Raw genomic sequence first — 57,671 nt, 5'->3', positions numbered from 1 at the left:
GCCGAGCTGGTCATCGACCACTCCGTCATCGCCGACAAGTTCGGCACCAACGACGCCTTCGCGCAGAACGTCGAGCTGGAGTACGGCCGCAACCGCGAGCGCTACCAGTTCCTGCGCTGGGGCCAGACCGCCTTCGACGACTTCAAGGTCGTCCCGCCGGGCACCGGCATCGTCCACCAGGTGAACATCGAGCACCTGGCGCGCACGGTCATGGTCCGTAACGGCCAGGCCTACCCCGACACCCTCGTCGGCACCGACTCGCACACCACCATGGTCAACGGCCTCGGCGTCCTCGGCTGGGGCGTCGGCGGCATCGAGGCCGAGGCCGCGATGCTCGGCCAGCCGGTCTCCATGCTCATCCCGCGCGTCGTCGGCTTCAAGCTGACCGGTGAGCTCAAGCCCGGCACCACCGCCACCGACCTCGTGCTGACCATCACCGAGATGCTCCGCAAGCACGGTGTCGTCGGCAAGTTCGTCGAGTTCTACGGCGAGGGCGTCGCCGCCACCTCGCTGGCCAACCGCGCCACCATCGGCAACATGTCGCCGGAGTTCGGCTCCACCGCCGCGATCTTCCCGATCGACGGCGAGACGCTGAACTACCTCAAGCTCACCGGCCGCTCCGAGCAGCAGGTCGCACTCGTCGAGGCGTACGCCAAGGAGCAGGGCCTCTGGCTGGACCCGAAGGCGGAGCCGGACTTCTCCGAAAAGCTCGAGCTGGATCTGTCCACGGTCGTCCCGTCCATCGCCGGCCCGAAGCGTCCGCAGGACCGCATCGTCCTCGCAGGCGCCGCCGAGCAGTTCAAGCTGGACGTCCGCAACTACGTGGACACCGTGGACGAGGCGGGCGTCGAGTCCTTCCCGGCCTCCGACGCGCCGGCCGTCCACCCGAACGGCGCTCCGTCCAACCCGGTCACCGTGACCGCCCCCGACGGCTCGTCCTACGAGATCGACCACGGTGCGGTGACGGTCGCGGCCATCACCTCCTGCACCAACACCTCCAACCCGTACGTCATGGTCGCCGCGGCGCTGGTGGCCAAGAAGGCCGTCGAGAAGGGCCTGACCCGCAAGCCGTGGGTCAAGACCACCCTCGCCCCGGGTTCGAAGGTCGTCACCGACTACTTCGACAAGGCGGGTCTGACCCCGTACCTCGACAAGGTCGGCTTCAACCTCGTCGGCTACGGCTGCACCACCTGCATCGGCAACTCCGGCCCGCTGCCGGAGGAGGTCTCCAAGGCCGTCAACGACCACGACCTCGCGGTCACCTCGGTCCTCTCCGGCAACCGGAACTTCGAGGGCCGTATCAACCCCGACGTCAAGATGAACTACCTGGCCTCCCCGCCGCTGGTCGTCGCGTACGCCCTCGCCGGCTCCATGAAGGTGGACATCACCAAGGACGCCCTGGGCATCGACCAGGACGGCAACCCGGTCTTCCTGAAGGACATCTGGCCCTCCGAGGCCGAGGTCAACGACGTCGTGGCGAACGCCATCGGCGAGGACATGTTCAACAAGTCCTACCAGGACGTCTTCGCGGGCGACGCCCAGTGGCAGGCGCTGCCGATCCCGACCGGCAACACCTTCGAGTGGGACGCGGAGTCGACGTACGTCCGCAAGCCCCCGTACTTCGAGGGCATGACGATGGAGACCACCCCGGTCTCCGACATCACCGGCGCCCGCGTCCTGGCCAAGCTCGGCGACTCGGTGACGACGGACCACATCTCGCCCGCCGGCGCCATCAAGGCCGACACCCCGGCCGGCAAGTACCTCACGGAGCACGGCGTCGAGCGCCGCGACTTCAACAGCTACGGCTCGCGCCGCGGCAACCACGAGGTCATGATCCGCGGCACGTTCGCCAACATCCGCCTGCGCAACCAGATCGCGCCGGGCACCGAGGGCGGCTACACCCGCGACTTCACCCAGGCCGACGGCCCGGTGTCGTTCATCTACGACGCCTCGCGCAACTACATCGAGCAGGGCACCCCGCTGGCCATCCTGGCCGGCAAGGAGTACGGCTCCGGCTCGTCCCGTGACTGGGCGGCCAAGGGCACGGCGCTCCTCGGCGTCAAGGCCGTCATCGCCGAGTCGTACGAGCGCATCCACCGCTCGAACCTGATCGGCATGGGCGTGCTGCCCCTGCAGTTCCCGGAGGGCGCCTCCGCCGAGGCCCTCGGACTGACCGGCGAGGAGACCTTCTCCTTCACCGGCGTCGAGGAGCTCAACAACGGCACCACGCCGCGCACGGTCAAGGTCACCACCGACACGGGCGTCGAGTTCGACGCGGTCGTCCGCATCGACACCCCCGGTGAGGCCGACTACTACCGCAACGGCGGCATCATGCAGTACGTGCTGCGCAGCCTGATCCGCAAGTAAGCGGTACGGCAGGGCGGTTGAGGGCCGCATCCCCGGTGAGGGGGTGCGGCCCTTCGTCGTGCCGAGATCGGCGCGGGGGCGATGACCTCGGCGTTCTCGTCCCGTGACATCGGCAGAGCTCAGTCGGAACACAGGGTTCCCTCAGCCGGCGGGGACAGGATCGAGACATGACCGCCATCGCCGGGTTCCGAACCGGACGCGTACGGGTGCCTGTCGTCGACGACGAGCCCGCCCTCACCGACCTGCTCTGCGTGGCCGTCGAGGAGCCGGACCGGCGGGCCTACCCCGCCCTCGACGGCCGGAGCGCCCTGCGGATCGCGCGCGGCTGCCCTCCGCACGCCGCCGTGCTCGACGAGATGCTGCCCGACCTCGACGACCTCGTACTGGCCGAGAAGAGCCGCGAGGTGCACCGCGACGGCGTACCGGTCCAGCTCACCGCCAAGGAGTTCGACCTGCTCAGCCTGATGATGGATCACCCGCGGCAGGTGCTCAGCAAGGCCCGGATCCTCGACCGGGTGTGGAGCGGCTCCTCCGGCGGCGGCAACCTCGTGGAGGTCCGCATCTCCAGCCTCCGCCGCAAGATCGACAAGGGCCGGGCGCCGGTGATCCACACCGTGCACGGCCTCGGATACATCATCAGGCCGGTGGAGGACGGCAGATGACGGCCCGACGGCGTCTTCGCTCCCTGCGCACGCGCCTGCTCGTCTTCATCGGCGTCACGCTCGTCGCCGTGTGCGCCACCATGGCGCTCACCATGGTGTTCGTCCAACGGGCCTATCTGCTGGGCAACCTGGACGACCGGGTCGACAACGCCGCCGAGCGCAGCCTGGGCGGCGCGGGTCTGCACCCCGAGCTGACGGACGACCTGAGCTTCCTCTTGGCGAGCGGTCACCCGACCGGCATGCTCGCCGCCCGGCTCGGCGACGACGGCGACATCCTCACCGCCGAGGTCGTGCGCCAGGACGCCCGACCGCGCGCCCTCACCGACGCTCAGCGGGCCGCCCTGGCGGGCGTCCGGACCGACGGCAGCACGCACACCACGACCGTCCCGGGTGTCGGCATCTACCGTGTCACTGTCGCCGAGAGCGACGGGGTGCGCGTCCTGGCCGGACTCCCGATGGACGACGTACAGCACATGATCAGCGGCATGGTCGTGGTCGAGGCGGCCGTCGCGGTGGCCGGGCTCGCCGTGGCGGGCGGTATCTGCGCCGTGGTCGTACGACGCCAGCTGCGCCCGCTCGACCGGGTCGCCGCCACCGCCGCCGAGGTCTCCCGCGCGCCGCTGGACCGGGGCGAGGTCACCGGCCTCACCCGCGTGCCGGCCCGGGACACCGACCCCGCCAGCGAGGCCGGCCAGGTGGGCGCAGCGCTCAACCGCATGATCGACCACGTCGAGTCCTCGCGCACCGCCCGCCGGCACACCGAGGAACGCATGCGCCGCTTCCTGGCCGACGCCAGCCACGAACTGCGCACCCCGCTCGCCTCGATCGCGGGCTACGCCGAGCTCATGAACCGCGGCACCGACCGGATCGAGCCGGTCCTCGCCTGGCGCCGCGTCTCGGCGGAGTCGGCGCGTATGACAGGGCTGGTGGAGGACCTGTTGCTGCTGGCCCGGCTGGACGAGGGCCGTCCCCCGCAGTCCTCCGAGGTGGACATGGCGGCGCTGGTCGCGGAGGCGGTGTGGGACGCGCGGGTCACCGGGGGAGACCACGACTGGCAGCTGGAACTCCACCTGGACGACATGCCGTTGGTCCTCGGTGACGGGGTCCGGTTGCATCAGGTGGTGGCGAACTTGTTGGCCAACGCCCGCGTGCACACCCCCGCAGGCACGCGGGTCGTCGCGGTCGTGGAGGCCAGGGACGCCCGATGCGTCGTACGGATCCGTGACGACGGCCCCGGCGTCCCGCCCGCCCTCCTCCCGAGGGTCTTCGACCGCTTCACCAGGGCCGACACCTCCCGGGCCAGGGCCACCCCCGACTCGGGAGGCTCGGGTCTGGGTCTGGCCATCGCAGCGGCGATAACGACGGCCCACCGCGGCCGAATCGGAGTGGAAAGCGTGCCGGGCCGAACGGAGTTCACGATCGAGCTGCCGGTGATGGAGGAGGCGAGCGCTGTGCCTGCGGCGCGTCGGAGTGCGGCGTCCGTGTAGGTCGGGGGGAACGGCGGAAGCTGCGATTCGAGGGCTGCGCCAGCGGACCGCCGGACTCATACCAACAGCGAGTTGATCCCTGCACCGTGCGGGCCCGCCCCACTCCAGCGCACGACGCAGCAACTCGATCTCGCCGCTGTCCTGAGACGGAGTCAGAATCCCACGAGCGCGTCGAGGTCGATCTCGACGGGGAACGGCAACTCCGTGACGAGCTTGTCGTGGTGGACCGGGTGCGACGGCGCGGGGAAGTACGAGAGCGTGTCCGCGTTGAGCCAGTACTCGTGCACCGCGAGTCTCTGATCGCGGTCCAGTTCCACGCGCCAGTAGAACGGGACCTTGTTGGCGGCGAAGAGCGCGGGCTTGCGTACGCGATCGTCCTGCCGGGAGCCGGGGGAGACGACCTCCACGACGAGAGCGACCTTCCCCACCGGGATGCACTCGGCTTCGAAGAAGTTCAATTTCCGAGGGTCATAGACGATCACATCGGGTTTGGGGGTGTTTCTGTCGTCCACCATTACGCACTGCTCGGTCAGAACCCTGTAGGGCTCAACTCGTGCACTCTTGAGGGCGTCGGCGATGCCGTCCCGCACTTCGTTGTGCCAGACATTGGTTTGCCCACGTGCCACGATCTTTCCATCCACGAGTTCCCAGTCGAAGGGCAGCTCCAAGTGCTTGACCTGATCAAAGGTCCAGCCGTCAGCCGGCGGGAACATCCAGGTGTCCTCGGTGGCCGGTCCCTGCTGGGGTGTGGGCATCACTGCTCCCATGGACGCCGGTGTGGACGCCGATACGCGGCGTGATCGTACGTACGAAGGTATCGCCACCCGAAGCGGTGATGCCACGGCACGCCTTGACGGGTGCGGCAGGCGTTTACAACCCCGCCCCACAGCGCTACCTTCCGCAACAGACGGGGTGGGAGCGCTCCCATGGACGGTGGACCGGAACCCGCCGCCCACCAACCGCTCCCGCCCCGCACACCCGACACGCAATCGCACGGCCCGTACCCGAAGGAACGGACTAGTCTGTCATGACCCTGACAACACCGACATCGGGGCGCTCCACCGCACCAGCCCCCCGCCGATTAACCCACCCCACCCCCACCAAAGCGCTCTTCCTCATCCTGATCTCCCTACTCGCCACCATCCCCGCCCTCACCCTCGTCATGACCACCGGCGCCCCGGCGGAGGCGCACGGCACCCCCATGAAACCCGGCAGCCGCACCTTCCTCTGCTGGCAGGACGGCCTGACCGACACCGGTGAGATCAAGCCCGTCAACCCGGCCTGCAAGACGGCCCAACAGGTCAGCGGCACCACGCCGTTCTACAACTGGTTCTCGGTGCTGCGCTCCGACGGCGCCGGCCGAACCCGCGGCTTCGTGCCCGACGGTGAGCTGTGCAGCGGCGGCAACACCAACTTCACCGGCTTCAACACCCCCAGCAAGGACTGGCCGCTCACCCACCTCACCTCGGGCGCGACCGTCGACTTCTCCTACAACGCCTGGGCCGCGCACCCGGGTTGGTTCCACGTCTACATCACCAAGGACGGCTTCGACCCGACCCAGACCCTCACCTGGGACGACATGGAGGAGCGGCCCTTCCTGAGCGTCGACCACCCGCCCCTCAACGGCTCCCCGGGCACGGTCGAGGCCAACTACTCCTGGACCGGGCAGCTGCCGGCGAACAAGTCGGGCCGGCACCTCGTGTACATGGTCTGGCAGCGCTCGGACAGCGCCGAGACCTTCTACTCCTGCTCCGACATCGTCTTCGACGGCGGCAACGGCGAGGTGACCGGCATCAAGGAGCCCGGCAACCCGACCGACCCGGTGCCGGGCGAGTGCTCCGCCACCCGTCGTACGAGCGGCAGTTGGTCCGGTGGCCATCAGTCCGAGGTGACCGTCACCAACACCGGCGATGTCCCGATGCTCGGCTGGATGGTCGACTGGACGCTCCCCTCCGGGCAGAAGGTCGAGAGCCTCTGGAGCGGCAACGCGACGTACGACGGCCAGGACGTGATGGTCCACAACGCCGACTGGAACGGCTCCCTCGATCCGGGGGAGAGCACGACATTCGGGTACGTCGTCTCCGGATCCGGCGGTGACAGTACGACGGCTCTGCCCTGCCGAGTGGGCTGAACCGTCGCTCCGGGCGGACCCGGTGGGCGTGAGCATCCGTCCACCGGGTCCGCGAGCCGGACGGGCCCGAGGGGGGGAAGTGGGGCCGTCCGGTTGGTGAGTGGCTTGTGCGAGGCCGCGATGCGACAACGTTGTCGAGTGGTCTGCCGGATGACTCTACCGCTCCAACGGACAACGATGTCAAGCCAGTTGGGCGCCAAGTGATCCATGGCATCCCGCAGAGGAGCCGTTGCCCGGCTGCCCCATCCAGGTGATCACCGCGCGTGCCCTGCGGCGGCAGGCGCTCTTCCGTGGTACCGGTGGCACACGCTACTGTCCCTGCGGCTTGTGCGACCTGTGGTGCGCGACCCGTCCGAAGGAGGAGGGGCCGCGTCATGCGCTTCCGTCCCATGTCCTTGTTGCTGGCCGCCGTGCTCGCGGCCGGCGGCGCCACCCCCGCCCTCGCGGCGACGACAGCACCCCCGGACCTGGTCAAGGACCCGACGTCGTACGTCGATCCGCTGATCGGCACCAAGAACGGCGGCAATGTCTTCCCGGGCGCCGTCACCCCGTTCGGCATGCTCTCCTTCAGCCCCGAGAACACCCGCGGAGATGCCACCCGCACAGCCGCACCCGGCGGTTACCACTACGACGCCACCCGCATCCGCGGCTTCAGCCTCACCCATATGTCCGGCACCGGGTGCGCGGGCGGCAGCGGTGACATCCCGTTCTTCCCGTACGCCGGCGAGGTCACCTCCTCACCCGCGAGCGACACCAAGGACGCCGTCTACGCCTCCGACTTCAGCCATGCCGACGAGACCGCGGAGCCCGGCCGCTACCAGGTCCGGCTCGCGTCCGGCGTCGGCGCCGACCTCACCGCCACCACCCGTACCGGCTCGGCACGCTTCACCTTTCCGGCCGACAAGCCCGCCTCGCTGCTGGTGAGAACCGCCAACTCCGAGATGGGCTCCACCGACTCGACGGTAAGGATCGATCCGTCGAAGCGCACGATCTCCGGGTCCGTCACCTCCGGGAACTTCTGCGGATACCTCGACCCGGAGGGCCAACGCGCCTACTACACCGTCCACTTCACCGCCCGGTTCGACCGCGCCTTCAAGTCGACCGGCACCTGGCAGGACGACAGGCTGAACCCCGGCTCGACCTCCGTGTCCGGCGGCACCGGCGGGTTCGCGAACGGGGGCCGCCCCGTCGCCGGCAAGGGGGCCGGCGGCTACGTCGAGTTCGCGCCCGGCACCGGGCCGGTGAACGTCAAGGTCGGCATCTCGTACGTCGACCAGGCCGGCGCCGAGGCCAACCTCGCGGCGGAGAACCCGCCGCACCGCTCCTTCGACGCCGTACGGGACGCCGCCCGCCGCGCCTGGCGCGAGCGTCTCTCCGCGATCCGGGTCGGAGGCGGCACCGACGCCGAGCGCACCACCTTCTACACCGCGCTCTACCACGCCCTTCTGCACCCGAACGTCATCAGCGACGCCGACCGCAGATATCGCGGCCCCGACGGCGAGGTCCACACCGTCGGCCGCGGTCACCAGGCCCAGTACGGCACCTTCTCCGGCTGGGACGTGTACCGCGACCAGGTCCAGCTGCTCACCCTCCTCAACCCGCGCGTCGGCTCGGACATCGCCCAGTCCCTTTACGAGCTGGCGGAGCAGAACGGCGGCATCTGGGACCGCTGGCTGCACGGCGCGAGCGGCACCCATGTCATGAACGGTGACCCCTCACCCATCGCCCTGGCCGGCATCCGGGCCTTCGGGGGGACGGACTTCGATCTGCGCGGCGCGCTGACGTCGCTGGTGAAGGCGGCGACCGTACCCACCGGCAAGGACCTGTCGCCCGCCGGGAAGCCGGTGCTGTCCGTCGGGCAGCGCCCGTCGTTGGACAAGTATCTGAAGCAGCACTACATGCCGTCCGTGTCGAACGCCTGGGGCGGCGCCGCCGAGACACTGGAGATGTCCGGCGCCGACTTCGCCCTCTCCCAACTCGCCACCGCGGCGGGACGGAAGGACACGGCCGCCGCCTTCGCGCACCGGGCCCAGTGGTGGCAGAACAACTTCAACATCGCCGCCACCCCGGCCGGCGGTTACATCGCCAACCGCAAGGCCGACGGCAGCTGGGTCACCGGATTCACCCCGGCCACCGGCAACGGGTTCGTAGAGGGCACGGCGGCCCAGTACACGTGGATGGTCCAGCACAACCCGGCCGGGCTGTTCGCCGCGATGGGCGGCCGTGACACGGCCGTGAAGCGCCTCGACGCCTTCTTCCACGACGCCGACGGCAGCTGGGCCTTCACCGGCAGCGGCGGCGACAAGTCCGAGCTGGACAACGAGCCGTCCATCAACGTGCCCTACCTGTACGCCTACGCGGGCGCCCCGTACAAGACGCAGGAGACCGTCCGGGCCGCGATGCGCGAGCTGTGGTCCACCGAGCCCGGCGGTATCCCCGGCAACGACGACCTCGGCGCCATGTCGTCCTGGTACGTGTTCTCCGCGCTCGGCATGTACCCCCAGGTGCCGTCGCGCGCCGAACTGATCCTCGCTTCACCGCTGTTCCCGCGCATCGAGATCGACCGCCCGAACGGCGGCGACATCTCCGTACACGCCGAAGGAGCCGCCGCCGACGCGCCGTACATCCACTCCCTGAAGGTCAACGGCCGTACCGGCGACCGCGCTTGGCTGCCGGCGTCCTTCGTGCGGGACGGCGGCCGGCTGGACTACACGCTCTCCGGTACGCCCGCCCCGGCCTGGGGAGCGTCCGAGGCGCCGCCCTCCTTCCGCGAGGGCGAACAGCCGTACCAGGTCGGCGTCGGCCCGACCACGGCGACGCTCCCGCCCGGCGGGAGCGCCAAGGTCGGCATTCGTGCCCTGTCGATGAGCGGGGGAGCGGGCCCCGAGGTGCGCTTCCGCGTCGACGCGCCCGACGGGATCACCGCGATGCCCGCCGAGGGCACGGTGACCGACGGCTCGCAGGAGATCACCTTGACCTCCGCCGAGGGCGCCGCTCAGGGCTTCTACGCCGTCGAGGTCACGGTGACCTCGGGCGACACCTCCTACGCACAGCCCGTGGCCCTGACCGTCGCGGCACCGGGCACTCTCCTCGCCGCCTACAACAACACCGGTGTCTCCGACGACGCCGGGGACCACGACGAGGCCGACTTCGACGGCGGCGGCTGGAGCTACTCCCGCCAGGCCCTCGCCGACGCCGGCCTGACACCGGGCGGGCAGGGCACGGTGGGCGGCCTCACCTTCATCTGGCCCAGTTCGCCGAACGGGCGCCCGGACAACGTCTCGGCGGCGGGGCAGACGATCGAACTCGCCGGTTCCGCACGTCAGTTGTCGTTCCTCGGCAGTGGCGTCAACGGCAACCAGCAGTCCGAGGCCACCGTCACCTACACCGACGGCGGCACCGACACGATCGACCTCGCCCTCACCGACTGGACCGTGGGCGGTGGCGCCGGCACCGTGCGGTACGGCAATGAGGTCGTCGCCCGAGCCGCGTACCGGAACGTCGCGGGCGCGGACCGGGATCCCGTGGACACCTACGTCTTCGCCACCAAGCCGTTCACGGCGCCGGCCGACAGGACGATCGCGCGGGTGACACTGCCGGACAATGGCGACCTGCACGTGTTCACGCTGGCTGTGGGCTGAGTCCCAACACCTCGGCCAACCGGTCCAGTTGGCGGCGCACCTGATCGCGTAAGGGCAGACCGCGTACCGCCGGGCCCGGGCCGCCCGGCGGTACGCGGTCTGCTCCAGCAACAGGTCGTACGGTTCGGGGGCCGATCGGCCGGAACGCCTCGTCGGCAGCCAGGCCGGATCGACACCCTGCATGAGACCCCCATGCAGTTGCTCAGGCGAGCAGTTCGACTTCCGAGACCACCGCCTCGCCGTCGAGCACCAGGCGGTACTTCCCGTACGTACCCGTCGACTTCACGGAGAACGCCCGTGTCTGCCGGTCCCAGGCGAAGGACTGCCCGGAGCGCTCGTCGAGGGTCCGCCAGGTGGTGCCGTCGTCGGACCCCTGGAGCTTCCAGCCGGTCGGCGCCTTCGTGCGGTCCGACGGCGATGTCAGGGTGTACTGCACGGCCTTGGTGCCCTCGGACACCGGCAGCTCCACCGACGTGACGCTCTCCTGGGTCGCCGAGGTGTTGTCGAACAGCGCCCCGGCCCCCTTCAGCACGTCCGCCCGCGGGGTCGGCACCTTGTCGTCCTTGGTGATCGACACGGGCGCTGCGTTCTTGCCCGTACCCCACGAGGAGGGCCGCGGACCCATGTCGAACTCCAGGACCCCGCCCTTCGCGAGCAGCTTGTGGGGGAGCGAAGTCGACTTCCACGGAACGCCGTTGACCTTCAGGCCCTGGACGTACACATTGCGGGTGCTGTTCTTCGGCGCCTTGACGACCAGCTCACGGCCGTTCTCCAGATGGACCGTCGCCTTGGTGAACAGGGGCGAGCCGATGGCGTACTCGCCACTGCCCATCACCAGCGGGTAGAAGCCCAGCGCGGAGAAGAGGAACCAGGCCGACTGCTCGCCGTTGTCCTCGTCGCCGTGGTAGCCCTGCCCGATCTCGCTGCCCGTGTACAGCCGCGACAGCACCTCACGGATGCTCGACTGCGTCTTCCACGGCTGTCCGGCCGCGTCGTACATGTACAGGGCGTGGTGGGCGACCTGGTTGGAGTGCCCGTACATACCCATCCGCACGTCCCGCGCCTCCGTCATCTCGTGGATGACACCCGGGTACGAGCCGATGAAGTCGGGCGAGGCCGTCTCGGGGGTGGAGAGGTACTGGTCGAGCTTGTCCGCGAGCCCGCCGCGGCCGCCGTAGAGGTTGGCGAGGCCGCGGCTGTCCTGCGGGGCGGTGAAGGCGTAACCGTAGCCGTTGGTCTCGGTGTAGTCGTAGCCCCACACGCGCGGGTCGTACTTGGACGACTCGACCCGCCAATCGCCCTTGGCGTCGCGCCCCTGGAAGAACCCGGCCTTGGAGTCGAACAGGTTCACATAGTCCTGGGCACGGTTGAGGAAGTACGCCGACTCCTCCTTGTACCGCTTCTCGCCGGTCTTCTCGTACAGCTTCCGGCCCATCTGGGCGATGCCGTAGTCGTTGAGGTAACCCTCCAGCGCCCACGACAGGCCCTCGTGCGTGTCGGTGCTGGTGTAGCCGAGGAACGGCGAGGTGTCCATGCCCTTGCGGCCGACGCCCGACGAGGGCGGCACGACCGTGGCGTTCTTCACGGCCGCGTCGTACGCCGACTTCGCGTCGAAGTCGACGCCCTTGACGTACGCGTCCGCGAACGCGACGTCCGACGAGGTGCCCGTCATCAGGTCCGCGTATCCGGGCGACGACCAGCGCGAGGTCCAGCCGCCGTCCTTGTACTGCTGCACGAACCCGTCGACCATCTCACCGGCCTGACCGGGGGTCAGGAACGAGTACGCCGGCCAGGTGGTCCGGTACGTGTCCCAGAAACCGTTGTTGACGTACACCTTGCCGTCCACGATCTTCGCGCCGGTGTGCGTCGGGGTGTCCGGACCCGTCATCGGCGAGAACGGAGAGGCGTACCGGTACGTCGAACCGACCTTCTCGAAGCCGGAGTTGGGGTACAGGTACAGCCGGTACAGGCTGGAGTACAGCGTGGTCAGCTGGTCCGGCGTCGCGCCCTCGACCTCGACCTTGCCGAGCAGTTTGTCCCACTGGCGCTGGGCCCGGTTCTTCACCGTGTCGAAGGAGGTGCCGTCCGGGATCTCCTGGCGCAGGTTGTCCTTCGCCTGGTCGATGCTGATGAGCGAGGTGGCGATCCGCAGGGTGACCGCCTTGTTCTCCGGCTTGAACCGCAGATAGCCCTTGACCCCGCTCGACGATCCGTCCTCCACCGGCGCGTCGAACACGCCGTACACGAACAGCCGGGTCGCTCCCGTGGACAGCCCCGACTTCACGTCGGAGTAGCCGGTGAACGTCCCGGTCTCTTTGTCGAGGGTCAGCCCCGCCTGGTCGGTGACGTTGTCGAAGAGCACGCTCGCGTCGTCGCCCGGGTAGGTGAAGCGCATGACGGCCGCGTGGTCGGTCGGCGTCATCTCCGCCTTGAGACCGTTCGCGAAACGCACACCGTAGTAGTACGGCCGCGCCGTCTCGTTCTCGTGCCGGAAGGCCAGCTGCCGTGCCTCGCGGCCCAGGTCGGGAGTGCCGGACGCGGCGGACGGCATCACCTGGAAGGTCTGCCGGTCGCCCATCCAGGGGCTGGGCTCATGGCTGGCGCTGAACGCCTGGATCGTCGGCAGGTTGTCGTCGTTGTTGGCCCGCGCGTAGTCGTACAGCCAGCTCAAGGAACCCGCGTTGGTCACCGGGGTCCAGAAGTTGAATCCGTGCGGCACCGCCGTCGCTGGGAAGTTGTTGCCGCGCGAGAAGCCGCCGCTGGAATGGGTGCCGCGGGTCGTCAGCGCGTAGTCGGACAGATGCGCCTTCGGCTTCTCCCGCGGTACGGCCTTCAGCGCGACGTCGTCCAGCCAGCCCCGGAACTTCGCCGGGCCCTTGGGGGAGTCGTAGGCCACCAGGATCCGGTCGACGGTCTTGCCGGCCGCGACCGACCCGATCCGCGAGGCCACACTGTTCCACTGGTTGACATAGAGGACCTTGGCCGCGCCCTGCCCCTGCGGGGTCAGCGCGAACCCGTGCTGGTCCGTCGCCTTCAGGTCGCTCAGATACGTTCCGTCCGTGAAGGCGAGGTCCACGGAGACGTTCGTGGCGTCATAGTCCAGGTCGCGGTCCGCCATCGACGGGAAGATCCGGTACGACAGCTGCGTATCGCGTCCCACGCCCACATTGACGTCGAAGACCTTGTTGTACGAGTACGCCCGGGCGTCGGTGGTGTGCCGGCCGGCGTAGCGCAGTGCCCGCTTGCCGGTGAAGCCCGCGCCCGCCTTCGCCGTCGGCGAGCCGCTGGGGCCCTTGTCGACCAGCGAGAGCATGTCCTGAGGTATCGGGTTGGCGCTGCCGCCCTTGGAGAACTGGACGTCGGCGAGCTGGAGGATGTCGCCGCCGTTGTTCTTGGAGATCTCCAGCCGGAAGTGCCGGTACTCGGCCGGCTCGGCGATGTCGTACGTCTTCGTCTGGAACGGCTCGGAGAAGGACTCGCCGGTGCGGGTGTCCACGGTGGTCCAGTTCGTGCCGTCCGTGGAGCCCTGCAGGGTCCAGTCCTGCGGGTTGCGCTCGTCGTGGTCGTTGGCCGACGTGAGCGCGTAGGTGACCACCTTGACCGGTGCGGCCAGGTCGAACTCGACCCAGCCGGTGGGGGCGAACGTCAGCCACTTGGTGGTCGGCTCGACGTCGACGAGATTCTCCTTCACCTCCCGCGCGCCGGCGTTCTCGCCGCTGGCCCGGACATCCGTGACCTGGTCGGTGACATTGCCCGGGATGCCGCTGCTGTAGCCGCCGTCCACGCCCGCGGCGCGTTTGGCCCCGTCCGCGGCCGTGTCGACGGTATTGAGCCAGTCGGGTGCCGGGTCGTCCGCCTCGAACGAGGACGAGAACTCCCGGTCGGCCGCCGCGGGCGCCTCAGGCAGGGCGACGGCCACCCCCTGCGAGCCCACTGCCAAAGCAAAGGCGGTCGCCGACACGACCGCCCTTCCACCCCATCTGTGCCGAGCTCTCTGCTGCATAAGCCGGTACCCTCCCTGCGCACGGGGACAACGTTGTCAACTTCGCTGCGCAAGGATCAGTTGTTGCTCAAGTGCCGGGTATTGTCAAGGGTGTTGGCTGTGGCATTCGGGGCTTATGTCGCGGATTTTTCGGGCAAGCCGCGCACAGGCCGCTCATATTTCCGTGAGGTCTCAACTCGGAAAAGACCATTGGCCAACCTTGCATTCGATCTTGCTCCGCTGGCGGGAAGTGGACTATACCTGTCGGCACTTCACATGATTCGGCACTTCCTGCACGACCCCAGCTTGACCCGATCGCGGTGCCGGGAGGATCCGGTTCACCGCCTGAGTCCTGGAGAAGGCGAGGACTTGAGCATGGGATCCACTTCTGCCCAGAATCCGGAGAACAACGGCTCCGCACGTGTCGGACGCCGCGATCTGATCAAGCGGTCCGCCGCGCTCGGCCTGATCTCCGTGCCCACGATGAGCTTCCTGTCCGCGTGTGCGAGCAGCGGGGGAAGCGACAACGGAGACAAGGCCAAGGAAGGCAAGAAGACCGCGAAGAACCCGCTCGGCGTCAATGACACCGCGCAGATGGAGTTCGTGCTGTTCGACGGCGGCTTCGGCAAGGAGTACGCCGAGGACGCCGTGAAGATCTACGAGAAGAACTTCCCCGAGGTGACGGTGAAGTTCGCCGCCACCCAGAAGATCCAGTCCACGCTCCAGCCCCGCTTCAACCAGGGCACCCCGCCGGACCTCATCGACAACTCCGGGGCCGAGCAGATGGACATGGGCGTCCTGGTCGGCAAGGAGCAGCTCGCCGACCTCACACCGCTGCTGGACGCCCCGTCGTACGACGACCCGAACAAGAAGGTCCGCGACACCCTGCGCCCCGGCATCGTGGAGATGGGGCAGTTCGACGGCGACCCGGTCTGGATCATGTACTACGCCTACACGGTGTACGGCGTCTGGTACTCGCAGAAGGCCCTGGACTCGCTCGACGAGCAGTACCCCGAGACCTGGGACCAGATGCTCGCGGTCTGCGAGAAGGCCAAGAAGAAGGGCATGGCGGGCTGGACGTACGCGGGCAAGTACCCGTACTACCTCCCCTTCTCGCTCTACCCGATGATCGGCAAGGTCGGCGGTGTCGAGGTCCTCGACGCCATCGACAACCTGGAGGCGAACGCCTGGAAGCACCCGGCGGTCAAGGCGTGCTTCGAGGCCTACTACGAGCTCTACAAGAAGGGCTACGTCCTCAAGGGCACCCCGGGTCTGGACCACATCCAGTCGCAGACCGCGTGGGCCCAGGGCAAGGCGCTGTTCATCCCGAACGGCTCCTGGGTGGAGAACGAGTCGGCGAACGTCATTCCGAAGGACTTCGACCTCGCCGTCTCCGCGCCGACCGGCATCGACTCCTCCGACAAGCTGCCCTTCGGCACGATCTGGGCCTCCGGCGGTGAGCCCTTCATCGTCCCCGCCAAGGCGAAGAACACCGCGGGCGGCATGGAGCAGCTGCGCATCATGCTGAGCGAGGCGAGCTCCAAGAACTTCACCGGCAAGGTCAAGTCGCTGACCGCGTACAACGGCGGCACCGACGGCATCAGCCTCACCCCGGGTCTCAAGTCCGGCGTGGCGGCGCTGGACAAGGCCGGCCAGAACGTGGTGAACCCGCGGCTCCAGGACTGGTATGTGCAGCTCCAGAAGGAGAAGATCGGTGTCTCCGGTCTCGGCGAGATGATGGCCGGACGCCTCACGCCGGCCGAGGCCATCAAGAAGATCCAGGGCTTCGCCGACGAGGCCGCCAAGGACTCGTCGATCAAGCACTACAAGCACCAGTAGCTCAGGCGGATCCGTCACCAGCGGCTGCACGCGCGCGCAGATCGGGGTCGATAGCAATGCAGCACGGCAAGTACCGGTTCATCGTGGGGTTCCTCGCGGTGCCCCTGGGGCTGTACGCGCTCTTCGTCATCTGGCCGTTCATCCAGTCCATCTATTACTCGTTCACGGACTGGACCGGGCTGAGCCCCGAATTCAAGATGGTCGGCTTCGACAACTACGAGAGGATGCTCGACGACGACATCTTCTGGAAGTCGTTGCAGCACAGCTTGTTGTTCGCATTGCTGCTGCCGCTGGTGACACTCAGTTTCGCGCTTTTCCTCTCCTTCATGATCAATGTGGGCGGGCGGCGCAGAAAGGGCGGCCCGGCGATCACCGGGGTCCGCGGGTCCTCGTTCTACAAGATCGTCTATTTCTTCCCGCAGGTGCTGTCGATCGCGATCGTCGCGCTGCTGTTCGCCTTCGCGTACAACCCGGACAGCGGCGCGATCAACTCGATCCTGCGCGGGGTCGGGCTCGACAGCATCCAGCCGCTCTGGCTGGGCGACCCGAATCTCGCGCTGTGGGCCGTGATGGGAGTGATCGTCTGGTCCACGGTCGGCTTCTTCGTGGTCCTGTTCTCCGCCGGTATGGCCTCCATTCCGGCGGATCTGTACGAGGCTGCGCTGCTCGACGGGGCCGGCCGCGCCAGCACGTTCTTCCGGATCACCCTGCCGCTGCTGTGGGACACCGTGCAGTCCGGCTGGGTCTACATGGGCATCCTCGCCCTGGGCGCCGAGTCGTTCGCGGTCGTACACATCATGACGACCGGACCCGGTGGCCCCGACTACTCGACCACGGTCATGGTCCTGTACGTGTACCAGAAAGCGTTCCGTGACGGGCAGGCCGCCTACGCCACCACGATCGGTGTGGCCCTGCTCGTCGTCACGCTGGCCTTCGCCGCGGTCGTCATGCGGCTGGGGCGTCGCGAGCGGCTGGAGTTCTGAGAGATGAAGACGACCGAGACCACCGCTCCCGTACCGGCCGAGTCCGGGATGCCCATCACCAAGACCGGGGTGCCGGCCAAGGCGCCGGCCAAGGAGAAGAAAGAGGGCGGCGTCCTCAACGTCTTCTCCCACGGCGTTCTCGTCATCTGGGCGTTCATGGTCGCCATGCCGCTGCTGTGGGCGGTGATGACGTCCTTCAAGGACGACGCCTCGATCTTCGGCTCGCCCTGGTCACTGCCGGACAAACTGCACTTCTCGAACTGGTCGAGGGCGTGGACCCAGGCCAACATGAGCGACTACTTCCTCAACACCATCCTGGTGGTGGGGGGTTCGCTGATCGGCACGCTGGTGCTCGGCTCGATGGCGGCGTACGTCCTCGCCCGCTTCGACTTCCCGGGCAACCGCTTCATCTACTTCCTGTTCATCGGCGGCATGAGCTTCCCGATCATGCTCGCGCTGGTCCCGCTCTTCTACGTCGTGAACAACATGGGACTGCTGAACACGATCCACGGGCTGATCCTCGTCTACATCGCGTATTCGCTGCCCTTCACCGTGTTCTTCCTCACGGCGTTCTTCCGCACCCTGCCGACATCGGTGGCCGAGGCGGCCTTCGTCGACGGCGCCTCGCACACCCGTACGTTCTTCCAGATCATGCTCCCGATGGCCAAGCCGGGACTGATCAGCGTCGGCATCTTCAACTTCCTGGGCCAGTGGAACCAGTACATGCTGCCCACGGTCCTCAACACCGACCCGGACAAGCGGGTGCTCACCCAGGGTCTGGTGCAATTGGCCGTCAGCCAGGGCTACAAGGGCGACTGGTCCGGTCTCTTCGCCGGCCTGGTGATGGCCATGCTGCCGGTGCTCGCGGCCTACATCGTCTTCCAGCGCCAGGTGGTGGCGGGACTGACGGCGGGGGCTCTGAAGTAGGCCGAGGCGGCGCTTCCGGGATGAGCCGGGGGTAGCGCTCCGAAACCGATCGCGTGCACGCCGTTCCCGCTCCCGGGAACGGTGTGCACTCATGTGTGCACGTACCCGGATCCGGTTCAACCTCTTGACGGGAGGCAACCCGAACGGCTCAGCTTAGAGTTCACTAGTTGGACACGAACGGGGCCTCATGGATGCGGTCCCGCGCGCAGGAGGTCGTCGTGGAGACTCCGGGGTCGCAGTCGTCGCTGCACCGAGCCAACCTGGAGCGGGTCGTGCGGGCCGTACGGCTGGCCGGATCCCTCACCCAGGCGGAGATCGCGAGGACCACCGGTCTTTCCGCGGCCACGGTCTCCAATATCGTCCGCGAGCTCAAGGACGGCGGAACGGTCGAGGTCACGCCCACGTCGGCGGGCGGCCGCCGGGCCCGCAGCGTCTCGCTGAGCGGGGACGCCGGCATCGTCATAGGGGTCGACTTCGGCCATACGCATTTGCGCGTCGCGGTCGGGAACCTGGCCCATCAGGTGCTGGCCGAGGAGTCCGAGCCGCTGGATGTGGACGCCTCCTCGACGCAAGGCTTCGACCGCGCCGAACAGCTGGTCAACCGGCTGATCGCGGCCACCGGCGTCGACCGTTCCAAGGTCGCCGGGGTCGGTGTCGGTGTGCCCGGCCCGATCGACGTCGAGTCCGGCACCCTCGGCTCGACCGCCATCCTCCCGGGCTGGACCGGCACCAAGCCGGCCGAGGAGCTGCGCGACCGGCTCGGGGTGCCCGTGCACGTGGACAACGACGCCAACCTGGGCGCCCTGGGCGAGCTGGTCTGGGGCAGCGGGCGGGGCGTGCGGGACCTGGCGTACATCAAGGTCGCGAGCGGTGTCGGCGCCGGTCTGGTGATCAACGGCAAGATCTACCGCGGGCCTGGTGGCACCGCGGGAGAAATCGGTCATATTACTCTTGATGAATCCGGCCCGGTCTGCCGTTGTGGAAACCGCGGCTGCCTGGAGACCTTCGCGGCCGCGCGCTATGTGCTCCCGCTGCTCCAGTCCAGTCATGGCACCGATCTGACCATGGAAGGGGTCGTACGGCTGGCCAGGGACGGAGATCCGGGCTGCCGTCGGGTGATCGCCGACGTCGGCCGCCACATCGGCAGCGGAGTCGCCAATCTGTGCAATCTCCTGAACCCGAGCCGCGTGGTCCTGGGCGGTGATCTCGCCGAGGCCGGTGAGCTGGTCCTCGGGCCGATCCGGGAGTCCGTCGGCCGCTACGCCATTCCCAGTGCGGCACGGCAACTGTCCGTTCTTCCCGGGGCACTTGGCGGCCGTGCCGAGGTGCTTGGAGCACTCGCGCTCGCGCTCAGCGAGATGGGTGATTCGACCCTTTTGGACAGCACGCTTCATGCGGCCGCGCCTGCCTTCACTTAGAGAACGGATGGCACCGTTGCCAACCCGTTAAGGATTTACTTCTTGACGTCGCACGTGTGGCCGAGTTGACTTCCAGCCACCTCGGCCGCAAGGACGCGGCCTCGTCAGGGAGGTTTCTGAAGTGAACACGCGCATGCGTCGTGCCGCCGTTGCCATTGCCGCTGGTGCGATGGCCGTCTCGCTGGCTGCCTGTGGCAGCGCCGAGGAATCGGGCGGCAACGACTCCACCGCTTCCGCGGCCAAGGGCGACGACATCAAGGTCGGTCTCCTGCTCCCGGAGAACCAGACGGCCCGCTACGAGAAGTTCGACCGGCCCCTGATCGAGCAGAAGATCAAGGACCTGACGAACGGCAAGGCGACGATCGACTACAACAACGCCAAGCAGGACGCCAACCTGCAGGCGCAGCAGGTCGACACCATGATCACCAACAAGGTGGACGTCCTGATCCTGGACGCCGTCGACGCCAAGGCGATCAAGAACTCCGTCCAGAAGGCCGTGGACGCCGGCATCAAGGTCGTCGCCTACGACCGCCTGGCCGAGGGCCCGATCAGCGCCTACACCTCGTTCGACAACGTGGCGGTCGGCAAGACCCAGGGCGAGGCCCTGCTGAAGGCCCTGGGTGACAAGGCCACCAAGGACTCCAAGGTCGTCATGATCAACGGCTCGGTGACCGACCCGAACGCCGCGATGTTCAAGGAGGGCGCGCACTCCGCCCTCGACGGCAAGGTCACCATCGCCAAGGAGTACGACACCAAGGAGTGGAAGCCGGAGAACGCCAACTCCGAGATGGAGGCGGCGATCTCCGCGGTCGGCAAGAACAACATCGCCGGCGTCTACTCCGCCAACGACGGCATGGCCGGCGGTATCATCACCGCGCTCAAGGCCGCGGGCATCAATGTCCCGGTCACCGGTCAGGACGCCGAGCTGGCCGCCGTGCAGCGCATCGTCACCGGCGAGCAGTACATGAGCGTCTACAAGCCGTACGCCCCCGAGGCCGACGCCGCCGCCGAGATGGCCGTCGCGCTGGCCCAGGGCAAGTCGCTCGACTCCATCGCCAAGGACAAGGTCGACAGCGGCAGCGAGAAGAGCATCCCGTCCGTCCTCGTCCCCGTCACCTCGCTGACGAAGGACAACATCAACGACACCGTCATCAAGGACGGCGTCTACACCGCCGACGAGATCTGCACCGGCAAGTACAAGGCCGCCTGCGACAAGGCCGGCGTCACCGGCTGAGCCGTATCGGCGAAAGCAGCTCAGGTCCCTTTCCAGGTGCGGGAATTCGTCCTTGAATTCCCGCACGGGACATGACTGCACAAGACTCCTCCGGCGCTCCGCGATACGTCAGCCCCGCAAGCTCGGCGCGGGGCGCCGGACGGAACCCCCCAACTTTTCTCTGCACAACCCTTCCGCCGGGTCAGGCGGCGAAGGAGATGGTTCACGTGTCCGCTACGCCCGTGCTGGCGTTGCGCGGGGTCTCCAAGCGGTTCGGTGCCGTTCAGGCGCTCACCGACGTAGAGCTTGAGGTCCACGCCGGTGAAGTGGTCGCCCTGGTGGGCGACAACGGCGCCGGAAAGTCCACGCTGGTCAAGACGATCGCCGGCGTGCACCCCATCGATGAGGGCGTCATCGAATGGGACGGCAAGGCCGTCTCGATCAACCGGCCGCACGACGCCCAGAACCTGGGCATCGCGACGGTCTACCAGGACCTCGCGCTGTGCGACAACATCGACGTCGTCGGCAACCTGTACCTGGGCCGTGAGGTCCGCAAATGGGGTGTCCTCGACGAGGTCGAGATGGAGCGCCGCTCGCGCGAGCTGCTCCAGACGCTGTCGATCCGCATCCCCAGCGTGCGTATCCCGATCGCCTCGCTCTCCGGCGGTCAGCGCCAGACCGTGGCCATCGCCCGTTCCATGCTCGGCGAGCCCAAGCTGGTCATCCTCGACGAGCCCACCGCCGCCCTCGGTGTCGAGCAGACCGCCCAGGTCCTCGACCTCGTGGAGCGGCTGCGCGAGCGCGGGCACGCCGTCATCCTCATCAGCCACAACATGGCCGACGTGAAGGCCGTCGCGGACAAGGTCGCCGTGCTGCGCCTGGGCCGCAACAACGGCGTCTTCGAGGTCAAGACGACCTCGCAGGAGGAGATCATCTCCGCCATCACCGGCGCCACCGAGAACGCCGTGACCCGCCGTGCGGCGCGCACGAACGGGGAGGCTTCCCAGTGAGCATCGACAAGACCTCCGCCACGGCGCAGGACCACGAGGTCCTCAACACCGAGGCCGCCGCGGCCGCGGTGACCGCCGTCGACCCGCGACTGCTGGTGCAGGAGCAGGGTCTGGCCGGCTACCTCACCGAGTTCCGGCGCAAGCTGAAGGCCGGTGAGCTGGGCTCCCTGCCGGTCATCCTCGGCCTGGTCGCCATCTGCGTCATCTTCCAGAGCCTGAACTCCGCCTTCCTGTCCGCGCAGAACATCAACGACATCACCGTCACGATGGTCGGCACGGGCATGATCTCCGTCGGCATCGTCTTCGTGCTGCTGCTCGGCGAGATCGACCTGTCCGTCGGCTCGGTCAGCGGCGCGTCCAGCGCCATCGCCGCCGTCCTCGCGGTGAACCAGGGCTGGCCCGAGTGGGCGGCCGTGCTCATCGCCGTCGCGGCGGGTGCTGTCATCGGCGCGGCGCACGGCTTCTTCTTCGCGGTGCTGGGCGCTCCCGCGTTCGCCGTCACGCTGGCCGGTCTGCTGTTCTGGCTCGGCTTCATGCTCCAGACGCTGGGCGAGAACGGCACGATCAACCTCGACAGCGACGGTCTGATCGGCAAGCTGACGACGTACTTCTTCACGGACGTCGCCGCCGCGTACGGCCTGGCGGCCGTGGTGACCGTGGTGTTCTTCATCACCTCGTTCCTCGGCAACCGCCGCCGTGAGGCCGCGGGCATCCCGTTCCGGCCGCTGAGCGACACCATCCTGCGGACGGTGCTGCTGGGCATCGTCTCCTTCGCCGCGGCGATCATGTACAACCAGTACAAGGGCCTGCCGCTGGCCACGGTGATCTTCCTGGTCTTCCTGGTCGTCACCGACTTCGTGCTGCGGCGTACCGCGTACGGCCGCAAGATCTTCGCGCTCGGTGGCAGCGTCGAGGCCTCGCGTCGTGCGGGTATCAACGTGACCACGGTGCGCATCACCGTGTTCGCCATCTCGGGTGGGTTCGCGGCGATCGGCGGCCTCTTCCTGGCCTCGAAGATCGCGTCGGCCAACCAGAGCGCCGGTACGGGTGACCTGCTGATGAACGCCATCGCGGCGGCCGTCATCGGTGGTACGTCGCTGTTCGGTGGACGTGGCCGCACGTGGAACGCGCTGCTCGGTGTGCTCGTGATCGTCTCGATCCAGTACGGCCTGCAGCTGGAGTCCATCGCCGAGCCGGTGAAGTACATGATCACCGCGGGTGTGCTGTTGACCACCGTGGTCATCGACTCGATCACCCGGAAGACGCAGAAGACCGCGGGTCGCGCGTAGCGCGGAACGCCGTAGCGCCGCAGGGGCGTGGGTGAACTGGCGGGTGCCGGTCCGTTGTGGCCGGTCGCGCAGTTCCCCGCGCCCCTTCTCGGCGTTGCAGTACGGGGTGTTACCGGGTAGAGCCGAATGCGTGATGTACGTCCCCGGGGCCGGGAACCTTCCGCTGAGGCGGAACATTAGACTCGACAAGCCCGGCAACAGCTCGAACAGCTCTACTGCAAGGAGGCACGGGTGCCGCTGCTGACCCGCATCACGGGACCGCGCGATCTGGACCGGCTCAGCCCTGAGCAGCTGGACCAGCTGGCAGAGGAGATCCGCACCTTCCTCGTCGAGGCGGTTTCCAAGACCGGCGGCCACCTCGGCCCCAACCTCGGTGTGGTGGAGCTGACCATCGCCCTGCACCGGGTCTTCGACTCGCCGAAGGACAAGGTGCTCTGGGACACCGGCCACCAGTCCTACGTCCACAAGCTGCTCACGGGCCGCCAGGACTTCAGCAGGCTGAAGATGAAGGGCGGCCTGTCGGGCTACCCCTCGCAGGCCGAGTCCGAGCACGACGTCATCGAGAACTCGCACGCCTCGACGGTCCTCGGCTGGGCCGACGGCCTCGCGAAAGCCAACCAGCTGCGCAAACGGGACGACCATGTCGTCGCCGTCATCGGTGACGGCGCGCTGACCGGCGGTATGGCCTGGGAGGCGCTGAACAACATCGCCGAGGCCAAGGACCGCCCCCTCGTCATCGTCGTCAACGACAACGAGCGGTCGTACTCGCCCACCATCGGCGGCCTCGCGAACCACCTGGCGACGCTGCGCACGACCGACGGCTACGAGCGCTTCCTCACCCGCACCAAGGAGATCCTCGACCGCACCCCGGTCGTCGGCAGGCCCCTCTACGAGACCCTGCACGGGGCCAAGAAGGGCCTCAAGGACTTCATCGCGCCGCAGGGCATGTTCGAGGACCTCGGGCTGAAGTACGTCGGCCCGATCGACGGACACGACATCGAGGCACTGGAGTCGGCGCTCGCCCGCGCCAAGCGCTTCGGCGGCCCGGTCATCGTGCACTGCCTCACCGAGAAGGGCCGCGGCTACCAGCCCGCCCTCCAGGACGAGGCGGACCGCTTCCACGGCATCGGCCCCATCCACCCCGACACCGGCCTGCCCATCAAGGCCTCGGGTGCCGACTGGACATCCGTCTTCGGCGACGAGATGGTCAAGCTCGGCAAGGAGCGCGAGGACATCGTGGCGATCACCGCGGCGATGCTCCAGCCGGTCGGCCTGAAGAAGTTCGCGGACACCTTCCCGGACCGCATCTACGACGTGGGCATCGCCGAACAGCACGGCGCCGTGTCCGCGGCGGGCCTGGCGACGGGCGGCGTGCACCCCGTCTTCGCCGTCTACGCCACCTTCCTCAACCGCGCCTTCGACCAGGTCCTCATGGACGTGGCCCTGCACAAGTGCGGCGTCACCTTCGTGCTCGACCGGGCCGGCGTCACCGGCACCGACGGCGCCTCCCACAACGGCATGTGGGACATGTCGATCCTCCAGGTCGTCCCGGGCCTCCGGCTCGCCGCCCCGCGCGACGCCGACCAGGTGCGCGCCCAGCTGCGCGAGGCCGTCGAGGTCGACGACGCCCCGACCGTCGTCCGCTTCTCCAAGGGCGCCGTCGGTCCCGCCGTACCCGCCGTGGGGCGCGTCGGTGGCATGGATGTGCTGCGCGAGCCCGGCACCGACACCCCGGACGTGCTGCTGGTCTCCGTGGGCGCCCTCGCGCCGATGTGCCTGGAGATCGCCTCGCTCCTCGACAAACAGGGCATCACCACCACCGTCGTCGACCCGCGTTGGGTCAAGCCCGTCGACGAGGCCATGGCCCCGCTCGCCGAGCGGCACCGCGTGGTCGTCACCGTCGAGGACAACTCCCGCGTCGGCGGCGTCGGCTCGGCCGTCGCCCAGGCCCTGCGCGACGCGGGCGTGGACGTCCCGCTGCGCGACTTCGGCATCCCGCCGCGCTTCCTCGACCACGCCTCCCGCGCCGAGGTCCTGGCAGAGATCGGCCTGACCGCCCCGGACATCGCCCGCCAGGTCACCGGTCTCGTCTCCAAGCTGGACGGCCGGTTCGACCGCACGGCGGCCGAGGTCGACGCGGTGGAGCCCGCGCGCGACTGAGGCGGGCCATAGCGCCGTACGGGCCGGTTTCACCACCGTGAAGAGTGGTGGAACCGGCCCATCTGTGTGAATCCGCCCACGCCTGGGCAGGCGTACCACGCCCCCTCTCGATCATGTCGAGGACGACAAGTGTGGGAGGTACGACCGTGAGCAGCACACTCTTCCGGACGAAGAGAGTCGAGCAGTCCATCCTCGATACCGAGGAGCCGGAGCACGCGCTCAAGAAGTCCTTGTCCGCGCTGGATCTGACCGTCTTCGGTGTCGGCGTCATCATCGGAACCGGCATCTTCGTGCTCACCGGCACCGTCGCGAAGAACAACGCCGGGCCCGCGGTGGCCCTGGCGTTCGTCGCGTCCGGTGTCGCCTGCGCGCTGGCCGCCCTCTGCTATGCCGAGTTCGCCTCCACCGTCCCCGTCGCCGGGTCGGCGTACACCTTCTCGTACGCCTCGCTCGGCGAACTGCCCGCCTGGATCATCGGCTGGGACCTGGTGCTGGAGTTCGCGCTCGGAACGGCGGTGGTGGCCGTCGGCTGGTCCGGCTACATCCAGTCGCTCATGGACAACGCGGGCTGGACGATGCCTGACGCCCTGGGCAGTCGGGAGGGCGCCGACGTCTTCGGCTTCGACATCCTCGCCGCCGCCCTCGTCCTCGTCCTCACCTGCATCCTCGTGGTCGGCATGAAGCTGTCCGCGCGCATCACGTCCTTGGTCGTCGCCATCAAGGTGACCGTCGTCCTCGTCGTGATCATCGCGGGTGCGTTCCTGATCGACGGTGACAACTACGACCCGTTCATCCCGAAGTCCCAGACGGTGGACGCCGGGAGCAGTCTCGACGCCCCGCTGATCCAGCTCATGTTCGGCTGGGCGCCCTCCAACTACGGCGTGATGGGCATCTTCACCGCCGCCTCGGTCGTGTTCTTCGCCTTCATCGGCTTCGACGTGGTGGCGACCGCCGCCGAGGAGACCAAGAACCCGCAGCGCGACATGCCGCGCGGCATCATCGGTTCCCTCATCATCTGCACCACGCTGTACGTCGCCGTGTCGATCGTCGTCACGGGCATGCAGCACTACAGCAAGCTGTCCGTCGACGCCCCGCTCGCCGACGCGTTCAAGGAGACCGGGCATCCCTGGTTCGCGGGCTTCATCAGCTTCGGCGCCGCGGTCGGCCTGACGACGGTCTGCATGATCCTGCTCCTCGGCCAGACCCGCGTCTTCTTCGCGATGAGCCGGGACGGACTGCTGCCGCGCTTCTTCTCCCGCGTCCACCCGCGCTTCAGGACCCCGCACCGGCCGACCATCCTGCTCGGCGTGATCATCGCGATCCTCGCCGGCTTCACCCCGCTGACCGAGCTCGCGGCCCTGGTGAACATCGGCACCCTGTTCGCCTTCGTGGTCGTGGCCATCGGCGTGATCATCCTCCGCAAGACCCGTCCCGACCTGCATCGGGCCTTCCGTACCCCGTGGGTGCCGGTCGTCCCGATCCTGTCGGTGTGCGCCTCACTGTGGCTGATGATCAACCTGCCCGCCGAGACCTGGGTCCGCTTCGCCATCTGGATGGTGGCGGGCTTCGGCGTGTACTTCCTCTACGGCCGCTCCCACAGCCGGCTCGCCGTGCACGAGGAGACGACCGAGGCCGAGGTCGAGAAGGGCAACCACGGAGACACCGCGTAGCCGGATCCGACGGACCCGACGACACGGGGCCGCGCACGGCACCCGGCTACGGCCGGACCGTGCGCGGCCCCGCCACGTCCGCCCCCAACTCCGCCACGCGCCGCCGCAGTTCCCGGTCCGCGGTCACCACCAGACAGGACCGTCCGCCGGCCCGCGCGACCAGCTCGACCATGTGATCGTCCCCGCTCCCGGCAGCGGACTCCACCCGCACCCCGGGCACGCTCGCCACGCCCCGAGCGGCGCCCTCCACGACGAGCACCAGCTCCACGGGCCCGGCATGCCCCGGCACCCCGTCCGCCGCCAGCCGGTCCCGCAGTCGTTCGGCGGCCCCCCGCCGGTCGCGCCACCACCCGTCGGGCACCGACCCGACGACGTTGGCGGCGTCGACGATCACGAGCAGGGGGACGTCGTCGTTCATGGGGCAAGGGTCGCACGGCGGCCCCCGGCGGGGACCGGCCCGCTCACTCCGCGGCCCCCTCCTCGAAGCTCGCGAAGTACGCCGCCGCCATGTCCTCGTCGCCGTGCCCCTGCCGCGTCGCCCGCTCGAAGCGCTCCGCGCTCGCCGCCGCCACGTCCAGCTGTACGCCGTGCCGTTCGCCGGCCTCGACGATGAGCCGCGCGTCCTTCGCCGCCGTGCTCACCGCGAACGCGGCCGGGGACAGCCCGCCGTTCAGCACCAGACCCGTCTTGGCCCGCAGATACCCCATGTCGAGCGGCCCGCCGTCGATCACCTCGAAGAACTGCTGCGGGTCCACGTCGAGGGCCTTGGACAGCGCCAGCACCTCACCGGCGGCGTTCGTCACCGCGAGCACCCAGCTGTTGGCGACCAGCTTCAGACGGGTCGCGGTGCCCGCCCCGCCGTCCTCGCCGGTCCACACCGTACGGGCGCCCACGGCGTCGAACACCGGCGTCACCGTCCCACGGCCCTCGGCCGGCCCCGCCGCCAGGACGGTGAGCTGGCCGGACTCGGCGGGCTGACGGGTGCCGAGGACAGGGGCGTCGTAGAAGACGAGCCCGTGTTCGTCGGCGAAGCCGGCCAGGTCGGCGATGGCGTCGATGCCGGCGGTCGTCGACTGCATCCAGACGGCACCCGACCGCAGTCCGGGCGCCGCCTCACGCATGGCGTCGAGCGTCGCGGGGCCGTCGTACAGCATGGTCAGGACGACATCGGCGCCCTGGACCGCCTCGGCGGGAGTGCCGGCGACGGACGCGCCGTCGGCGGTGAGGGGTTCGGCCTTGGACCGGGTGCGGTTCCAGACGCGGACGTTGTGTCCCGCCCTGACCAGGTTGCGGGCCATCGCGGCGCCCATGATGCCGGTGCCCAGGACGCTCACGGTGAGCTTGTCGGTCATGACGTCGAATTCCTGTTCTCGTGCGGACGTTGCTGCTGTGATCCAGCTTGCCCGGGGTCGGGGCCCCCTGGCGGCCCGCCCCCGAATAGAGTGAACCGGTGAACGGCGACTGGCTCATCCGCGGCCGCGACGGCCGCCTCAGCGTCTATCTGCCCACCGACGACGCCGTGCTGTGCCGGGCGGAAGTCGGACCCGGCGGCCCCTGGGACCCTCCGCGCAAGGTCGGCGGCGACCAGAAGCTGCGCCCCGGCCCCGCAGTCGGCCAGGGCGCCGACGACTATGCCCATCTGGCCGCCTGGCGCCCCACCAAGGCGGGCGAGGCGGGTCTGGTGCACTCCACGCACTTCCGGCCGCGGCTGGCCCCGCTGGACTGGATGTCCATCGGCCACCCGGACAAGGCAGGCGACCGCACCGGCACGCCCGCCGTCACGGTCGACGCGCAGGGCCGGGCCCATGTCTTCGTCCGCAACGCGGAGGGCGGCGTGAGCATGCGCGGTCAGAAGGAGGTGGGCGGCTGGGGGCCGTGGCGCGACCTCAAGGGGCGTGAGGTGGACGACCGGCTGGCCGCAGTGACGGGGGAGTCGGGGCTGGTCGAGCTGTATGCCGCCGTCCCCGGCGCCATCCTGCACTGGCAGCAGGAGAAGCCGGGCAGCGTCCCGGTCCTGGAGGAGGCGATGGAGACGCCGGTGCGTACCGGCACCCTGTACGCCCTGGCCACCTCCGCCGACCACACCACCCTCTTCTATGCCGACGACTCCGGCGACCTGTGCGCCTGGCGCCCCGGCACCAAGCCGGTGACCCTGCTGACGTCCGCCGGCCCCGGCCCGGTCTCCGCGATGCGCTGCGAACTCGACGGCCACGACTGCACGTTGCTCGTCCAGCGCTCGGCGAGCGGCCGGGTCGCCTTCGCCGCGTACCCGACGGAGCAGGAGTCGGCGGGCGCGTGGTGGACCGAGTCGGGGCCGCAGCTTCCGGCGGACGCGATGGTCGCCCTGGCCCTGGACGAGGACGAGCGGGTGGTCGCGGCAACGCTGTCGCCGTCGACCGGGGAACTGCTGGTCACCCGGCGCAAGGACGAGCCCGGGTTGGCCTTGGAGGCTTGGCGGGAGGTCTGAGCGCGCGTAATTCGAGGACCGTTCGGGGACCGCTGCGCCAGGATGTCCGTCATGGACATAGAAAGCCTGGTCGAGGTCTGGCGGCGGATCCTGGCGCCCTCAGAGACCTCGTGGGTGCTCTTCGAGCACGGGACGTGCGTGGTGTTGAAGGAGCCTGCGGGAGACCTCGCGGGACAGGCGTTGGGGATTCTCGGCGAGTTCGGCCCGGTGCACGTGGGCTCCCCGGCCGGTGACTTCAACGTGCTCACGCTCAAGGACGACCTGGGCTGGCTGGTCACCGGCCATCACCCGGACGTCGTCACCCACGTCGCCCTCGACGAGCCCGTCGACCCGTCGCATCTGGCCATCGGCATCCACGGCCGCACCAAACGCCACCAGGACGGCACGGACCTTCGGGTCGCCCATGTCGAGGACCGACGCCCGGCCGCCGGCTGAGACGCCGGTGCCCCGCACACCTTCTGGCGTGCGGGGCACCGGCGTTCAGTGCGAGGCGTTTACGCGGGGACGCTGGCCACGCCCGGCGCCAGGAACTTCTTGCCGTTCACGCGCTCGGAGACACCCTCGCGGTCCAGGTACGGCGTGATGCCGCCCAGGTGGAAGGGCCAGCCGGCACCCGTGATCAGGCAGAGGTCGATGTCCTGGGCCTCGGCGACGACGCCCTCGTCGAGCATCAGGCCGATCTCCTGGGCCACCGCGTCGAGGACACGGTCGCGGACCTGCTCCTCGGTCAGCACGGAGTCGCCCTGCTTCAGCAGCGCGGCGACCTCCGGGTCCAGCTCCGGCTTGCCGGAGTCGTAGACGTAGAAGCCGCGCTTGCCCGCCTTGACGACGGCCGCGAGGTTCGGGGAGACCGTGAAGCGGTCCGGGAAGGCCCGGTTGAGGGTCTCCGAGACGTGCAGACCGATCGCGGGACCGACCAGCTCGAGGAGGACCAGCGGGGACATCGGCAGACCGAGCGGCTCGATGGCCTTCTCGGCTACCTCGACCGGGGTGCCCTCGTCGATGACGTTCTGGATCTCGCCCATGAAGCGGGTGAGGATGCGGTTCACGACGAACGCCGGGGCGTCCTTGGTGAGGACCGCGGTCTTCTTCAGCTTCTTGGCGACGGCGAAGGCCGTGGCCAGCGAGGCGTCGTCCGTCTTCTCGCCGCGGACGATCTCGAGCAGCGGCAGGACCGCGACCGGGTTGAAGAAGTGGAAGCCGACGACCCGCTCGGGGTTCTTCAGCTTCGACGCCATCTCGGAGACCGAGAGGGACGAGGTGTTGGTGGCGAAGATGGCGTGCGCCGGGGCGACCGCCTCGACCTCCGCGAACACCTGCTGCTTGACGCCGATCTCCTCGAACACGGCCTCGATGATGAAGTCCGCGTCCGCGAAGCCCTCGGCCTTGTCCAGGACACCGGTCACCAGGGCCTTGAGGCGGTTGGCCTTGTCCTGGTTGATACGGCCCTTGCCGAGCAGCTTCTCGATCTCGGCGTGGACGTAGCCCACACCCTTGTCGACCCGCTCCTGGTCGATGTCGGTCAGCACGACCGGCACCTCCAGGCGGCGCAGGAAGAGCAGGGCCAGCTGCGAGGCCATCAGGCCGGCGCCGACCACGCCCACCTTGGTGACCGGGCGCGCCAGGTTCTTGTCCGGAGCGCCGGCGGGTCGCTTGCCGCGCTTCTGCACCAGGTTGAACGCGTAGATGCCGGAGCGCAGTTCGCCGCCCATGATCAGGTCGGCGAGCGCCTTGTCCTCGGCGTCGTAGCCCTGCTGGAGGTCGCCGTTCTTGGCGGCGGCGATGATGTCGAGGGCACGGTAGGCGGCCGGAGCGGCGCCGTGCACCTTGGAGTCCGCGATGAAGCGGCCCTTGGCGACGGCCTGGTCCCAGCCCTCACCGCGGTCGATGACCGGGCGCTCGACCTCGACGTCGCCCTTCAGGACGGACGCCGTCCAGATCAGCGACTGCTCCAGGAAGTCCGCGCCCTCGAAGATGGCGTCGGCGATGCCCAGGTCGAAGACCTGCTGGCCCTTGAGCTGCTTGTTCTGGTTGAGGCTGTTCTCGATGATCACCTGTACGGCGTTGTCGGCGCCGATCAGGTTCGGCAGGATCGTGCAGCCGCCCCAGCCGGGGACCAGGCCGAGGAACACCTCGGGCAGCGAGAAGGCCGGGAGCGCCTTCGAGACGGTCCGGTACTTGCAGTGCAGACCGACCTCGACGCCACCGCCCATCGCGGCGCCGTTGTAGTACGCGAAGGTCGGCACGGCCAGGCCCGACAGGCGCTTGAAGACCTCGTGGCCGCCCTTGCCGATGGCGAGCGCGTCCTTGTGCTCCTTCAGCAGCTCGACGCCCTTGAGGTCGGCGCCGACGGCGAAGATGAACGGCTTGCCGGTGATGCCGACGCCGATGATGTCGCCGGCGGTGGCCTCGGCCTCGACCTGGTCGATGGCGGTGTCGAGGTTCGCCAGCGACTGCGGACCGAAGGTGGTCGGCTTGGTGTGGTCGAAGCCGTTGTCCAGCGTGATGAGCGCGAAGCGCCCGGCGCCGAACGGCAGGTCGAGGTGGCGTACGTGTGCGGACGTCACGACCTCGTCGGGGAACAGCTCGGCCGCACCCTTCAAAAGCTCAGCGGTGGTGCTCACTTGCTGCCTCCGGCGTTTTCGAAGTGCGGGTTCTCCCAGATGACCGTCGCGCCCATGCCGAAGCCGACGCACATGGTGGTCAGGCCGTAGCGGACCTCAGGCTGCTCCTCGAACTGACGGGCGAGCTGCGTCATCAGACGCACACCCGACGAGGCCAGCGGGTGACCGAACGCGATGGCGCCGCCGTACTGGTTGACGCGCGCGTCGTCGTCGGCGATGCCGTAGTGCTCCAGGAAGGCGAGGACCTGGACGGCGAAGGCCTCGTTGATCTCGAACAGACCGATGTCGGAGATGCTGAGCCCTGCCTGGGCGAGGGCCTTCTCCGTGGCCGGGATCGGGCCGTAGCCCATGACCTCCGGCTCCACACCCGCGAAGGAGTAGGAGACCAGACGCATCTTCACCGGGAGGTTGTTCTCGCGGGCGAAGTCCTCGGAGGCGATGAGCGAGGCGGTGGCACCGTCGTTGAGACCGGCGGCGTTGCCCGCGGTCACGCGGCCGTGGACGCGGAACGGCGTCTTGAGACCGGTGAGGTTCTCCATCGTCGTGCCCGGGCGCATCGGCTCGTCGGCGGTGACCAGACCCCAGCCGGTCTCACCGGCCTCCGGGTTGGTGCGGCGCACCGAGACCGGCACCAGGTCCTGCTGGATCTTGCCGTTGGCGTACGCCTTGGCGGCCTTCTCCTGCGAGCGCACGGCGTACTCGTCGGCGCGCTGCTTGGTGATCGTCGGGTACCGGTCGTGCAGGTTCTCGGCGGTCATCCCCATGAAGAGGGCGGACTCGTCGACCAGCTTCTCGCTCACGAACCGCGGGTTCGGGTCCACGCCCTCGCCCATGGGGTGGCGGCCCATGTGCTCGACACCACCGGCGACGGCGATGTCGTAAGCACCGAAGGCGACCGAACCGGCGACCGAGGTGACGGCGGTCAGGGCGCCGGCGCACATGCGGTCGATGGAGTAGCCGGGCACCGACTGCGGGAGGCCCGCGAGGATGCCGGCCGTGCGGCCGATGGTGAGGCCCTGGTCACCGATCTGCGTGGTCGCGGCGATGGCGACCTCGTCGATCTCCTTCGGGTCGAGACCGGGGTTGCGGCGCAGCAGCTCCCGGATGGCCTTGACGACGAGGTCGTCGGCACGGGTCTCGTGGTAGATGCCCTTCGGGCCCGCCTTGCCGAACGGGGTGCGGACGCCGTCGACGAAGACGACGTCCCTGAGGGTACGAGGCACGATGGCTCTCCTCCAGAGGTGCGGGACGCTGAGCGCTTGCTCATGGCCATGCTACTTATGAGTAACGTAGCTGCACAGTCCTGGAGGGGGGAGCGGCGAAGGTCACATCCCGGGGGTTGTCCCGAGGGTCATTCCGGGAGGCGCCGTCGATCCCCTCGCGCTCTGTATGCCCTCGGAGGATCTTGGCGTGATCTCGACGTCGCTGTTCCGCTTCAAGGGCCCCTTCGGAGCGCACTGGGAAACAATCTCGGCAGGAGCGGTCCCGGTGATCCTGCCGACCTTGATCGTCCGCGTTGACAGCCCGAGGGCGCGCTACGGCACCTCGACGGACAAGGCAGTCACCAGCACCGGCGTGACCTGCTCCACCTGCCAGGGCCGAGCCCCATATCCGGCCAGCGCCTGAGCGACCGACTCCGCGTCGACGACCTTCGGCGGCTCCCAGCAGACCCGCCGCACGGTGTCCGGAGTGATCACATTCTCCTGCGGCATGTTGAGCTGCTCGGCCAGCGCCGAAACCGCCGCCCGAGCAGCGGAGAGGCGAGCCGCAGCGGCCGGATCCTTGTCCGCCCACGCCCGCGGCGGAGGCGGCCCCGCAACGGGCTGCCCCGGCGCCGGCAACTGCGATTCGGTCAGGACCTTCGCCCGATCCACCGCGGCCTGCCACTGCTCCAGCTGCCGCCGCCCCATCCGGTGTCCGAAACCGTTCAGCGCGGTCAGGGCGTGCACATTGCCCGGCACGGCGAGCGCGGCCTCCACGATGGCCGCGTCACTCAGTACCTTGCCCGGCGACACGTCCCGCTTCTGGGCGATCCGGTCCCGCGTCTGCCACAGCTCCCGGACCACACCGAGCTGGCGCCGTCTGCGTACCTTGTGCATCCCGGACGTCCGCCGCCAGGGATCCTTGCGCGGTTCGGCCGGCGGCGCGGCCGCGATCGCCTCGAACTCCTGCCGCGCCCACTCCAGCTTCCCCTGCCGGTCCAGCTCCTTCTCCAGCGCGTCGCGCAGATCCACGAGCAGTTCCACGTCCAGCGCCGCGTACCGCAGCCAGGGCTCGGGCAGCGGCCGGGTCGACCAGTCGACGGCCGAGTGGCCCTTCTCCAGGACGAACCCGAGCACGTTCTCGACCATCGCGCCGAGGCCGACCCTGGGAAAGCCCGCGAGCCGCCCGGCCAGCTCGGTGTCGAAGAGCCGGGTCGGCACCATGCCTATCTCCCGCAGACAGGGCAGATCCTGGGTGGCCGCGTGCAGCACCCACTCCACCCCGGACAGCGCCTCGCCGAGGCCGGTCAGATCGGGGCAGGCCACGGGGTCGATCAGCGCGGAGCCCGCGCCGGCGCGGCGCAGCTGCACGAGATAGGCACGCTGGCCGTAGCGGTAGCCGGACGCGCGTTCGGCGTCGACGGCGACGGGGCCCGAGCCCGCGGCGAAGGCGGCGATCACCTCCGCGAGCGCGGCCTCGTCGGCGATCACGGGCGGAATGCCCTCGCGGGGTTCAAGCAAAGGGATCGGCGCCTCTGTCACAGAAGATCCGTCGTCTTCCGGAGGGGCGCCTCCGGTGGTTCGCAGTGAACTGTCTGCTGCGGTTTCTTGGGCGTCGGTCACCTGTCAAGGGTATCTGTGTATGGACAGCGCCCGCCGATGGAACGTTCCGTCGGCGGGCGCCAGAGGGTCGTAAACCAGTCAGTCAAGTGAAGGATCCGGCTCACGGCGGGTGCGGGACGAGGGCGGGACCAGCGGCCGATCCCGTTCACGTCAGTGAATGATCAAGTGGTGAAATCGGTAGGGGCGGGACTCAGTGGATGATGCCGGTCCGCAGGGCCACGGCGACCATACCGGCGCGGTCACCGGTGCCGAGCTTGCGGGCGATGCGGGCGAGGTGGCTCTTGACGGTCAGCGCGGACAGGCCCATCGAGACGCCGATGGCCTTGTTCGACTGGCCCTCCGCCACCAGCCGCAGCACCTCGACCTCGCGACCGGACAGCTCGCGGTAGCCGCCCGGGTGGCTCGGGGCACCCGGGTGGCGACGGTGCATACGGGCGGCGGCGGCGCCGATGGGAGCGGCACCGGGCCGGGTGGGGAGCCCGACGTTGGTGCGGGTGCCGGTGACGACGTAGCCCTTCACGCCGCCGGCGAGCGCGTTGCGTACGGCGCCGATGTCGTCGGCGGCGGATAGAGCGAGGCCGTTCGGCCAGCCCGCGGCGCGGGTCTCGGACAGGAGGGTGAGGCCGGAGCCGTCGGGCAGGTGGACGTCGGCGACACAGATGTCGCGGGGGTTGCCGATGCGGGGACGAGCCTCCGCGATGGACGAGGCCTCGATGACATCGCGCACACCGAGGGCCCAGAGGTGACGGGTGACGGTGGAGCGGACGCGGGGATCGGCCACGACCACCATTGCGGTCGGCTTGTTCGGGCGGTAGGCGACCAGGCTTGCGGGCTGCTCGAGGAGAACGGACACCGGGCCTCCTGGGGTGCGGGGACGGACTTCAAGGTCACAGTCGTCTTCGGCACCAAACCCGTGGCCCTTTAGGGAAAGATCACGATTTAGTGAGTAACAATCGGGGCAATTCAGACACATGGTCGATCGTTCGGCGAGTAAATCGCTTCGATCAAGAACCGTTCCTGACCGAAAGTGGCCGTATCGACAAAGTGACGGTCAAGCGGGTGGCCGTCCGGGACCGGTGGTGATCAACGGGACTGCGGGTCGCGGCGCTGCGGCAGCGTCACCACCGACGCGTCCCCCGGGCCCGCCGGAGGCAGCCCTCCGATCTGGGCCAGCAGATCGCACCAGGACGCCAGATGGGCCGCGGTGTCCGGGACGCCGCCCAGCCCCTCGCGCGGGGTCCAGGAGGCGCGGATCTCGATCTGCGAGGCCGCCGGGCGCTCGGACAGGCCGCCGAAGTAGTGGGAACTCGCGCGCGTGACGGTGCCGCTCACCTCGCCGTACGACAGCCCGCGCGCCTGGAACGCGCCGGTCAGCCAGGACCAGCACACCTCGGGCAGCAGCGGATCGGCGGCCATCTCCGGCTCCAGCTCCGCGCGCACCAGGGTCACCAGCCGGAAGGTGCCCCGCCAGGCGTCGTGGCCCGCCGGGTCGTGCAGCAGCACCAGGCGGCCGTCGGCCAGATCCTGGCCGTCGTCGACGACCGTCGCCTCCAGCGCGTACGCGTACGGGGCCAGGCGTTGGGGCGCCTTGGTCTGTTCGACCTCGATCTGCGGCCGCAGACGGGCGGCGCGCAGGGCCTCGACAGCGGCGCGGAAAGCCGCTGGATCCGTACTGTGCGTATGCCGGTCCCCCTCCCCGGCCTCCTTCGCGTCATCCATTCCGCCAGTGCCGTCCGACAGTCGTCCCTGAGCCGCAGCCATGCCGGGAAGATTAAGGGGAACGGAGGCTTCGTGCAGGGAGAGACACCCGGACAACACGGCGACCCCGGCACAGGGCCTGTTGCCGCCGTGCGAGACTTGCCCCCGTGAGTGCCAACCAGACGCCGCCGTCAGCCACGCCCGACGCAGTCAAGAACTCAGCCTTCCTCAAGGCGTGCAGGCGCGAGCCCGTGCCGCACACGCCGGTGTGGTTCATGCGGCAGGCCGGGCGCTCACTGCCGGAGTACCGCAAGGTGCGCGAGGGCATCGGGATGCTCGAGTCCTGCATGCTGCCCGAGCTGGTCACCGAGATCACCCTCCAGCCCGTGCGCAGGCACAACGTGGACGCGGCGATCTACTTCAGCGACATCGTCGTCCCGCTCAAGGCCATCGGCATCGACCTCGACATCAAGCCCGGCGTCGGCCCGGTCGTCGAGCGGCCGATCCGCACCCGCGCCGACCTGGCCCAGCTGCGCGACCTGACCCCCGAGGACGTCTCGTACGTCACCGAGGCGATCGGCCTGCTCACCCGTGAGCTCGGCCCGACCCCGCTCATCGGTTTCGCCGGTGCGCCTTTCACCCTCGCGAGTTACCTCGTCGAGGGCGGTCCGTCGCGCACGTACGAGAACGCCAAGGCGATGATGTACGGCGACCCGGAGCTCTGGGCCGACCTGCTCGACCGTCTCGCCGAGATCACCGCGGCCTTCCTGAAGGTGCAGATCGAGGCCGGCGCCTCCGCGGTCCAGCTCTTCGACTCCTGGGCCGGTGCCCTCGCCCCCGCCGACTACCGCCGCTCGGTGATGCCCGCCTCGGCGAAGGTCTTCGACGCCGTCGCCGGGTACGGAGTCCCGCGCATCCACTTCGGCGTCGGCACCGGCGAACTGCTGCGGCTCATGGGCGAGGCGGGCGCGGACGTCGTCGGCGTCGACTGGCGCGTCCCGCTCGACGAGGCCGCCCGCCGCGTCGGCCCCGGCAAGGCACTCCAGGGCAACCTCGACCCGACCGTCCTGTTCGCCACCACCGACGCGGTCGAGACCAAGACCCGCGAGGTGCTCGACGCGGCGGCCGGCCTGGAGGGCCATGTCTTCAACCTCGGCCACGGCGTCATGCCGTCCACCGACCCGGACGCACTGACCCGGCTCGTCGAGTACGTCCACACGCAGACGGCTCGCTGAGGGCGCTCACCACGTCTGCCGGGGCCGCGCCCGCCTGCCGAACAGCAGGCCCCGTGGCTCCGGTGGCGGCGGTGTCCCTCGCTTGAGCGGCCACGCGAGCAGCATGCCCGCGAGGAAGCCCACGATGTGCGCGGCGTACGCCACCGTGCCCGCGTCGGAGACGCCCTCGCCGGACGAGTACACCGCCTGCAGCACGAACCAGAATCCGAGCACCAGCCAGGCGGGCAGCCGCAGCGGCAGGAAGATCAGGAACGGCACGAGGACCCACACCCTGGCCTTCGGATAGAGCACGAGGTAGGCGCCCAGGACGCCCGCGATGGCCCCGGACGCGCCGATCAGCGGGTCGGCAGAGTCGTCGTTGAGGAACGCGAAGCCGTACGACGCCGCGTAGCCGCAGACGACGTAGAAGAGGAAGTACCGCACATGTCCCATGCGGTCCTCGACGTTGTTGCCGAAGATCAGCAGGAAGAGCATGTTGCCCAGCAGATGCAGCCAACTGCCGTGCAGGAACATCGCGGTGAAGACCGACAGCGCCGGGGACTTGTCGTAGTCCGGCGGGCCGATCACACAGCCCGGGCCGTTCGGGCCCACGGCGACATCGCCCGTGGGGACCACCCCGGGCAGCTGATCGTGGATCAACTCCCTCGGCACCGCCGCGTAGTGGTCCAGGAACGCGTGCAGGTGGCACAGCTGGGACAGGCTGCTCTCACCGGCCACGGAGCCGGCTATGCCGGGCGTGTACAGGAAGACGAGCACGTTCGCCGCGATCAGCGCGTATGTCACCCAGGGGGTGCGGCGCACCGGGTTCACGTCATGGACGGGGATGACCACGACAGGTATGTGCCCGGGATCCGTGCGCCGAATCGGTGAACGTGGCCCTCGCCGCGTGCGTATGTCTCGGCAACCGCCCGCGGCACGGGGAAGGCGGGTCGCGGGGACTACGTGAGGAACAGGCGATGAACGACCGAGTTACTCCTCCGATTCACGCGTTGCCCGATGGTGAGGCCGAGGTCGCCGTGGTGCTGCGGCTGCCGTGGGAGGACGTCGCGCGGCTGGGTCAGGATGCGGGACGGCTGGCCGCGCAGATGCAGCGGCCCGTGACGCTCGACGAGGCGGTGAGCCATCGGTTGCGCTCCGCGCGGGGGGCCGCGCATGCCAAGCCGGCGGGGGAGCAGCCCGCCGCCGCGGCCGCGACGATGCCGCCGAGTGTGAGTGCGTCCGTGTCCTCGTTGCCTTCCCGGCCGCCGGCGGAGCAGGCTCGGCAGGCCATCGAGAGGATCAACGGATCTGCTTAGCCGCCGTGGCGTTGACCGCCTTCGACGCCTTGCGGGCCGCCACCAGTACGGGGTCCCACACCGGTGAGAACGGAGGCGCGTATCCCAGGTCCAGGGACGTCATCTGTTCCACCGTCATGCCGGCCGTCAACGCCACCGCAGCGATGTCCACCCTCTTTCCCGCGCCCTCCCTGCCGACGATCTGCACGCCCAGCAGCCGTCCGGTGCGGTGTTCCGCGAGCATCTTGACCGTCATGGAGGAGGAGTTCGGGTAGTAGCCCGCGCGGCTCGTGGACTCGATCGTGACCGTCACGTACCGCAGGCCCGCCCTGCGCGCGTCCTTCTCGCGCAGGCCCGTGCGGGCGATCTCCAGGTCGCAGACCTTGCTGACGGCGGTGCCGACCACGCCGGGGAACGTGGCGTAGCCGCCGGCCGCGTTCGTGCCGATGACCTGGCCGTGTTTGTTGGCGTGGGTGCCGAGGGGGACGTGCCGTTCCCGGCCGGAGATCAGGTCGAGGACCTCGACGCAGTCGCCGCCGGCCCAGATGTTCTCGTGGCCGCGCACGCGCATGGCGAGGTCGGTCAGCAGCCCGCCGTGGTCGCCGAGGGGGAGACCGGCGGCTCGCGCGAGCGCGGTCTCGGGGCGGACTCCGATACCCAGGATCGCCACGTCCGCCGGGTACTCCGCGTCCTCCGTGGCCACCGCGCGGACCCGGCCGTCCTCGCCCGTGAGGATCTTGGTGACCTCGGCGTCGTCGACCATGGTGATGCCCAGGCCCTCCATGGCCTCGTGCACCAGCCGCCCCATGTCGGGGTCGAGCGTCGACATGGGCTCGCTGCCGCGGTTGACGACGGTCACCTCGTAGCCGCGGTTGATGAGGGCCTCGGCCATCTCGACGCCGATGTAGCCGGCGCCGATGACCACCGCGCGGCGGCCACGCGTGCGTGTCAGCGTGTCGATGAGGGCCTGGCCGTCGTCGAGGGTCTGCACCCCGTGGACACCGGAGGCGTCGGCGCCCGGCATGTCGGGGCGGATCGGGCGGGCCCCGGTCGCGATCACGAGCTTGTCGTACGACGTCCAGGACTCGGCGCCGGAATCGACGTCACGCGCGCGTACCCGGCCGCCCGCCACGTCGATCTCCGTGACCTCCGTCCGCATGCGCAGGTCGATGTCCCGCGCCCGGTGCTCCTCGGCCGTACGGGCGATCAGCTGGTCGCGGTCGTGGACGTCACCGCCCACCCAGTACGGGATGCCGCACGCCGAGAACGAGGTGAAGTGGCCCCGCTCGAAGGCCACGATCTCCAGCTCCTCGGCGCTCTTCAGGCGCCGTGCCTGCGACGCCGCGGACATACCCGCGGCGTCGCCGCCGATCACGACCAGCCGTTCCCGCTCACCCGACACACCGCTCGCAGCGCTCATGTTCATGTGAACACGCTACGGGGGCCGGGCATTTCAGTCCTGCTCGCCGCCCTGCTCGTCCCCCGCGCGCGAGGGCCGCGGCGCGGTGCGGGCGGTAGGCAGCGGACCGAGCGCACCGGCCGCGGGCGCGGCCGCCGGGCGGCGCGGCAGCCGGGGGCGCAGGACCTTCAGCCACAGCAGCACGATCAGCGCGGCCACCGCGGCGAAGGGCAGCACGGCGCCGAACGCCACGGCGAGCCAGCGCAGCATCGTCACGAACGCGTTCCAGCCACCCGCGAGGGCGTCCACGAAGCCGGGGTCGTCGTCGTCCTTCGGGGCCTTCTTCACCGGTGTCCCGGACAGGGCGAGGGTGATGGTGGCCAGGCTGGTGCGGTCCTTCAGGGACGCCTGCTGGGCCAGCAGCGCCTCCAGGTCCGCCTGCCGGCTGCTCAACTCGCCCTCCAGCGTGACCACATCGCTGAGCCTGGTCGCCTGGTCCATCAGCTCACGGATCCGGGCCACGCTGGCGCGCTGCGTCTTGATCCGGCTCTCCACGTCCACGACCTGGTCGGTGACGTCCTGCGCCTTGGCGCTGCGCTCGATCAGCCTGCCCGCGCCCTCCAGCTCCGCGAGGACCTCGGCGTACCGGTCGACGGGCACACGCAGGACGACCCGGGTGTGCTCGTGGCCCTGCTCGTCGCGGGTCGTGGTCTCGTTCCCGACGTACCCGCCCGCGTTCTCGGTGCTGGTGCGGGCCTCGTCGAGGGCCCTCGGTACGTCCTTGACCTGCACGGTCAGCGAGGCGGTGCGGATGATGTGGGTCGCGGGGATCTTGGCGGGCGCGGCGGTCTTGCCGGCACCGGAGTCGCTGCCGGGGGCGCCCTCCTGGGTGCCTGCTCGGGAGTCCGCCTGGGCGGCCTCGCCCTTGGCGGCGGAGCTGCTGTCGCCGCCCGAGTCGTTCGCGCCGCTGCATCCGGTGACTGCGAGCGCGGCGGCCAGCATGAGGCCCACCAGGGCCTGAGCGGGTCGTGCGGAACGTCGTGTGCGCATGTGGGCGTACCCCCGAGGGTCGTCGTGACGACTGACGCTTCTTCGACGCCGGGGTCGCGCGGAACGTTGGCGGGAAACGGTCCCGATGCGGTCACGGTCGGGACTCGTGAAGGACACCGGGGCGCGGAGGGTTGTCAGTGGGGTCTGAGAGGCTGTGGACATGCGCGAAGTGGAGACTCGTACGGAAACGGGCCAGGTCGTCGTCATCGGGGGCGGTATCGCGGGGCTCGCCGCGGCCCATCGCCTGCTGGGCGCCGGCCGGCAGGTGACCGTCCTGGAGGCCTCTCAGAGGGTCGGCGGCAAGCTGCTGCCCGGCGAGATCGCGGGCGTGCGCGTGGACCTCGGCGCCGAGTCGATGCTGGCCCGCCGCCCCGAGGCGGTCGCCCTCGCCCGTGCGGTGGGCCTCGACGAGCGCCTCCAGCCGCCCGCCACCGCGTCCGCGTCGATCTGGACCCGCGGTGCCCTGCGCCCCATGCCCAAGGGTCACGTCATGGGTGTGCCCGGCACTGCCGCCGCTCTGTCCGGCGTCCTGTCCGACGAGGGCCTGGCCCGCATCGAGCGCGACGCCGACCTGCCCCGCACCGAGGTCGGCGACGACGTGGCGGTCGGCGAGTACGTGGCGGCACGCCTCGGCCGCGAGGTCGTCGACCGTCTGGTCGAGCCCCTGCTGGGCGGCGTCTACGCGGGCGACGCCTACCGCATCTCGATGCGCTCGGCGGTCCCGCAGCTCTATCAGGCCGCGAAGACCCATGACTCGATCTCCGAGGCCGTTCGCGAGATCCAGGCCAAGGCCGCGGCCGACCAGCAGACCGGGCCGGTGTTCATGGGCATCGAGGGCGGCGTGGGCCGACTCCCGCTCGCCGTCGCGGAGTCGGTGCGCGCGCGGGGCGCCGAGATCGTGACCGGGGCGCCGGTGACGGAGCTGCGCCGCGAGACCTCCGGTGGCTGGCGCGTCGTCGCCGGTGACCGGGTGCTGCGCGCCGACGCGGTCGTCGTCGCCGTACCCGCCCCGGCCGCCGCCGCCCTGCTGCGCGCCGAGGTCCCCGAGGCCGCCGCCGAGCTGGACGGCATCGAGTACGCCTCGATGGCCCTGATCACCCTCGCCTACCGCCGAGCCGACACCGGCCTCCCGGCGGGCAGCGGCTTCCTCGTGCCGCCGGTCGACGGGCGCACCATCAAGGCCTCGACGTTCGCCTCCCAGAAATGGGGCTGGATCGCCGACGAGGACCCGGACACCCTGGTCCTGCGCACCTCCGTCGGACGGTACGGCGAGACGGAGATCCTGGGACGGGACGACGACCACCTGGTCGAGGTCTCCCGGCGGGACCTCAAGGAGGCCACCGGGCTCGATGCCGCCCCCCTGCAGACCCGGGTGACCCGCTGGACCGACGGCCTGCCCCAGTACCCGGTCGGCCACCACGCGCGCGTGGCCCGCGTCCGCGAGCACGTCGCCGGGGTGCCGGGCCTCGCGGTGTGCGGCGCGCAGTACGACGGTGTGGGCATCCCGGCGTGCATCGCGAGCGCGTACGCCGCCGTCGATCGGCTGGACGGTGATCTGCGCGGTGTGGAGGAGCTCACCGCCAACCCGGTGCAGAGTCTGCACGGCGGAGCGGGAGAATAAGGGACATGAGTGACGACGCCTCCACCACCGAGCCCGGCAGGATCCCCAACAAGGGCAAGCTGGCCAAGGACCTCAACGAGGTCATCCGCTACACCCTCTGGTCCGTCTTCAAGCTGAAGGACGTGCTCCCCGAGGACCGCGCGGGCTACGCCGACGAGGTCCAGGAGCTGTTCGACCAGCTCGCCGCCAAGGACGTGACGATCCGCGGCACCTACGACGTGTCCGGGCTGCGCGCCGACGCCGACGTCATGATCTGGTGGCACGCCGAGACCAGCGACCAGCTGCAGGAGGCGTACAACCTCTTCCGCCGCACCAAGCTGGGCCGCGCGCTCACACCGGTCTGGTCGAACATGGCGCTGCACCGCCCCGCCGAGTTCAACCGCTCGCACATCCCGGCGTTCCTCGCCGACGAGACGCCGCGCGACTACGTCAGCGTCTACCCCTTCGTGCGCTCCTACGACTGGTACCTGCTGCCCGACGAGGACCGCCGCCGCATGCTCGCCGACCACGGCAAGATGGCCCGCGGCTACCCGGACGTCCGCGCCAACACGGTCGCCTCGTTCTCGCTGGGCGACTACGAGTGGATGCTCGCCTTCGAGGCCGACGAGCTCTACCGCATCGTCGACCTCATGCGTCACCTGCGTGCCTCCGAGGCCCGGATGCACGTCCGCGAGGAGGTGCCGTTCTACACCGGCCGCCGCAAGTCCGTGGCCGAGCTGGTCGCCGGGCTCGCCTAGATCCAGGCACGGGAAAGCCCCGCGTCCCTCGATGGGGCGCGGGGCTTTGCCGTACCGCTGGTCCGTCGCGTGAGCGTGGCCGGCTACGGACGAGTCACTGCTTCGAGCTGCTCCCTCTTCTGAGCGGCGGGCTTCTTCGCCTTGCGCTCGCCCGCCCGCACCGGCTTCGGCTCGGGGTGACCCTCGCACGACGCCCGCCGCTGCGGCAGGCGCCCTTCCAGCAGATACGCGTCGACATGGCCGTTCACGCAGGTGTTCGGGCCGTACGCGATGCCGTGCGTCCCGGCGTCCCGCTCGGTCACCAGGACCGAGCCCGCGAGACGCTGATGCATCTCCAGTGCCCCCTCGTAGGGTGTCGCGGCATCCCGCTCGGCGGCCAGGATCAGCGTCGGCGGCAGCTCACCCGGCCCGGTCCGCACATCGACCGGCTTCTGCCGGGGTGCCTTCCAGTAGGCGCACGGCAGGTTCATCCACGCGTTGTCCCAGGTCTCGAACGGCGCCACGCGCGCGAGCCTGGTGTTGTCCCGGTCCCAGACCGCCCAGTCCGTGGGCCAGGGCGCGTCGTTGCACTCCACGGCCGTGTAGACCGCGTTGGTGTTCTCCTCCCCGGCCGCCGCCGCCGTCACCGGCGCGGCCAGCTCGACCAGCGGCTTCGAGTCGCCCTTCAGATACGCCGCCAGCGCCTGCGCCCGCGAGGGCCAGTGGTCGTCGTAGTAACCGGCCTGCAGGAACGCCTCCTGCAACTGCCCCGGGCCGATCTTCCCGCCGGCCGGCTTCGCGGCCAGGCGCGCCCGCGCCTTCTCGTAGTTGCTGAGCACCTCGTCGGCGCTGATGCCGAGCCCGTACACGTCGTCGTGCTCGGCGATCCACTCCCGGAAGTCCGTCCAGCGTCCCTCGAACGCGGCCGACTGGGCGAGGTTGTTGTGGTACCAGATCTGCTTGGGGTCCGGGTTCACCGCGGAGTCGAACACCATCCGCCGCACATGCTGGGGGAAGAGGTGCGCGTACACCGCGCCGAAGTAGGTGCCGTACGAAGCGCCCATGAACGTCAGCTTCGACTGGCCCAGCGCGGCGCGCAGGACGTCCAGGTCACGTGCGTTGTTGAGGGAGTTGTAGTGCCGCAGCGCGCTCCCGGTGCGCTTGGCGCAGCCGCGGGCGTACGCCTTCGCGTGGGCGATGCGCTTCTTCTTGTACGCCTCCGAGGGGTGCAACGGCGCCATCGTGGGCCCGTTGAAGTACTGCTTGGGGTCCTGGCAGGAGATCGGTGCGGAAGGCCCCACTCCGCGCGGGGCGTAGCCGACGAGGTCGTACGCCGCCGCCAGCCGCTTCCACGCCGGGATGGCGCCGATCAACGGGAACTGCAGCCCGGAGGCGCCCGGTCCGCCCGGGTTGTAGACCAGGGCGCCCTGCCCCGGCACCCGGCGCTTGCTGTTGTGCGGGTCCCTGTGGGTGGCCGGCACCCGGCTGACCAGCAGCCGGATCTGCTTGCCGTCGGGACGGGCGTAGTCGAGCGGCACGGACACCGTGCCGCACCGGACATGGCCCGGCAGTCCTTGGTCCTTGGGGCAGCGGCCGAAGTCGATGCCGGCCGCTGCGGCACGCGCGACGGCCACCGTCGTGCCGTGCCGTTCGCCCGCCCCCGGGGCGGCACCGGCGGTGCCGGCCGGGGCCAGGGAGAGGGTGGACAGGAGCATGGCTCCGGCGGCCGTATAGAGGGCGGCAGCTCTCATCGGTATCCCTTCGATGCACGCCAGCAACAAAAGGGATATTTCGTTCGTCCGTTGATGAAGGCAAGCACCACCCTGCCGGTGTCGCCGCATTGCCCCCTATGCGTCACCGTGGTGCTGCTCGCGGTGCGCGAAGGCGGCGCGCAGATCCGGCTCGCCGATCGCGCGGACACCCCGTACGGCGACACAGGTGAGATACGTACGGTCGTCCCCGCCCCCGGAGTGCCGGACCAGGCCGCTCAGCAGCCGCTGCCCGGCCGGGGAGGCCCACTGCGCGTACGGGTGGATCTCGATGCGGGCGATGGCCAGGCAGCTCAGGGTGAGCACGAGGGGGAGCGCGAACCACAGCGCGACCAGATGCGCCGGCATCTCCGACGGGGCGGGCGCCAGCAGGGCGATCGCGCCGAGCACCACCACGACGGCCGCCGCGAGCCGCACCTGACGGATCGCGGCCCCCGTTCCGTTCCGCGCCCCGGCGGGCACGGCGAGGCCCGCGCTGACCAGACGGTCGGCGAGGCTGCCGACGGCGTCGGCGGCGGCCGCGGCATCACGCACCGGCTCGATCCGGGACTGGCCCTCCGGCCCGATGGCCCCTATCACCGAGCGCTCCATCTCGTCCCGACCGCGCGGATCGACGACCGTCGCCCAGCCCGTGTGCGCGAGCAGCAGCCGCTGCTGGCGTGCCATGGACACGAGCGTCAGATCGGCGACCCGTCGGGGGCCGCCGGACAGGAACGCGGCCTCGTACAGCGTCAGATCGTGATCCGGGGCCGTGGTCGCCTCGTTCGTGTCCATGGCCGCGGTGTGTACGGCGGCCAGGCACAGCCGCGTGCACGCCGTGCCGGCGACGGCCCAGGCCAGCAGCAGGAGAAGGACCCAGAACATGCCGCGTTTCTATGCCAAAGGCTCCGTGAAACGCCATGCCTTGTTCACAATCCGGACCGAGAGTTGCCGGGATGTGACGTTCCGGATCGGAAAGTCCGGGCGTCAGGAGCCCTCGGTGTCGTCCGGGCGCGGGCTCGTGGCGGCCGGCGGCAGCGTGTAGGTCGTCGACGGCGGCGGGGTCACGGGGACGGCCGGAGCGGGGTCGGTGGTCGGACCCGGCGGGGCGGGGGACGGGGTGAGCGGCGGCGTGCTGTCGGCGACCATGTCCTGGACCAGCGCGTCGTAGTCGACGTAACCGGTGGCCTCCAGCACCGTGATGTGGTCCAGCACGGTGGTGTTGGCGTCGTCGGCGAGCTTGCGCACGAGGGAGTTGCGGGTGCCGGCCCGGACCTGTGCCACGACGGAGAACACCTTGCCGTGCGCCAGCCGCAGAATGTTCGCGAACTCCCGGTCGTACTCGACTCCCTGGGCCCCGTCCAGGGTCGCCAGCCACTCCTGCTGCTGTTCGGTGGGCTCGTTGGGCAGCGTGAGACTGAGCTTGGCGGCGACGTCACGCACCCGCTCGTCCAGGAACGTGTGCCCCTCGATGAGGTGCTCCCCAGCGGTCCGTACGGCCGGAGTGGTCCCCTTCTGCCGGGCCTGCTGCCCGGCGGGCAGCTCCCACAGCCCCGCCAGCCGGACCTTGGTGATGAAGTCACGGTCGAGGGCGGACAGCGGCCCGTATCCGGTCGAGACGCTCTCGGCGTTGAGCACATCCAGACCGGTCCCGGACCGGTCGGCGTACGACCAGATCGGGAAGATCATCGCCAGCAGCGTCGCCGTCAGGCCCGTGATGATGAGTCCGGTGCCGCTGAAGATGCCTCGGCCGTTGATCGAGGGTCGGGATCGCATGGTGCCTCCTGTTGCGGCACCGCACGTTAGTGCGCTTCGGGGATGGGGTTGGCATATTACTTCGGCGTCTACGCCAACCGCCGTACAGGAGCGAATGGTTCCAACCGGGGTGGTTACGGGCGAATGGGGAGCCGTGATGGGTGGCTCAAGACGGCAAACGCGGGTGAAACGGGCGCATGGGCCGCATGGCGGACCGGGGTGTTAACCCCGGCACACTCACGGCGGGAGTTCGCGTCCACCGCGGCAGCGGCAGCCGGCGTAGCCGGTGCCGCTCACCGTCGCAGCAGGACCCGGCGCGTGGCGTGTGCCAGCCGCACCCCGGGCCGCCGGGACCGCGGCTTCGGCCCCGACCGCTCCAGCCACCACTCCCGCAACTCCTCGCGCGTCTGGGCGTCCGCACAGCGGTCGTCGGCCAGCAGATACCCGGCGAAGTCCAGCGCGTCGCGCCGGTAGCCCCCGGTCATCGGGTGCCCGTGGGTGTACGCGAGGAAGGACCGCCGGTACCCGTCCCCGAGGATCACCGGCAACTCGGGCGCGACCTTCGCGACGACGTCCGCCCGCTTCCCGGCGAGCGCCCGTGCCTGCACACCGAGCCGCACCCGGTCGAACCCCTCCGGCACCGGCGTCCCGGCGACGAGAGCGGAGAGCAGCGCGGCCTGCGCGAGGGCGAGACGCTGACGGGCGGGGTCGACGAGCTCTCCGACCCGAGGCGTGCCCTGCTCCGGCACCGCTTCCCGCGAGGCGGCGGCAGCCCCCCGCTCGGCGCCCCCCTTCTCCAACGCCTCCCGGATCGCGCCCAACTCCCGCTCCAGCTCGGCCGGTTCGGGGAAGTTCTCATCCCGCTCCAGCAGGACGCCAGGCGGGGACACCCGGGAGGCGAGGTCCGTCAGGATGTCGAGGACCGGCCGGGGGACGGGGTGTGCGTGGCTGTCGTGCCAGACGCCGTCGCGTTCGAAGCCGCCCGCGACATGGACGTACGCGATGGCCTCCAGCGGCAGTTCGGCGAGCGCCTTGGCCGGGTCCTCGCCCCGGTTGACGTGGTTGGTGTGCAGGTTGGCCACGTCGATGAGCAGCCGTACGCCCGTCCGGTCGGCGAGTTCGTACAGGAACTGCCCCTCGGTCATCTCCTCGCCCGGCCAGGAGATGAGCGCGGCGATGTTCTCCACGGCGAGCGGCACGGGCAGCGCGTCCTGGGCGATACGGACGTTCTCGCACAGCACGTCCAGGGAGTCCCGGGTACGCGGGACCGGCAGGAGGTGGCCCGCCTCAAGGAGCGGGGACGCCGTCAGCGGCCCGCCCGCCCGGACGAACGCGATGTGCTCGGTGACCAGCGGCGCCCCCAGCGCCTCCACGCGCTCGGCGAGGGCGGCCAGCCGCCCGGCGTCGGGCCGCTCCGCACCGCCCAGGCCCAGCGAGACGCCGTGCGGGATCACGGTGACGCCGCGCTCGCGCAGCCGTACCAAAGACTCCGGAAGGTGTCCGGGGCAGACGTTCTCGGCGACGGTCTCGACCCAGTCGATGCCCGGCATGCGCTCCACAGCGTCCGCGATCTCCGGACGCCACCCGATCCCTGTGCCCAGTCGCTCCATCGTCCCCTCCTCGGCCTCTTCCGTGCCCGCTGTCCGTCTCCTCGGACGTGACGGGGGTATGGCCCCGCGGGCACCGCCCGAACCCCTCGGGAGACACCTTCAGAGCAACATTTGAGGTTGGGACCCGCGCCCCCGCCACAGGCTCGTACGGGCGGGAGACCCGGGATGTTCAAACGCCGGGTGTCCGCCGCAGCGCCGGATGGTCGGCGACGACGGTGCACGAGCCGGGTGCGATCTCGGTGAACCCGGCGTCCCGCACCAACGGCAGCCCGGCGCTCGTCAACTCACCCCAGCGCCCCGGCTCCGCGGTCCGCACCGCCAGCGGAAACCCCGCGTCACGCCAGGCCGCCCGCTCCTCGTCCGACAGCTCCCACCAGGCGAGCTGCGCCGCGTGCCCGGTCTGGGCCATCGCCTTGCCGGCCGACATGTCGAGTTCGGGGTTCAGCCAGAGGACGGGGGCCGACGGGTCGGCGTCCACGGGCGGTTCCGGATCGTCGAGGTCGGTGCCGGACACCTGGAGCTTGGCCAGCTCCTTGGGCCAGCCGTCCAGCGGCACGGGCGGGAAGACCCGCACCTCGGCCGACTTCCCGGTGACGGTGATCCCGGGCAGCCCTTCGGCCCGCCGCCACTCGGCCCCACGGGCCCGCCGCACGACCTTGCGGATGCGCGCGTCCTGCCAGTCGCTCATGGTCTGAGCCCACTCGCCCTCGCCGAGCGACCGCTCATCACCGAGGATCGTCAGCACGGCACGGGCGGAGGTCTCCAGCGCGTCGGTGCGGGCGGGAGGGGCGTCCCGCTCGATGCGGACGACCAAGGGCAGCACGAACTGCGGTGCCTCGTCGCGGGCGCCGGGCTCGGACCGGAAGGGACTGTCGCCGGCAGACGTCGAATCATGGCTCACGTCTGCCAACCTTAAGGGGCACGGGGCCGGGTCGATTCTGGGGCTCCGCCGCGGGAGCGCGACCGGCCCCACCGGCCCGAAGCCGCCATACGACAAGATGACCCGTATGCAACGCGATCTTCGTCTGGACAACGTGGGCCGCCGCTACGGCCTACGCGGCCCATGGGTCTTACGCGGCATCCACCTCACCGTGCAGCCCGGCACACTCATCCGCATAGAGGGCCCCAACGGCACCGGCAAGTCCACCCTCCTGCGCCTCCTGGCCCGCATAGACGCCCCCTCGGAGGGCAGGGTCACCGGCCGCCCTCGCACGGCGTACGTCCCCGAACGCTTCCCCACCGCCCTCCCCTTCACCGCCCTCGGCTACCTCACCCACCTCGGCGCGGTGCACGGTCTGTCCCGGCCCGCGGCGGCGCGCGCCGCCCTGGAGTGGCTCGACCGCTTCGGGGCCGCAAGCTACGCCCGCACCCCCATGGCCCAGCTGTCGAAGGGCAGCAGCCAGAAGGTCGCCGTCGTCCAGGCCCTGCTCGCCGAACCGGAGCTGCTCGTCCTGGACGAGGCGTGGACCGGCCTCGACGCGGACGCCCGCGACGAACTGGAGCGGGCCGTCGCCGAACGCACCGCCGACGGCACCGCCGTGGTCTTCGTGGACCACGACCCGCGCCGCCTCGCGGGGGTGCCCGACGCGACGTACACCCTGCGGAACGCCGGCCTCGACCCCCGTACCGGACAATCGCCTGCGGGGCCCGCCGGCCCTCGTGTGATCGTCGTCGCCCAGGGGGTGCGGGACGGACGGCTGCCCGGCGACGCGGCCCGCGCGGTCGTCGCGGCCGAGGAACCCACGCCGGGCACCCACCGCCTCACCGTGCCCGCCTCCCACTCGGACATCCTGCTGCGGGCCCTGCTGACCGCCCGGCCGCCCTGGCACGTGGTGAGCGTGAGCCAGGAGCCGAACCCCGACCACGAGAGCCGCCGATGACCGCCCTGCTCAGATACCAGGCCGCCCTGCTCGCCCGATCGCAGCGCTGGCTGCCGCCGTTCATCCTGTACGCCGCGTTCCTCGGGATCGGCGTGCAGAGCGGCCAGCCGATCCTCGACTCGCTCGGCTACGCGGCCGCGGCGCTGCTGCCCGTCGCCGCCTGGCTGGTGCGGATCTGCGTCACCAACGAGCCTTCCGCCGCCCGCAGTTGTGTCTCCGCGGCGGTCGGCCCCGGGCGGGCGCACCTCGCCGCGCTGCTGGTGGCGCTGGCCACCTCGGCGGCCCTGGGCATGATCGCGACCGTTCTCGTGACGCTGATCACCGCCCCGGCGAGCGCGGACCACCAGACGCGGGTGCCCCGGATTCCGGCGGGCTCGGCCGGGCTGCTCGCCACACTGGCCTGCGCCCTGCTGGGTACGGCCGTCGGTGCCCTCACGACCTGGCCGGTGCTGCGCTCGACCGGACGCGCGGTCCCGACGATGCTGCTCGCGGCGCTGCTGGCCGTGGTGGTGACCGGCTCCCCGGCGCAGGCGGCGGTCAGCGGCCTGGTCACCGGCTCCCGCTCGGGCACGGTCCCCCTGCCCGTACTGCCCCTGGCGGCAGCGGCTCTGCTCACGGCGGTGGCGACCGCGGTGGCCTGTGTGCTCACCTCCCGCAGATCACCCTGAACAGGCGGTCCGCTCCGCCTCCTGCCACTCGCACACCGGGCAGAGAGTGATCCCCTTGTAGGACTCCGGGTACTCGGTCGGCTTCCGGCACAACACGCTCCCCCACTCTCGGCTGCGCTCGAGCGGGGGGACCCCCATCGCGTACGGCGGCCCGTCAGCCTTCGGCGGCCGCACCGATTCGACGATCGTGCAGTAGTCCTCGCTCATGCCTCCAGCGTAGGACGCTCATCGCCGACCGCTCGCGGCCCCGATCAGTTCGGACACCTTCACCAGCCGGAAGCCCTCCGCGCGCAGCTTCGGCACCACGCTGCGGACGACCCGCTCGGTCGTCGGAGCGGCACTGCGCGTGCAGTGCAGCACGACCACGGACCCGGGCCGCACCCCGCCCAGCACCTCTTCGGCGACCGCGTCGGCGTCCGTGGCGAAGGCGTCCCCGCTCACCACGTCCCACTGCACGGCGGTGACGCCCAGCGGGGTCAGCGCCCGCAGCACCTGCCGGTCGAAGCACCCGCCCGGAAACCGGAAGTACGGCATCGCATCACGTACCCCCACCTTCCGGAACGCGGCGTACGCCCGCTCCACGTCCGCCCGCATCCGCTCCTCGCCGATGGTCCGCAGGCCGTAGCAGTCGTCGGTGAAGGCGTAGTGGCTGTACGAGTGGTTGGCGACCTCGAAGAGCCCGTCCCGCCCGATCGACCGGGCCTGCTCCGGATACTCCTCGGCCCACCGCCCCGTCATGAACACGGTCGCCGGCACCTTCAGCTCCCGCAATGCCGCGATCAGTCCCGGGTTGTCGAACCGCTCGCCCCGCACCGCCCGCGGCCCCTGGTCGGCGGTCATGTCGGCGTCGAAGGTGAGCGCGACGGTCTTCTCCCCGGTCCGGGGTCCGTGCTCGAAGACGGGGGTCGTGCCCGCGGGGCCGGGCGCGAGCGTCGGAGGCCGGGCCGAGGGCGACGTGGCGGCGGTGGCGCTTGGCGCCGGGAGCGGAGCGCGGGTCGTCCCCTCGGGCGCCGAACACGCGGCGAGCGCGCTGAGCGCAGCGCCCAGGGCGCAGACGGCGGTGATGCGGCGTACAAGTGTGATCACCGCATGAAGATATGAGGATCAAATGGTCATTTCGGTACGCCGACGGGTGTGCCGGACCTCCGTCACCCGCCCGGCGGGGCGCCGCCTTCTCGCCGGCGGAGTCCTCTCAGCCTCTGCGGGTGCAGGAACCCGTCGGCGCGGTGGCCGGCGGGCGGCACTGCAGGTCGAACTCGGTCGGGTCCTTGCTCAGATAGCGGCCCATGCAGGTGTTCACCGTCGTCCGGCCGCGCTTGGCGCAGAACTTCAGCGCGGCACGGCCGTCGGCGAAGGGGCCGGGGGCGTAGAAGACCCAGAAGCCGCCGCGCAGGGAGGCGAAGTCGTCGCTGCGGAGGACCTTGGCGCCCGGGATGGACCGGCGGATGGTGGCGAGTCTGCTGTCCCGGTTGGCGGTGCCCGCGGCGACGGGTTCGGAGTGGAGCTGGGCGATCCAGCGGCCGGCCTGGGTCGGCGGCTGCTTCGCCGGGGTGGGCGTGGGTGTCGGGGTGGGCGCGGAGGTGGAGGTGGGCGCGGAGGTGGAGGTGGGCGGGGGCGTCGTGGCGGCGCGGGCCTTGTCGCCGCCATTCGTGTCGCCGGGGCGCAGGGCGAAGAACAGTGCCGACGCCGTGGCGAGCACCAGGACCGCCGCCGTGGCCAGGACGAGGGGCGTGCGGCGTCGGGGGCCCCTCACCTGGGGGACCGTGGGGCGCGTCTCCAGCCGGGTGGGCGTGGGCGTGGGGTGCGGTGCCACGGCGGTCACCGTCGGCTGGGCGGCCGCCCAGTGCGGGGTCGCTCCCGACTCCACCTGCGCCAGCATCGCGTCCAGCCGGGCGGCGTCGGGGCGCGCCGCCGGATCCCGGACCAGCAGGGCTTCGAGCACCGGGGTCAGCGGGCCCGAGCGGGTCGGCGCGGGGAGCCGGTCGTCGAGTACGGCGGCCAGCGTGGCGAGGGTCGTCGGCCGGCGCAGGGGGCTGACGCCCTCCACGCAGACGTAGAGGACCACGCCCAGCGACCAGAGGTCGGCGGCCGGGCCGTCGTCGTGGCCCCGGATCCGCTCCGGGGCCATGTACTCGGGTGACCCGACGAACTCGCCCGTGACCGTGAGTCCCGTCGTGCCCTGGAGGGCGGCGATGCCGAAGTCGGTGAGGACGGCGTCGCCGTCGGGGCGCAGCAGGATGTTGGCGGGCTTGACGTCCCGGTGCTGGATGCCCGCGGCGTGCGCGGCCCGCAGCGCGGCGAGCACCTGCCGGCCGAGCCGGGCCGCACCGACCGGGGTCAACGGGCCGTCGTCCAGCCGCCGTTGCAGCGAGATGCCCGGCACCAGCTCCATCACGATCCACGGATGCGGTTCGGCGGCCACGATCTGATGGATCGTCACCACATGCGGATGGCTCAGCCGGGCCAGCGCCCGCGCCTCCCGCATCACCCGCTCGCCCATCACGCCGACCGTGTCCGCGTCGGACCGCACCGCCTTCAGGGCGACCTCGCGGTCGAGCACCGTGTCGCGAGCGCGCCACACGGTGCCCATTCCTCCGCTGCCGAGCCGCTCCACCAGCTGGAAACGGCCGTCGACGAGATCCCCCGGTGCGTTCATGCCGCACAGGTTAGAGGACGCCCCGAGGTCGCCCCGAGGCCGCTATCCGCGCCAGGGGCCCGTCACCGCGAACGTCGTGCCCGGTGTGTAGCAGTTGACGTACATCGTCCCGCCGTCGGGCGAGAAGGTGACCCCGGCGAACTCGCCCCACTCCGGCTCCTCGGGCGTCCCCAGGTTCTGGGCGTTGCGCGCCATCGCGTACACCTCGCCGTGCCGGGTCACGCCGAAGACGTGCTGGGCGCCGTTGCCGTCCTCGCAGACCATGAGGCCGCCGCCGGGGGCGAGGCAGATGTTGTCGGGGGACTCGCCGGGCAGCTGTACGTCCGTGTCGGGGCCGAAGACGATCACCAGGGTGAGACGGCGCGCGGAGGGGTCGTAGCGCCAGATCTGGCCGTAGTGGTCCGCCGCCGAGCCCTCCGCGCTGTGGGCGAAGGAGGAGACGAAGTAGACGCTGCGGCCGCCCCAGTAGCAGCCCTCCAGCTTCTGCGCGTGGGTGATGCCCTTCGGGCCGAAGTCCTGGAGGCGGACGGGGGTCTGGGCCGCGAGCGGGTCCGGTACGTCCACCCACTCGATCTTCTCGAAGCTCGTGCCCGGCTCCTGGATCGACGAGAGGTCGGGTACGCCCGGCACGCGCATCGCCTGGAGGCGGCCTCCCGCGCGCAGGGTGCCCGGACCGCCGTGCGGCTGGTGGGGCAGGAAGCGGTAGAAGAGCCCGAAGGGCTTGAGGAAGGCGTCCTCGGTCTCGTAGACGACGCCGCTGCGCGGGTCCACCGCGATCGCCTCGTGCTGGAAGCGGCCCATCGCGGTCAGCGGGACCGCGCCGGAGCGGTGCGGGTTCGCCGGGTCGACCTCGAAGATGAAGCCGTGGTCCTTGGTGTAGCCGTTGGTGCCGGCCTTGTCCTCGGTCTCCTCGCAGGTCAGCCAGGTGCCCCAAGGGGTCGGCCCGCCCGCGCAGTTGACCGCCGTACCGGCGATGGCGACGCGCTCGGACAGGACGTTGCCGTGCCGGTCGAGGGTGAGGGCCGTACAGCCGCCCTTGCCGGCCGGGTCGTACGTGAGGCCCTCGACCGTCGGGACGGGAACCCTGCCGTCGGCGCGGTTCTCGTGGTTGCGGACCAGGTGGACACGGCCGTGTCGGCCGGGCAGGGCCGTCATGCCGTCGTGGTTCGAGGGGACGAGACCTTCGCCGGAGCGCAGCCGGTCGCCCTCGCGGGAGAGGACCCGATAGCGGAAACCTTTCGGCAGATCGAGCAGACCCTTGGGGTCGGGGACCAGCGGGCCGTAGCCCGAGTGGCCCAGGTTCTGCGCGGCGGCCGTGCCGTCGAAGAGTTCGGTGAGGTTTCCGGCGAAGGCGATCGAGACGCCCAACGCGCCTGAACGGGCGAGGAGCTGACGGCGGGTCGTACCACCGGCTGAGGTGTTTTCGGACATGGGGCAGCCTTCCTGCTGGCGGACAGGAACTTTGACCCCGCCGTGTCTATCACCTGGTGCGAGCCTCGGGAACCACGCGCGTAGCACGTGTCACTTCTGCGAGGCGTCGTCGATGATGTCGTCGATCGTCCGCTCGACCTCCCGTTCGGGCGGAGGCTCGATCTCCCGCTCGGCCGGGGTCTCGACGGCCCGCTGGTCGCCCTCGTCGGCGGAACTCTCCACGGGGTGAGCGGCATAGCGCCGCGGGGTCGGCTTCTCTTCGTGCTCCTCGCCGCCCCTCTCCAGGAAGCGCAGCAGCTCCACCGGGATGGGCAGGACCAGCGTGGAGTTCTTCTCCGCGGCCACCGCCATCACCGTCTGCAGGAGCCGCAGCTGGAGCGCGGAGGGGGTGTCCTCCATCTGATGGGCGGCCTCGGCCAGCTTCCTGGAAGCCTGGAGTTCGGCGTCGGCATTGATGATCCGGGCCCGCCGCTCACGGTCCGCCTCGGCCTGCCGGGCCATGGAGCGCTTCATCGACTCCGGCAGGGACACGTCCTTGATCTCCACGCGGTCGACCTGGACGCCCCAGCCGATGGCCGGGCTGTCGATCATCAGTTCCAGGCCCTGGTTGAGCTTCTCGCGGTTGGAGAGCAGGTCGTCCAGATCGCTCTTGCCGATGATCGAGCGCAGGGACGTCTGTGCCATCTGCGAGACCGCGTACTTGTAGTCCTCGACCTTGATCAGCGCGCTCGCGGGCTCGATCACCTTGAAGTACACGACCGCGTCCACGCGCACGGTCACGTTGTCGCGGGTGATGCCCTCCTGGGCCGGTACGGGCATCGTGACGATCTGCATGTTGACCTTGTGCAGCCGGTCCACGATCGGAACGATCAGCGTGAATCCGGGTGCCCGCACCTCTCCCGCCAGCCGTCCGAGCCGCAGTACCACCCCGCGCTCGTACTGTTTGACGACCCGCGCCGCGGCCGCCACGTACACGGCTCCCGCGGCAGCCACTCCCGCGACGATGCCCAGCACTTCCTCGACCATGACGACCTCCTCGCCGAGAGGTCCGTTCCGTATGCTCCTGCAACGATATGCCCGGAGTCTGGTCCGGGGCCATATACGGCCCCGGACCAGCGGTCATGCCTCTACAGGGGGCACACGCCGGTCAGGGCGCCGTGACCCGCACCGGCTCCGTGCCGGCCGCGCTGTGGCGTTGGGCCCAGTTCTCCAGGGCCGTACGGCAGGCGTGGTCGAGGTGGTGCAGTCCGGACAGGTCGAGCTCGACCGGACGGTCCTGGGGCAGGGCCTCCAGGCTGTCGAGGATCTTCGGCAACCTGAGGAAGGTGGCGTTGCCCGACAGGTACGCCTGGACCGGTCCGGCGCCCTTGTCGATGACCTCCAGCTTCACGTGCGAGGCCTCCCAGGCGGTCTTGGCGACCGAAAGGGCCAGACCGATCAGCACGCCCTCGAACATGTTCACCGCGACGATCGACACGGCGGTGACGACGAGGATCAGCGCCTCGCCCCGGTGGCCCCGCCACAGGGCGACGATCCCGCGGAAGGGGATCAGCTTCCAGCCGGCGTGGACCAGGATGCCGGCCAGCGCGGGGATCGGGATCAGCGCCAGCGCGGCGGGCAGCAGCGCCGCGAACAGCAGCAGCCACACGCCGTGCAGGACACGGGATGCCTTGGTCCTCGCACCCGCCTGGACATTGGCGGAACTGCGCACGATGACCGCGGTCATCGGCAGCGCGCCGAGCACACCGCACACGGTGTTGCCGGCGCCCTGCGCCATCAGCTCCTTGTCGTACTCGGTGCGGGGCCCGTCGTGCAGCCGGTCCACGGCCGCCGCGCTGAACAGCGACTCGGCCGACGCGATGAGCGTGAACGCGACGATCGTGGCCAGCACGCCGACATCGGCGAGCTCGCCGAAGGCGCTCAGGGACGGCGGCTGGATGGCACCCAGCAGGCCCTTGACCTCGACGGTGGCGACCGGCAGCGAGAACACCGTGGTGACCAGCGTCGCCAGACCGACCGCGGCGAGCGGAGCGGGGAGGGTGCGCACCTGGCGCGGCAGCCGCCTCCACAGCACCAGGACGGCGATGGTGCCCGCGCCCAGTCCGATCGAGGCCAGCGCCTCGGTGTTCCCGGCGGCCTGGACGAGCGCGCCGGGCAGCCCGGCTATCTTCCCCAGGCCGGAGGCGGGCGCCTTGGCGTCCGCGACCGAATAGAGCTGTCCGGCGATCAGCACCA

General features: G+C 70.1%; 45 protein-coding genes and 1 pseudogene (2 of these 46 only partly in view). 23 read left to right on the top strand and 23 right to left on the bottom strand.

What is annotated here, in order from left to right; translation table 11 throughout:
* From acnA to ACFQ6S_RS15430, 3 genes are all read left to right on the top strand, one after another.
* A protein-coding gene (gene acnA / locus ACFQ6S_RS15440; protein WP_383408599.1) for an aconitate hydratase AcnA crosses the window boundary here: on the top strand, nucleotides 1–2,367 show its 3' portion. Its footprint begins 351 nt before the window's first position; the window shows 2,367 of its 2,718 coding nt (coding positions 352–2,718); its start codon lies beyond the left edge, outside the window; the stop codon is at nucleotides 2,365–2,367.
* Nucleotides 2,368–2,534: 167 nt separating this feature from the next.
* Nucleotides 2,535–3,029, top strand: a complete 495-nt coding sequence (locus ACFQ6S_RS15435; RefSeq protein WP_383408596.1) for a DNA-binding response regulator — start codon at nucleotides 2,535–2,537, stop codon at nucleotides 3,027–3,029.
* Nucleotides 3,026–4,516 (top strand): sensor histidine kinase, encoded by a 1,491-nt coding sequence (locus ACFQ6S_RS15430; RefSeq protein WP_383408593.1) that lies wholly within the window; start codon nucleotides 3,026–3,028, stop codon nucleotides 4,514–4,516. The genes ACFQ6S_RS15435 and ACFQ6S_RS15430 overlap by 4 nt, the downstream gene beginning before the upstream one ends.
* Nucleotides 4,517–4,668: 152 nt before the next feature.
* On the opposite strand, the gene ACFQ6S_RS15425 is transcribed toward ACFQ6S_RS15430, so the two are convergent.
* The gene (locus ACFQ6S_RS15425) at nucleotides 4,669–5,271 is read right to left on the bottom strand and encodes a Uma2 family endonuclease (RefSeq protein ID WP_383408590.1); all 603 of its coding nucleotides are present in this window, start codon (nucleotides 5,269–5,271) and stop codon (nucleotides 4,669–4,671) included.
* 272 nt (nucleotides 5,272–5,543) lie between these two features.
* Here ACFQ6S_RS15425 and ACFQ6S_RS15420 point away from each other — a divergent pair, with 272 nt between their 5' ends.
* Together ACFQ6S_RS15420 and ACFQ6S_RS15415 are read left to right on the top strand one after the other, a co-directional pair.
* Nucleotides 5,544–6,647, top strand: coding sequence for a lytic polysaccharide monooxygenase (locus tag ACFQ6S_RS15420; RefSeq protein ID WP_383408588.1), 1,104 nt, complete (start codon nucleotides 5,544–5,546; stop codon nucleotides 6,645–6,647).
* Nucleotides 6,648–7,021: 374 nt separating this feature from the next.
* On the top strand, nucleotides 7,022–10,288 hold the full coding sequence (locus tag ACFQ6S_RS15415) for a GH92 family glycosyl hydrolase (RefSeq protein ID WP_383408585.1): 3,267 nt from the start codon (nucleotides 7,022–7,024) through the stop codon (nucleotides 10,286–10,288).
* Nucleotides 10,289–10,490: 202 nt separating this feature from the next.
* On the opposite strand, the gene ACFQ6S_RS15410 is transcribed toward ACFQ6S_RS15415, so the two are convergent.
* Nucleotides 10,491–14,291 (bottom strand): GH92 family glycosyl hydrolase, encoded by a 3,801-nt coding sequence (locus ACFQ6S_RS15410; protein ID WP_383408583.1) that lies wholly within the window; start codon nucleotides 14,289–14,291, stop codon nucleotides 10,491–10,493.
* A gap of 354 nt (nucleotides 14,292–14,645) precedes the next feature.
* Between ACFQ6S_RS15410 and ngcE the strand changes: the two genes are divergently transcribed.
* From ngcE to ACFQ6S_RS15365, 9 genes are all read left to right on the top strand, one after another.
* Complete coding sequence (gene ngcE, locus ACFQ6S_RS15405) at nucleotides 14,646–16,109, top strand: N-acetylglucosamine/diacetylchitobiose ABC transporter substrate-binding protein (protein ID WP_383408580.1); 1,464 nt, start codon at nucleotides 14,646–14,648, stop codon at nucleotides 16,107–16,109.
* Nucleotides 16,110–16,165: 56 nt separating this feature from the next.
* Nucleotides 16,166–17,092 carry a carbohydrate ABC transporter permease gene (locus tag ACFQ6S_RS15400; RefSeq protein ID WP_383408578.1) on the top strand — a complete coding sequence of 309 codons (927 nt, stop codon included), beginning with the start codon at nucleotides 16,166–16,168 and terminating at the stop codon, nucleotides 17,090–17,092.
* 3 nt (nucleotides 17,093–17,095) lie between these two features.
* Nucleotides 17,096–18,019 carry a carbohydrate ABC transporter permease gene (locus tag ACFQ6S_RS15395; protein WP_383408575.1) on the top strand — a complete coding sequence of 308 codons (924 nt, stop codon included), beginning with the start codon at nucleotides 17,096–17,098 and terminating at the stop codon, nucleotides 18,017–18,019.
* Between the two features lie 218 nt (nucleotides 18,020–18,237).
* Nucleotides 18,238–19,437 (top strand): ROK family protein, encoded by a 1,200-nt coding sequence (locus ACFQ6S_RS15390; protein WP_383409280.1) that lies wholly within the window; start codon nucleotides 18,238–18,240, stop codon nucleotides 19,435–19,437.
* Between the two features lie 133 nt (nucleotides 19,438–19,570).
* A complete protein-coding gene (locus tag ACFQ6S_RS15385; protein WP_383409277.1) occupies nucleotides 19,571–20,671 on the top strand; it encodes a sugar ABC transporter substrate-binding protein in 1,101 nt (366 codons plus the stop codon).
* A gap of 197 nt (nucleotides 20,672–20,868) precedes the next feature.
* On the top strand, nucleotides 20,869–21,660 hold the full coding sequence (locus tag ACFQ6S_RS15380) for an ATP-binding cassette domain-containing protein (RefSeq protein WP_383408572.1): 792 nt from the start codon (nucleotides 20,869–20,871) through the stop codon (nucleotides 21,658–21,660).
* Nucleotides 21,657–22,949 carry a sugar ABC transporter permease gene (locus ACFQ6S_RS15375; RefSeq protein ID WP_383408569.1) on the top strand — a complete coding sequence of 431 codons (1,293 nt, stop codon included), beginning with the start codon at nucleotides 21,657–21,659 and terminating at the stop codon, nucleotides 22,947–22,949. The genes ACFQ6S_RS15380 and ACFQ6S_RS15375 overlap by 4 nt, the downstream gene beginning before the upstream one ends.
* A 231-nt stretch (nucleotides 22,950–23,180) precedes the next feature.
* Entirely contained in the window at nucleotides 23,181–25,109 is a 1,929-nt protein-coding gene (gene dxs / locus ACFQ6S_RS15370) for a 1-deoxy-D-xylulose-5-phosphate synthase (RefSeq protein WP_383408566.1), read from the top strand.
* Nucleotides 25,110–25,255: 146 nt separating this feature from the next.
* Nucleotides 25,256–26,779 (top strand): amino acid permease, encoded by a 1,524-nt coding sequence (locus ACFQ6S_RS15365; RefSeq protein ID WP_383408563.1) that lies wholly within the window; start codon nucleotides 25,256–25,258, stop codon nucleotides 26,777–26,779.
* 46 nt (nucleotides 26,780–26,825) lie between these two features.
* On the opposite strand, the gene ACFQ6S_RS15360 is transcribed toward ACFQ6S_RS15365, so the two are convergent.
* On the bottom strand, nucleotides 26,826–27,197 hold the full coding sequence (locus ACFQ6S_RS15360; protein WP_383408560.1) for an NTP pyrophosphohydrolase: 372 nt from the start codon (nucleotides 27,195–27,197) through the stop codon (nucleotides 26,826–26,828).
* Nucleotides 27,198–27,240: 43 nt separating this feature from the next.
* A complete protein-coding gene (locus tag ACFQ6S_RS15355) occupies nucleotides 27,241–28,131 on the bottom strand; it encodes an NAD(P)-dependent oxidoreductase (RefSeq protein ID WP_383408557.1) in 891 nt (296 codons plus the stop codon).
* Nucleotides 28,132–28,229: 98 nt separating this feature from the next.
* On the opposite strand from ACFQ6S_RS15355, the gene ACFQ6S_RS15350 reads away from it, so the two are divergent.
* Complete coding sequence (locus ACFQ6S_RS15350) at nucleotides 28,230–29,246, top strand: hypothetical protein (protein WP_383408554.1); 1,017 nt, start codon at nucleotides 28,230–28,232, stop codon at nucleotides 29,244–29,246.
* 51 nt (nucleotides 29,247–29,297) lie between these two features.
* On the top strand, nucleotides 29,298–29,681 hold the full coding sequence (locus tag ACFQ6S_RS15345; RefSeq protein ID WP_383408551.1) for a hypothetical protein: 384 nt from the start codon (nucleotides 29,298–29,300) through the stop codon (nucleotides 29,679–29,681).
* A gap of 59 nt (nucleotides 29,682–29,740) precedes the next feature.
* Here ACFQ6S_RS15345 and ACFQ6S_RS15340 read toward each other — a convergent pair whose 3' ends face one another.
* Nucleotides 29,741–31,870, bottom strand: a complete 2,130-nt coding sequence (locus ACFQ6S_RS15340) for a 3-hydroxyacyl-CoA dehydrogenase NAD-binding domain-containing protein (protein WP_383408548.1) — start codon at nucleotides 31,868–31,870, stop codon at nucleotides 29,741–29,743.
* Entirely contained in the window at nucleotides 31,867–33,093 is a 1,227-nt protein-coding gene (locus ACFQ6S_RS15335; RefSeq protein WP_383408545.1) for a thiolase family protein, read from the bottom strand. The genes ACFQ6S_RS15340 and ACFQ6S_RS15335 overlap by 4 nt, the downstream gene beginning before the upstream one ends.
* Nucleotides 33,094–33,253: 160 nt before the next feature.
* On the opposite strand from ACFQ6S_RS15335, the pseudogene ACFQ6S_RS15330 reads away from it, so the two are divergent.
* Nucleotides 33,254–33,382, top strand: a pseudogene (locus tag ACFQ6S_RS15330) (carbohydrate ABC transporter permease); the annotation flags it as partial.
* A gap of 23 nt (nucleotides 33,383–33,405) precedes the next feature.
* Here the strand turns inward: ACFQ6S_RS15330 and ACFQ6S_RS15325 are convergent.
* The 3 genes from ACFQ6S_RS15325 to ACFQ6S_RS15315 form a co-directional block, all read right to left on the bottom strand.
* Complete coding sequence (locus tag ACFQ6S_RS15325) at nucleotides 33,406–34,695, bottom strand: HRDC domain-containing protein (protein ID WP_383408542.1); 1,290 nt, start codon at nucleotides 34,693–34,695, stop codon at nucleotides 33,406–33,408.
* A 190-nt stretch (nucleotides 34,696–34,885) separates the two neighbouring features.
* Nucleotides 34,886–35,548, bottom strand: coding sequence for a response regulator transcription factor (locus tag ACFQ6S_RS15320; protein WP_003997051.1), 663 nt, complete (start codon nucleotides 35,546–35,548; stop codon nucleotides 34,886–34,888).
* A gap of 230 nt (nucleotides 35,549–35,778) precedes the next feature.
* Complete coding sequence (locus tag ACFQ6S_RS15315) at nucleotides 35,779–36,456, bottom strand: DUF3000 domain-containing protein (protein WP_383408538.1); 678 nt, start codon at nucleotides 36,454–36,456, stop codon at nucleotides 35,779–35,781.
* A gap of 104 nt (nucleotides 36,457–36,560) precedes the next feature.
* Here ACFQ6S_RS15315 and hemE point away from each other — a divergent pair, with 104 nt between their 5' ends.
* A complete protein-coding gene (gene hemE, locus ACFQ6S_RS15310) occupies nucleotides 36,561–37,628 on the top strand; it encodes a uroporphyrinogen decarboxylase (RefSeq protein WP_383408535.1) in 1,068 nt (355 codons plus the stop codon).
* A 6-nt stretch (nucleotides 37,629–37,634) separates the two neighbouring features.
* Here hemE and ACFQ6S_RS15305 read toward each other — a convergent pair whose 3' ends face one another.
* Entirely contained in the window at nucleotides 37,635–38,459 is an 825-nt protein-coding gene (locus ACFQ6S_RS15305) for a rhomboid family intramembrane serine protease (protein WP_383408532.1), read from the bottom strand.
* 125 nt (nucleotides 38,460–38,584) lie between these two features.
* Between ACFQ6S_RS15305 and ACFQ6S_RS15300 the strand changes: the two genes are divergently transcribed.
* Entirely contained in the window at nucleotides 38,585–38,923 is a 339-nt protein-coding gene (locus ACFQ6S_RS15300; protein ID WP_383408529.1) for a hypothetical protein, read from the top strand.
* Here the strand turns inward: ACFQ6S_RS15300 and ACFQ6S_RS15295 are convergent.
* Nucleotides 38,907–40,328 carry an FAD-dependent oxidoreductase gene (locus ACFQ6S_RS15295; RefSeq protein ID WP_383408526.1) on the bottom strand — a complete coding sequence of 474 codons (1,422 nt, stop codon included), beginning with the start codon at nucleotides 40,326–40,328 and terminating at the stop codon, nucleotides 38,907–38,909. The genes ACFQ6S_RS15300 and ACFQ6S_RS15295 overlap by 17 nt on opposite strands.
* A 27-nt stretch (nucleotides 40,329–40,355) precedes the next feature.
* Nucleotides 40,356–41,351, bottom strand: a complete 996-nt coding sequence (locus ACFQ6S_RS15290; protein ID WP_383408523.1) for a DUF4349 domain-containing protein — start codon at nucleotides 41,349–41,351, stop codon at nucleotides 40,356–40,358.
* Nucleotides 41,352–41,511: 160 nt separating this feature from the next.
* On the opposite strand from ACFQ6S_RS15290, the gene hemG reads away from it, so the two are divergent.
* Nucleotides 41,512–42,972 carry a protoporphyrinogen oxidase gene (gene hemG, locus ACFQ6S_RS15285; protein WP_383408520.1) on the top strand — a complete coding sequence of 487 codons (1,461 nt, stop codon included), beginning with the start codon at nucleotides 41,512–41,514 and terminating at the stop codon, nucleotides 42,970–42,972.
* A gap of 5 nt (nucleotides 42,973–42,977) precedes the next feature.
* Entirely contained in the window at nucleotides 42,978–43,709 is a 732-nt protein-coding gene (hemQ, locus tag ACFQ6S_RS15280) for a hydrogen peroxide-dependent heme synthase (protein ID WP_383408517.1), read from the top strand.
* A gap of 83 nt (nucleotides 43,710–43,792) precedes the next feature.
* On the opposite strand, the gene ACFQ6S_RS15275 is transcribed toward hemQ, so the two are convergent.
* The 5 genes from ACFQ6S_RS15275 to ACFQ6S_RS15255 form a co-directional block, all read right to left on the bottom strand.
* Nucleotides 43,793–45,439 carry an alpha/beta hydrolase gene (locus tag ACFQ6S_RS15275; protein WP_383408514.1) on the bottom strand — a complete coding sequence of 549 codons (1,647 nt, stop codon included), beginning with the start codon at nucleotides 45,437–45,439 and terminating at the stop codon, nucleotides 43,793–43,795.
* A 96-nt stretch (nucleotides 45,440–45,535) separates the two neighbouring features.
* Nucleotides 45,536–46,321, bottom strand: coding sequence for a TIGR04222 domain-containing membrane protein (locus ACFQ6S_RS15270; protein ID WP_383408511.1), 786 nt, complete (start codon nucleotides 46,319–46,321; stop codon nucleotides 45,536–45,538).
* Between the two features lie 102 nt (nucleotides 46,322–46,423).
* Nucleotides 46,424–47,212, bottom strand: a complete 789-nt coding sequence (locus ACFQ6S_RS15265) for a DUF4142 domain-containing protein (protein WP_383408508.1) — start codon at nucleotides 47,210–47,212, stop codon at nucleotides 46,424–46,426.
* Nucleotides 47,213–47,484: 272 nt separating this feature from the next.
* Nucleotides 47,485–48,801 carry a DUF692 domain-containing protein gene (locus ACFQ6S_RS15260; protein ID WP_383408505.1) on the bottom strand — a complete coding sequence of 439 codons (1,317 nt, stop codon included), beginning with the start codon at nucleotides 48,799–48,801 and terminating at the stop codon, nucleotides 47,485–47,487.
* A gap of 169 nt (nucleotides 48,802–48,970) precedes the next feature.
* Nucleotides 48,971–49,702 (bottom strand): aminoacyl-tRNA hydrolase, encoded by a 732-nt coding sequence (locus ACFQ6S_RS15255; protein ID WP_383408502.1) that lies wholly within the window; start codon nucleotides 49,700–49,702, stop codon nucleotides 48,971–48,973.
* A gap of 106 nt (nucleotides 49,703–49,808) precedes the next feature.
* On the opposite strand from ACFQ6S_RS15255, the gene ACFQ6S_RS15250 reads away from it, so the two are divergent.
* Complete coding sequence (locus ACFQ6S_RS15250) at nucleotides 49,809–50,681, top strand: ATP-binding cassette domain-containing protein (RefSeq protein ID WP_383408500.1); 873 nt, start codon at nucleotides 49,809–49,811, stop codon at nucleotides 50,679–50,681.
* The gene (locus tag ACFQ6S_RS15245; protein ID WP_383408497.1) at nucleotides 50,678–51,349 is read left to right on the top strand and encodes an ABC transporter; all 672 of its coding nucleotides are present in this window, start codon (nucleotides 50,678–50,680) and stop codon (nucleotides 51,347–51,349) included. Before ACFQ6S_RS15250 ends, ACFQ6S_RS15245 begins: the two co-directional genes overlap by 4 nt.
* Here ACFQ6S_RS15245 and ACFQ6S_RS15240 read toward each other — a convergent pair.
* The 6 genes from ACFQ6S_RS15240 to ACFQ6S_RS15215 all read right to left on the bottom strand — a co-directional run.
* The gene (locus ACFQ6S_RS15240) at nucleotides 51,341–51,556 is read right to left on the bottom strand and encodes a hypothetical protein (RefSeq protein ID WP_383408494.1); all 216 of its coding nucleotides are present in this window, start codon (nucleotides 51,554–51,556) and stop codon (nucleotides 51,341–51,343) included. The two genes, ACFQ6S_RS15245 and ACFQ6S_RS15240, sit on opposite strands and share 9 nt — an antisense overlap.
* An 18-nt stretch (nucleotides 51,557–51,574) precedes the next feature.
* Entirely contained in the window at nucleotides 51,575–52,435 is an 861-nt protein-coding gene (locus ACFQ6S_RS15235) for a polysaccharide deacetylase family protein (RefSeq protein WP_383408491.1), read from the bottom strand.
* Between the two features lie 106 nt (nucleotides 52,436–52,541).
* Nucleotides 52,542–54,005 (bottom strand): serine/threonine-protein kinase, encoded by a 1,464-nt coding sequence (locus tag ACFQ6S_RS15230; protein ID WP_383408488.1) that lies wholly within the window; start codon nucleotides 54,003–54,005, stop codon nucleotides 52,542–52,544.
* Between the two features lie 42 nt (nucleotides 54,006–54,047).
* Nucleotides 54,048–55,436 carry a PhoX family protein gene (locus ACFQ6S_RS15225; protein WP_383408485.1) on the bottom strand — a complete coding sequence of 463 codons (1,389 nt, stop codon included), beginning with the start codon at nucleotides 55,434–55,436 and terminating at the stop codon, nucleotides 54,048–54,050.
* 90 nt (nucleotides 55,437–55,526) lie between these two features.
* Nucleotides 55,527–56,462, bottom strand: coding sequence for a slipin family protein (locus ACFQ6S_RS15220; RefSeq protein ID WP_383408482.1), 936 nt, complete (start codon nucleotides 56,460–56,462; stop codon nucleotides 55,527–55,529).
* Between the two features lie 121 nt (nucleotides 56,463–56,583).
* Nucleotides 56,584–57,671, bottom strand: the 3' portion of a protein-coding gene (locus ACFQ6S_RS15215; RefSeq protein WP_383408479.1) for a SulP family inorganic anion transporter. 370 nt of this gene lie beyond the right edge of the window; the window shows 1,088 of its 1,458 coding nt (coding positions 371–1,458); its start codon lies off the right edge, out of view; it ends in the stop codon at nucleotides 56,584–56,586.

The organism is Streptomyces sp. NPDC056479 (assembly GCF_042795335.1).
Lineage (GTDB): Bacteria > Actinomycetota > Actinomycetes > Streptomycetales > Streptomycetaceae > Streptomyces.
Note: the sequence above shows the minus strand (reverse complement) of the source record. Positions and strands in the feature narration are given on the sequence as shown.

What these genes read in the sequence shown, in the direction of transcription:
- ACFQ6S_RS15435 (WP_383408596.1), top strand. Translation starts at nt 2,535, where the DNA reads ATGACCGCCATCGCCGGGTTCCGAACCGGACGCGTACGGGTGCCTGTC.
- ACFQ6S_RS15430 (WP_383408593.1), top strand. Translation starts at nt 3,026, where the DNA reads ATGACGGCCCGACGGCGTCTTCGCTCCCTGCGCACGCGCCTGCTCGTC.
- ACFQ6S_RS15425 (WP_383408590.1), bottom strand. Translation starts at nt 5,271, where the DNA reads ATGCCCACACCCCAGCAGGGACCGGCCACCGAGGACACCTGGATGTTC.
- ACFQ6S_RS15420 (WP_383408588.1), top strand. Translation starts at nt 5,544, where the DNA reads ATGACCCTGACAACACCGACATCGGGGCGCTCCACCGCACCAGCCCCC.
- ACFQ6S_RS15415 (WP_383408585.1), top strand. Translation starts at nt 7,022, where the DNA reads ATGCGCTTCCGTCCCATGTCCTTGTTGCTGGCCGCCGTGCTCGCGGCC.
- ACFQ6S_RS15410 (WP_383408583.1), bottom strand. Translation starts at nt 14,291, where the DNA reads ATGCAGCAGAGAGCTCGGCACAGATGGGGTGGAAGGGCGGTCGTGTCG.
- ngcE (WP_383408580.1), top strand. Translation starts at nt 14,646, where the DNA reads ATGGGATCCACTTCTGCCCAGAATCCGGAGAACAACGGCTCCGCACGT.
- ACFQ6S_RS15400 (WP_383408578.1), top strand. Translation starts at nt 16,166, where the DNA reads ATGCAGCACGGCAAGTACCGGTTCATCGTGGGGTTCCTCGCGGTGCCC.
- ACFQ6S_RS15395 (WP_383408575.1), top strand. Translation starts at nt 17,096, where the DNA reads ATGAAGACGACCGAGACCACCGCTCCCGTACCGGCCGAGTCCGGGATG.
- ACFQ6S_RS15385 (WP_383409277.1), top strand. Translation starts at nt 19,571, where the DNA reads ATGCGTCGTGCCGCCGTTGCCATTGCCGCTGGTGCGATGGCCGTCTCG.
- ACFQ6S_RS15380 (WP_383408572.1), top strand. Translation starts at nt 20,869, where the DNA reads ATGGTTCACGTGTCCGCTACGCCCGTGCTGGCGTTGCGCGGGGTCTCC.
- ACFQ6S_RS15360 (WP_383408560.1), bottom strand. Translation starts at nt 27,197, where the DNA reads ATGAACGACGACGTCCCCCTGCTCGTGATCGTCGACGCCGCCAACGTC.
- ACFQ6S_RS15355 (WP_383408557.1), bottom strand. Translation starts at nt 28,131, where the DNA reads ATGACCGACAAGCTCACCGTGAGCGTCCTGGGCACCGGCATCATGGGC.
- ACFQ6S_RS15345 (WP_383408551.1), top strand. Translation starts at nt 29,298, where the DNA reads ATGGACATAGAAAGCCTGGTCGAGGTCTGGCGGCGGATCCTGGCGCCC.
- ACFQ6S_RS15315 (WP_383408538.1), bottom strand. Translation starts at nt 36,456, where the DNA reads ATGGCTGCGGCTCAGGGACGACTGTCGGACGGCACTGGCGGAATGGAT.
- ACFQ6S_RS15300 (WP_383408529.1), top strand. Translation starts at nt 38,585, where the DNA reads ATGAACGACCGAGTTACTCCTCCGATTCACGCGTTGCCCGATGGTGAG.
- ACFQ6S_RS15295 (WP_383408526.1), bottom strand. Translation starts at nt 40,328, where the DNA reads ATGAACATGAGCGCTGCGAGCGGTGTGTCGGGTGAGCGGGAACGGCTG.
- ACFQ6S_RS15290 (WP_383408523.1), bottom strand. Translation starts at nt 41,351, where the DNA reads ATGCGCACACGACGTTCCGCACGACCCGCTCAGGCCCTGGTGGGCCTC.
- hemG (WP_383408520.1), top strand. Translation starts at nt 41,512, where the DNA reads ATGCGCGAAGTGGAGACTCGTACGGAAACGGGCCAGGTCGTCGTCATC.
- hemQ (WP_383408517.1), top strand. Translation starts at nt 42,978, where the DNA reads ATGAGTGACGACGCCTCCACCACCGAGCCCGGCAGGATCCCCAACAAG.
- ACFQ6S_RS15275 (WP_383408514.1), bottom strand. Translation starts at nt 45,439, where the DNA reads ATGAGAGCTGCCGCCCTCTATACGGCCGCCGGAGCCATGCTCCTGTCC.
- ACFQ6S_RS15270 (WP_383408511.1), bottom strand. Translation starts at nt 46,321, where the DNA reads ATGTTCTGGGTCCTTCTCCTGCTGCTGGCCTGGGCCGTCGCCGGCACG.
- ACFQ6S_RS15265 (WP_383408508.1), bottom strand. Translation starts at nt 47,212, where the DNA reads ATGCGATCCCGACCCTCGATCAACGGCCGAGGCATCTTCAGCGGCACC.
- ACFQ6S_RS15260 (WP_383408505.1), bottom strand. Translation starts at nt 48,801, where the DNA reads ATGGAGCGACTGGGCACAGGGATCGGGTGGCGTCCGGAGATCGCGGAC.
- ACFQ6S_RS15250 (WP_383408500.1), top strand. Translation starts at nt 49,809, where the DNA reads ATGCAACGCGATCTTCGTCTGGACAACGTGGGCCGCCGCTACGGCCTA.
- ACFQ6S_RS15245 (WP_383408497.1), top strand. Translation starts at nt 50,678, where the DNA reads ATGACCGCCCTGCTCAGATACCAGGCCGCCCTGCTCGCCCGATCGCAG.
- ACFQ6S_RS15240 (WP_383408494.1), bottom strand. Translation starts at nt 51,556, where the DNA reads ATGAGCGAGGACTACTGCACGATCGTCGAATCGGTGCGGCCGCCGAAG.
- ACFQ6S_RS15230 (WP_383408488.1), bottom strand. Translation starts at nt 54,005, where the DNA reads ATGAACGCACCGGGGGATCTCGTCGACGGCCGTTTCCAGCTGGTGGAG.
- ACFQ6S_RS15225 (WP_383408485.1), bottom strand. Translation starts at nt 55,436, where the DNA reads ATGTCCGAAAACACCTCAGCCGGTGGTACGACCCGCCGTCAGCTCCTC.
- ACFQ6S_RS15220 (WP_383408482.1), bottom strand. Translation starts at nt 56,462, where the DNA reads ATGGTCGAGGAAGTGCTGGGCATCGTCGCGGGAGTGGCTGCCGCGGGA.